This is a genomic window from Sphingomicrobium nitratireducens (assembly GCF_026157035.1).
Lineage (GTDB): Bacteria > Pseudomonadota > Alphaproteobacteria > Sphingomonadales > Sphingomonadaceae > Sphingomicrobium > Sphingomicrobium nitratireducens.
Genome location: NZ_JANJZA010000001.1, coordinates 1,271,213 through 1,326,094, shown reverse-complemented (window position 1 = coordinate 1,326,094; position 54,882 = coordinate 1,271,213). Strand labels below are relative to the sequence as shown.

Genomic DNA, 54,882 nt, shown 5'->3' with positions numbered 1-54,882 from the left:
TGGTCGCCGACTTCTTCCGCCAGCGCGCGCCCCAGACCGCGATGGGCTGGACCCGGCTGGCCGTCTCCTATGCAGCCCTGGGGCGCAACGCCGAGGCGCTCGCCGCCGCGCGCGCCGCCTGGCGCCATCCCGATCTCTCGAGCGAGGATTACGAGCTCGTCCGCACCCGCTTCGCGAACCAGTTGACCATCGCCGACCATGACGCGCGCATCGATGCCTTGCTGTTCGACAAGCAGGTCTCGCGCGCCGAGGCGATGCTCGCCAGCGCCAGCCCCGCGCGCCGTGCCGTGTTCGACGCGCGCATCGCCTTGCAGCGCGGGTCGGCCGACGCCGCCGACAAGTTCGCGCGCGTCTCCGGGTTCGCCGCGTCCGATGCGGGTCTCCTGATGGACCGCGCGCGCTATTTCCGCCTGCGCGGCGACGAAGCGGGCGCGCAGTCCATCCTCGCCCAGCCCCACCAGTTCACCCAGCGCCCGACCGACGTCGACAAGTGGTACGAGATGGTGCTGCTCGCCGCCGAGGGCGCGGCGAACCGCGGTGCCTGGGCGACCGCCTACAATATCGCGCGCCAGGTCGACGACGCGTTCGCGCCGGGAGAGGATTTGCGCCTCCAGTCCTACGGCGTGCGCGACAAGTACACGTCGCTCACCTGGCTCGGCGGGCGCATCGCGCTCGATCGCCTTGCCCGGCCACGCGATGCGGCCAGCCTGTTCGCCATGTATGCGGGCGGCGGCCGTTCGCTGCAGGTGGCCTCGAAGGGCCGCTACTGGGCGGGCCGCGCGCTGGCGCAGGCGGGAGATGTCGCGGGAGCGAACGCGCAGTTCGAACAGGCCGCGCAGTGGCCCGACCTCTTCTACGGCCAGCTCGCGCTCGAGCGTCTGGGCCGCGAGATCCCGGTGCCGCCGTCGATGCCGATGGTCTCGGTGTCGACCGAGGCGCGCCAGGCTTTCGCCGCCAACAGCCTCGTCATCGCCATGTCCGCGCTCGGCCGCGACCGCGATGCGCAGGCCCTGTTCGTGCGCGCGCTGTCGGAATCGATCGACGGGGACGAGGAACGCTTCCTCGCCGCAGACTATGCGACGCGCATCGGCCGCCCCGACCTTGCCGTGTGGACCGCGCGTTCGGCGCGCAACGCGGGCGTTCCCTTCTACTACCGCGAAGCCTTTCCGCTCCACGCCTCGGGCGCCCCCGGCGGGCAGGAATGGAGCTTCGCCCACGGCATCACCCGCCAGGAAAGCTCGTTCGACCGCAGCGCGGTGAGCCACGCCAACGCCTATGGGATGATGCAGCTCTTGCCCTCGACCGCGCGCGACCAGGCAAGGAAGCTCGGCGTGCCCTACGATTTCGGGCGGCTGACCAGCGACCCCGATTACAACGTCCGGCTCGGCAGCGCGTACCTCAAATGGCTGGTCGACTATTGGAACGGTAATCTGCCGCTCGCCATCGCCAGCTACAATGGCGGCATGGGCAATGCGGCCAAGTGGGTGAAGCGCTACGGCGACCCGCGCTCGCCCGGCGTCGACACGGTCGAATGGATCGAACAGATCCCGTTCGGCGAGACGCGCAGCTACGTCCAGCGCGTGATAGAGAACGCGGCTGTCTACGACCGGCTGAACCCGCACGTCCCGCGGTACGGCGCGGTCCACGTCTCGCGCCACCTCGGCAAGTTCAACCGGCCCGGCTGATGGGCGAGGCCAGGCGGCCGCGCTACATCACTCCGGACGGTTTCGCCCGGATCCGCGCGGAATATGACAAGCTGTTCGGCGAGGAACGCCCCAAGCTGGTCGAGACGATCAGCTGGGCGGCGGGCAATGGCGACCGTTCGGAGAATGGCGACTATATCTACGGTCGCAAGAAGCTGCGCGAAATCGATCGCCGCCTCGGCTACCTCTCGAAGGTCATGAAGGACGCCAAGGTCGTCGATCCGGCCAGGGCCGAGCGCCGCGACGAAATCCGCTTCGGCGCCACGATCACCCTGGTCGACGAGGACGATCACGAACGCGTCGTCACCATTGTCGGCGACGACGAGGCCGAAGCGGGCGACGGCCGCATCGGCTGGTCCGCCCCCCTCGCCCGCGCCTTCATCGGTGCCAGGGTCGGCGACGAACGCAGCGTCCGGCTGCCTGCCGGCGAGCGCTTCTACGAAGTCATCGAGATCCGCTACCCGACCGCGCGCTAGGCGTCGGCGACCAGCTTCACGACATTGTCGACCTGCCCCGGCGGCGCGCCCGGCAGGCGTTTTTCGAACTCGTCCGCGATCAGCGACAGCGCCGCGATGCGCGCCCCGCGCTTGTCGTCGCCGTTGACGAGGTGCCAAGGTGCCCAGCGCGAATCGGTCTGCGCGAACAGTTCGTTCCAGGCCGCACGATAGTCGGTGCGCTTCTGGCTCGAGAGCAGGTCGTGCGTGGTGACGAGATGCTTGAGCCAAGGGTCGCGCTGGCGCTCCTCGATCCGCTCGCGCTGCACCGCCGAGGAGACGTGGAAGAACAGCTTGACGACGATCGTGTCGTGATCGCCCTGCTGCGCTTCGAACTCGTTGATCTCGTCGCAGTAACGCGCGAGCCGAGCTTCATCGATCCGCCCTGCGACGCGGTTGTCGGCGAGCTTGCGATACCAGCTGTGGAAATAGAGGCTCGTGTCGCCGCCGCTCGGCAGGTTGGCCCAGAAGGGAGCGAGCCAGTGGCGGTCCTCGTCGAACGATTCGTCATGGCTGACGCACAAGGTGCGCACGTGGCACGGGTCCCAGCTCGCGACGAGCCGCTTCAATGCGGCCTTGAGCCCCGAGCCTTCCCAGCCCTCGAACAGGACGATGGCGCGGCGCTTGTGAACCTTCTGCGCGATCTGCAGGCGCGCGAGACGCTCCTGCAGAGCGGTCAGCTCTGCCTGGTAGTCGCCCGTGAACGGAGCCCCCCGTCCGGCCTCGGTTAACTCGATCGGCACATCGTGGAGTTAACCGCAGCCACGCAAAACGCCTAGTCCGTTGTGACGAGGGGACATTCTTTCTCGACCAGCTGTGGCGCGCGTGCCGCAGCTTGTTGATGCAAGGCAAGTCCCGTTAACCGCAGCGCGGCTTAGGCGTCCTCGACGACCTCTGCCGGATTGACCTTCGCCTTGGGCGCCTCGACGATCCTGATGCCCAATTCCTTGAGCTGGAGCGGCGTCACGTTGGACGGTGCGTTCATCATCAGGTCTTCCGCCTTCTGGTTCATCGGGAAGAGGATGACTTCGCGGATGTTGGGTTCGTCGGCGAGCAGCATGACGATGCGGTCGACGCCCGGCGCCGATCCGCCGTGCGGCGGCGCGCCGAACTGGAACGCACCGATCATGCCCGGGAAGTTCGTGTCGACATCCTGCTTGGAATAGCCGGCGATCTCGAACGCCTTGTACATGATGTCCGGGCGGTGGTTCCGGATTGCGCCCGAGGAGAGTTCGACGCCGTTGCAGACGATGTCGTACTGCCAGGCAAGGATGTCGAGCGGATCCATCGTCTCGAGCGCTTCCATCTCGCCCTGCGGCATCGAGAAGGGGTTGTGCGAGAAGTCGATCTTGCCGGTCTCCTCGTCCTTCTCGAACATCGGGAAGTCGACGATCCAGCAAAAGCGGAATTCGCCCTCGGCGATCAGCCCCAGCGATTCCGCGACGCGGGTGCGCGCGAGGCCGGCGAGCTTTGCGGCCTGCGCTTCGGGTCCGGCGGCGAAGAAGATGCCGTCGTCGGGGCCAAGGCCCATCGCGTCGGCGATCTTGTCCATGCCTTCGGTGCCGTGGTTCTTGGCGATCGGGCCGCCCCACTCGCCGCCCTTGCGGGTGGCGTAGCCCAGGCCCGCGAAGCCCTCGCCGCGCGCCCAGTCGTTCATCTCGTCGAAGAACTTGCGGCTCTTCTCTGCGGTCGCGGGCGCGGGCACCGCGCGCACCTTCATGCCCTTCTCGACCAGCCCCGCGAACAGTCCGAAGCCCGATCCGACGAAGTGGTCGCCCACGTCCGAGATGACCAGCGGGTTGCGAAGGTCCGGCTTGTCATTGCCGTACTTGAGCATCGATTCCTTGTAGGGAATCCGCGGGAACGCGCCCTCGGTGACGCTGCGCCCGTTCGCGAACTCGCGGAACAGGCCGGCGAGCACCGGCTCGATCGCGTTGAAGACGTCGTCCTGGGTAACGAAGCTCATCTCGAAATCGAGCTGGTAGAATTCGCCGGGGCTGCGGTCGGCGCGCGCATCCTCGTCGCGGAAGCAGGGCGCGATTTGAAAATAGCGGTCGAAGCCCGCGACCATCAGCAGCTGCTTGAACATCTGCGGCGCCTGCGGAAGCGCGTAGAACTTGCCCGGGTGGACGCGGCTCGGGACGAGATAGTCGCGCGCGCCCTCGGGGCTCGACGCGGTCAGGATCGGCGTCTGGAACTCGGTGAAGCCCTGCTCGATCATGCGGCGGCGGATCGATGCGATCACCGCGCTGCGCAGCATGATGTTCCTGTGCATCGTCTCGCGGCGCAGGTCGAGATAGCGATACTTGAGGCGGATTTCCTCGGGATAGTCCTGCTCGCCGGCCACCGGCATCGGCAGTTCGGCCGCTTCCGACTGGATCGTCACGGAGCGCGCGAACACCTCGATCGCGCCGGTCGGCAGGTTCTTGTTGACCGTGCCCTCGGCGCGCGCCTTCACCTCGCCGTCGATCGTGACGACGCTCTCGACCCTGAGCTTGTCGAGGATCGCCAGCGCGGGGCTGTCCTCGTCGGCCACGATCTGGGTGATGCCGTAATGGTCGCGCAGGTCGACGAACAACACGCCCCCATGGTCGCGCTTCCTGTGGATCCAGCCCGACAGGCGGACGGTTTCGCCGACGCTCGAAGCGTCGAGCTGGGCGCAGTGATGGGTGCGGTAGGCGTGCATGGAAAAACTCTTATCCGGATGTGATGTGACGAAAATTTCGCGCGGGCGCCGCTTCACCGTGGCGGAACCTCTTTGTCAAGGCACCGAAACGCGCTAGGGCGCGCGAACGTATGAAAATTCACCCCCTGATTACCGACACCAAGACGCTCGACGCGCTGGTCGACCGCCTCGCGCAGAAGGATTTCGTCGTCGTGGACACCGAGTTCATGCGCGAAAATACCTACTGGCCCGAACTCTGCCTGATCCAGATCGCGAGCGACGAGGAAGCTGCCGCGATCGACCCGCTCGCCGAGAGCATCGATCTCGAGCCCCTGCTCGACCTTCTCATCGAGGAAGAGGAAGTCCTCAAGGTCTTCCACGCGGGCGGCCAGGACCTTGAGATTTTCCACAATCTGGCGGGCGAAGTCCCCCATCCCCTGTTCGACACGCAGATCGCCGCGATGGCGCTGGGCTATGGCGAGCAGGTCGGTTACGCCAACCTCGTCCAGGCCGTGCTCGGCATCACCATCGACAAGGGCGCGCGCTTCACCGACTGGTCGCGCCGCCCGCTCGACAAGCGCCAGCTCGATTATGCGATCGCCGACGTCACCCACCTCGCCGAGATTTTCCCCAAGCTGCTCACCCAGCTCAAGAAGACCGGCCGCGGCGACTGGCTCGACGAGGAAATGGCGCGGCTCGCCGACCCGTCCTCCTTCGCCTTCGAACCCGAGGACGCGTGGAAGCGCATGAAGCTGCCGAGTCGCAAGCCGTCGGTGCTCGGCCGCCTTCGGGCGCTCGCCGCCTGGCGCGAGCGCGAGGCGCGCCACAAGAATTTGCCGCGCGGACGCATCGTCAAGGACGACACGCTCGGCGAACTCGCCAACCATCCGCCCAAGTCCCAGGCCGACCTCGTCAAGGTGCGCGGCCTCTCGGCGGGCTGGAAGAACAACGATATCGGCGCGCGGCTCATGAAGGCCATCGCCGAGGCCGAACCGCTCGAGGATGGCGACCTGCCCGCCAAGCAGCCGCGCCGCCCCGGCCTCACCAAGGATGCCGCCCTCGTCAGCGACCTCCTGAAGCTGCTCCTCAAGATCCGCGCTAAGGAAGCCGGGGTCGCACCGCGCCTTATCGCCCGCGCGCAGGAACTCGAATATCTCGCCGCGGGCGTGCGCGAGGATCTCGACATCCTCTCGGGCTGGCGGTTCGAGGAGTTCGGCCGCGACGCGCTCGACCTGGTCGAGGGCCGCCTTGCTTTCGCCACCGAGAACGGCAAGCTCAAGATGAGCCGTATCGACGGCTGACCGACGGGAGACCCTCCATGCGTATCGCGATTCTCACCTTGCCCCTCGCCCTCGCCGCCTGCGCGACCGACGGCGACGCCATCCCCCAGCGTGGCACCGGTGCCGTATGCGATCCGGCGGGTCTCGATCGCTTTGCCGGCCAGCCCGCGACCAGCGCCCTCGGCGCCGAGATGATCGCGACGACCGGCGCGGGGGCGTTTCGCTGGGTCCCTCACGACAGCGCCATCACGATGGAATTCCGCCCCGACCGGCTGACCGTATTCCTCGATGCCGCCAACAGGGTCGAACGCGCCAACTGCGGCTGATCAGGTCAGCACCAGCCTCGCTTCGGCGCCCATTGCGAGCGCCAGCTGCTGGTGCCGCTTCTCGACCGCGGGCGAATAGAGCGCGGCCAGCGTCTCGGGGAGCGACAGGTCGAGCTTGCCGCCTTTGAGCGCGATGTCGCCCTTTGAAAGCGGTCGCAGCGTCCCCGCCGAAAAACGTTGGGCAAGCCGGATCGCGAGGCCCCATTGCTCCGCGCGTGCGGCATCGCCGTCCTTGAGCAGCGCATCGAGCTCCAGAGGGAACGTCTCGCCATTTCCGAACGCGGCATGGAGCGCCCGCCCCAGCAGCACCCGTCCTCGCCCGTTGATCCCGACCCAGTTGCCATGGACGGCAAGGTCGACCGCGCGTTCTGCGCGATAGTCCGGATGCGCGTTCCACGCGATGTCGCCGAGCAGGCACGCGGCCAGCCTCAGCCGGGCCAATTTCTCGGGCTCCTTGGGAAACAGCGGCGCGATCCACTGGTCGAGCTGCGCGCCATGGTCGCCGAACCGCCCGAGCTTGTGGCCGACCTCGAACGCGGCGGCGAGCAGCGGGTCCTCCTTGCGCCGACGCCAGTCGAGATCGCGGTAGAGCACGCCCTCGCGAAGGCCGAACGCGCTGACCTTGATCTTCCTGGGCGCCAGCACCTCGATCAATGTCTCGAGGATCGCGATCGCGGCCGGCAGGTGCGGCACGCGCTGGCCCGACACGTTGCCGATGTCCTTGATCTCGTCCTTGGTCGCTTCCGCCACATAGTCCGCAATCGGCCCGAGCTGGTCGCGCCGCAGCCGATGCTGGTGGACGATCGGGAGCGGGTGTTCGACCAATTGCATCTCGAGCTGCGCGATGGCGCGGAACGAGCCGCCCACGAGGTAGAGGTTGCTGCCCCTGGCCGCCGCGGGGATTTGGGTCGACGCGAGTGCCTCCTCCAGCATCGTGCGGATCGCGTCCCGGTCCGGATCGGACCCGACGCGTAGGACGCCGAGCGGAAGGCTCACCCCGCTGCCGACCTGTCCCCGCGCCACCCCGACCAGCTCGAGACTGCCGCCCCCGAGGTCGGCGACCACGCCCTTGGCCCACGGAATGCCCGACAGCACCCCTGCCGCCGATGTGACCGCCTCCTCTTCACCCGAAAGCACTTCCGGTTTGAGGCCGAGTTTCGCGACCTTCGCCAGGAAGGCCTTGCCGTTGGTCGCCTCTCGCACGGCGGCGGTCGCGACCGTACGGAAGCGTTTGACGCCCATCTGGCGCATCACCATCCGGAACCGCTCGAGCGTCCGCAGCGCAAGTTCGATCGCCTCCTCGTCCATCGCGCCGTCGCTGCCGATGGTGCGTCCGAGGCCTGCCATCACCTTCTCGTTGTAGAGCGTCGAGGGCACGCGCTCGGCCCCCGCATAGACGACGAGGCGGACCGAGTTGGACCCGATGTCGATGATGCCCACCGGGCCGAAATAGAGCGATTTCCTGGTCATCCGCGCTGGCTCAGGTCGAGCTTGGGCACCTTCTTGCCCTCCAGCGCATGTCCGCGCCCGGACAGCGACGGGTTGTTCATGAAATACTGGTGGAGGTTGAAACGCTTCTTGCCCGCCTCGACGCGCGCGTAGCTCCCGTCCGCCTGGAGCGTCCAGCTCTGCTCGTTGTCGATCAGGTTCGCGGTCATCACCTGGTCGAGAACTTGCGCATGCACCGTCGGGTTCTCGAGCGGGATCATATATTCGACCCGCCGGTCGAGATTGCGCGGCATCCAGTCGGCCGACGAGATGAACACCTTCGCCCCGCGATGCGGAAGCCGGTCCCCATTGGCGAAGACGAAGATACGGCTGTGCTCGAGGAAACGCCCGATCACCGACTTGACGCGGATGTTCTCCGACAGGCCTTCCACGCCGGGGCGCAGGCAGCAGATGCCGCGGATGACGAGGTCGATCGACACGCCGTGTTGGCTGGCAAGATAGAGACGGTCGATCACGTCGGGATCGACCAGCGAATTCATCTTCGCCCAGATCGCGGCGGGTTTTCCGGCCTTGGCATTCTCGATCTCGGCATCGATCAGGCGGTAGATGCGCGCGCGCAGGTTGACCGGCGAGATGGCGAGCAACTCCATCCGCCGCGGCGGGACGTAGCCCGTGACGAAATTGAACAGCTTGTTGGCATCGCGCGCCGCCCGGCGCGAGGCGGTGAAGAAGCTGAGGTCGGTATAGATGCGCGCGGTCGTCGGATGATAGTTTCCCGTTCCGAAATGGCAGTAGGTGCGCATCACCTCGCCTTCGCGCCTGACCACCATCGAGACCTTGGCGTGCGTCTTCCAGTCGATGAAGCCGTAGACGACCTGCACGCCCGCGCGTTCGAGGCGGCTCGCCCACAGCAGGTTCTGCTCCTCGTCGAAGCGCGCCTTGAGTTCGACGACCGCGGTCACCGACTTGCCGTTCTCGGCCGCCGCGACCATCGCGTCGACGATCTCCGACTGCTTGCCCGCGCGGTAGAGCGTCTGCTTGATCGCGATGACGTCCGGATCGTCGGCCGCCTGTCGCAGGAAGGCGACCACGACCTCGAAGCTTTCGTAGGGATGATGGACGACGAAATCCTTGGCGCGGATCGCTGCGAACGCGTCGCCGCCATATTCGACGATCCGCTCGGGAAAGCGCGGGCTGTAGGGCTCGAACTTGAGTTCGGGACTGTCGACGTCGACGATGTGGTGCAGGTCGGCAATGCCGATCAGCCCACCGGCCTCCACCGTCAGCGCGTCCTCGGCCTCCAGCCCCTCGACGATATTCTCGACCAGTTCCTCGGGCATGTCGGCGGACAGTTCTAGCCTGACCACGCGCCCGCGCCGCCGCCTGAGGATTGCCGAACGGAAGTAGCGCACGAGGTCCTCGGCCTCCTCCTCGACCTCGATGTCGCTGTCGCGCAGGACGCGGAACGCGCCCGCCGCACGCTTCTCGAAGCCCGGGAACAGCCGATCGAAAAAGGCGCGGATGACCGATTCGATGCGGATAAAGCGGTGCGACTTGCCGCGCTTGGGCAGCTGGATGTAGCGCGGCAGGCCCGCGGGCACGAGCAGCAGCTCGACGACGTCCTCGCCCCCGCGCAGCGGCGCCAGCTCGAAGATCAGGCCCATCACGCCGTTGGGGACGAACGGGAAGGGATGCGCCGGGTCGATCGCCTGCGGGGTCAGCACCGGCATGATCTCGGCGTCGAACTTCTCGGTAAGCCAGTGACGTTCCGACGGTGTCAGCTGGCCGCCCTCGATCACCTCGACCCCGGCCTCGGCCAGTGCCTCGCGCAATTCGAGCCACATCGCCTGCTGGTCGGCGACCAGTGCGTCGGCCTCCAGCGCCAGCTCCTCGAGCTGCCGGGTCGGGGTGCGCCCGTCGATCGAGAAATCCTCGAGCTTGCGCAGCTGTTGCCCCTTGAGCCCGGCCACGCGCACCATGAAGAATTCGTCGAGGTTGGATCCCGAGATCGACAGGAAGTTCAGTCGTTCGAGCAGCGGATAGGCGCCGTTCGCCGCTTCCTCGAGCACGCGGCGATTGAAGGCGAGCCACGAGAGTTCGCGGTTGAAGAAGCGCGTCGGACCGCTCTTGGCGATGGCCTTGAGGCTAGGCTTCCCCATCCGCCTCCCCGCCTGTCATCCCCAGCGCCTTGCGGATCGTCGGGATGGTCAGCCGTGCCCGGTCCGCCATCGCGTGCCTGTCGATCTGGTCCACCACCTGCTCCGCATTCCAGTAAGTCCGCTCGACGCGCGCGGCGATGTACCGGCGCGCCTCGTCGGGAAGGTGCAGTCCGCGGTCGGCAAAGTGAAGACCCAGCAGGGATTCGAACAGCTGGTCGTCGGGCTGCTCGATCGTGGTCACCGGCGTCACGGCGAGCCGCGTGCGCAAGTCTGGCAGTGCCGGTTCCCAAGCCGGCGGCGGGCTGTCTGCGACCATTACAAGCGGAAGGCCCGTCTCCTGCGCATGGTTCCACGCGTGGAACAATTCCTCCTCGTCGTGCCGCTCGGCATCGTCGAACAGTCGCCCGCCGATCTTGCGCGTGAACAGGCGGGCGAGAAGGCTGCGCCCCGAACGGCGCGGCCCCGTAATGATGGTCGCCTTGACCGGCCACAGGCTCCAGCGTTCGAGATGGTCGAGCGCTTGCGCATTGGCGGGCGAGGGAATGAAGCGCGCGGCGTCGCGCCCTTGCGGCCAGTCGAGCGGCAGCGCGATCTGGTCGACGCGTGCCATGGCCCTAGAGGGCGCCGCCCGCACCCGGCCGCGACATGGTGAGCACCCCGCCCTCGTATCCGACCTGCCATCCACGCGCGGTCAGGGCGCTGCGCAGGTCGCTCGCACTGCCGCGATAGCCCACGACGATGCTGCTCGACCCGCCGATGGCGAGGCTGTTCTCGATCACCGATTCGACCCCGGCGACCGAACGCAGCTGGTCGAGCCCGTCGTTGAGCGCGGCGGCATCGCCCGCGACGAGCCTGACTTGGTAGGCGGTCACTGGCACCTCGTCGGGCTCTTCGGCCTCCTTCTGTGGCGGCGGGCGGCGGACGGTGAAGCTGCTGTCGCGCTTGAGATCGCCCCGATTGTAAGCGCGCGTGTAGATGCGATCCATGCGCCGGACGCCCTCGGCCATCATCGCCGGGATGCCCTCGCTGTCCTCGGCGGTTAGCACGAACCCGCCCAGCGCCTCGCGCGACAGGCCTGCTCGCGCCACGAAGCGCGCCTGCGCCGGGCCTCCGGGGAAGGCGCGGTGCAGAGTGACTTCGGCGATCAGCACGTTGGCGGCTTGGTAATAGTCGGCGATCCCGCGCCACCAGCGCCGGTCGGGACGCCGCAGCGAGCCCGCATTGACGAGCAGCGGATCGACTCCCAGCCCCGACAGGCGGACATAGTCGATGGGACTTTCCGACGTGCGAAACTGCGCCCAGGCCCGCTGCCAGGGATTGCGCGTCTCGGTGGTGGTCGCGGTCCCGCCCGAAATGGTCAGCGGCACCAGCAGCATCGGCGGCGAGCGGCGCTGGCCACCGGATTCTCCCACCATCGCGCCCGCGCGCGTCCGGTCGAACAGCACGCCCAGCGTCGCGATATAGCGGTTGGGCCCGATCTGCTCGTTTTCCACGACGATCGCGCTGACCATCGAGTTCAAGGTCGCATCGTTGAGCTTTGGCGCTTCGGAGGCGGGGCGGCCCTTGTTCTTGGCCCACAGCATCGCAAACCCCTCGCGCTGGGCGATCTTCCACCCGTTGAAGCGCGCGTCCTCGGCATCCTTGCCCGCCACGTCGACCTCGATCCCGCCCACCTCGAGCAGCCCCTCGCTGTCGATCGGCAGGATCCCGCGGTCGCCGTCTTCCATCTGCGCCACCGCCCCGACACCGAGGAGGAGCGCGACGAGCGCGGCGAAAAGATATGGAAACGTCTTGGGCATGAGCTTCGCTAGGGCTTTTGGCGACAATCTCGTGGAAATCCAAGCGCGATGTGGCTAGCGAGGCGTTCATGAGCGACAAGTCACAGGGCGAAACCGGCCTATCCTATGCCGATGCGGGCGTCGACATCGACGCCGGAAATGCGCTGGTGAAGGCGATCGGCCCCTTGGCGAAGGCGACCTCGCGCCCCGGCGCGGACGTGGCGCTGGGCGGATTCGGCGGCTTTTTCGACCTCAAGGCCGCAGGCTATGACGACCCGCTGCTGGTCGCGGCCAATGACGGCGTCGGCACCAAGCTGAAACTCGCCATTGATACAGGCAGGCACGACACGGTCGGGATCGATCTCGTCGCGATGTGTGCCAACGACCTCGTCGTCCAAGGCGCAGAGCCGCTCTTCTTCCTCGACTATTACGCCACCGGAAAACTGGACAACCATGTCGCCACCGCAGTCGTCGCGGGGATCGCGGAAGGCTGCAGGCAGGCCGGCTGCGCGCTGATCGGGGGCGAAACGGCCGAGATGCCCGGCATGTACGCCGCCGACGATTACGACCTGGCGGGATTCTGCGTCGGCGCGGTCGACCGCGACAAGGTGCTGACCGGCGACAAGGTCGCGCCCGGCGACGTGCTCGTCGGCCTGGCCAGCTCGGGCGTCCATTCGAACGGTTTCTCGCTGGTCCGGAAGATTATCGAGCGTCAGGGCTGGACGCTCGACATGCCCCTGCCCTTCGATGCGGGCCGCACGCTCGGCGCGGCCCTGCTCGAACCCACGCGGATCTACGTCAGGCCGCTCCTTCCGCTGGTTAAGGCGGGCCGGATCAAGGCGCTCAGCCACATTACCGGCGGCGGGCTGCTCGAAAACCTGCCGCGCGTGCTCCCCGAGGGCGCGCGCGCGATGGTCGACGTCTCGGACCTCGACCTGCCCCCGTTGTTCGCGATGCTGCGCGAGGGCGGCAACGTCGCCAACGCGGAAATGGTGCGCACCTTCAACTGCGGCATCGGCATGGTCGCGGTGGTGGCCGAACCCGACGCCGACGCGGTCATCGCCGCGCTCTCCGAGGCAGGCGAGAACGCCATGATCATCGGTCGCATCGAAGCGGGCACCAAGGGCTGCACCGTCACCGGGGAAGGCTGGCAGGCATCGCATGACGCCTGACCCCGCCAAGGTCGCCATCCTCATTTCCGGTCGCGGCTCGAACATGCGCCGCCTGATCGACGCCGCCGACAATTACGAAGTCGTGCTGGTCGCCTCCAACCGTCCCGACGCGCCCGGCCTCGATTGGGCTGCAGAACGGGGGATCGCGACATGGAGCGAGGACTCGCGAGGCCAGGACCGCGCCGCCTTCGACGACAAGCTCGCCGTCGCCATCGAGACCTCGGGCGCGGGTACGATCGCGCTGGCGGGCTTCATGCGCATCTTGGGGCCCGATTTCATTCGCCGCTTTGAAGGCCGGATGCTTAACATCCACCCCTCGCTGCTGCCCAAGTACAAAGGCCTCGACACGCATGCCCGCGCGCTCGAGGCGGGCGATGCGGTCCACGGCTGCTCGGTCCACGTCGTCACCGAGGAACTCGATGCCGGCGAAGTCGTCGCGCAGGCCGAGGTGCCGGTGAAGGAGGGCGACACGGTCTCGACCCTCGAAGCCCGCGTCCTCGCCGAGGAGCACCGCCTCTACCCGGCAGCCCTCGCCCGTTTCGTCGCGCGCTAGCCGACCGGCGACATCCCCTCGGGATACCAGGTAAACTCGGCGCGCAGCCCGTCGGGGTCGGGGAGAAACAGCGCCTTCGCACCGTGAAGGTCCTGGATCGGCTGGGCGTCGATCCCTGCCGCAATCAGTTTCTCGCGCAGCTGTTCAACCGCCTCCGCGCTTTCCATCGCCAATCCCCAGTGGTTGAGCCCTGCGCCATAGCGTTGATAGGCGTTGGTGCCATCCTTCGCGGTCATCATCTGGAGGAAAAAGCCCTCGCCATCGGTCCAGATCCCGCGCTTCTCCTCTCGGAAACCCACGAGCGGCAGCAGGATGCCGTAGTGACGATCCGCCGCTTCGCGATCGGAATTGAGGATGGTCAGGTGGTCGATCTTGGCTTTCATTGTCGCTCCTTGTCGGCGCAAGATGGGAAGGCCGGCGCAAAAGAAAAGGGCGCCCGCATGCGGACGCCCTCCTGTCGATCGATGCGCGAGGCGCTTAGCCGACGATTTCTTCGGGCTTGAAGAAATAGTCGATCTCGATCTTGGCGTTTTCGTCGCTGTCCGAACCGTGGACCGAATTTTCGCCGATCGACAGCGCGTATTCCTTGCGGATCGTACCCTCGTCGGCTTCGGCCGGGTTGGTCGCGCCCATGATGTCGCGGTTGCGCTTCACGGCGTCCTCGCCTTCGAGCACCTGCACGACGACCGGCTCCGACATCATGAACTCAACGAGTTCACCGAAGAAGGGGCGTTCCTTGTGGACCGCGTAGAAGCCTTCGGCCTGTTCGCGGGTCATGTGGATGCGCTTGGAGGCGACGACGCGCAGGCCGGCTTCCTCGAGCTTCTTGGTGACCGCGCCGGTCAGATTGCGGCGGGTGGCGTCGGGCTTGATGATCGAAAAGGTGCGGGTGACCGCCATGGTGTGAACTCCGTCAGGAAAAGGGGGCATTGGAATTGCCGCGCCCCCTAGCCGCGCAGGCGCAATCCTTCAAGCCCGCACAGGAGAAACACCGTCAAGCGTCGGGCTTTTTGAACATGAATTGCGTCATACTTCCCTCACCCTTGGGAGAGAAAGAAACGTAGAAAGCGCCCTCGCCATCGGCTCGATCGGCAATCAGGACCACATCGCCGTTCGACCTGTCATCGCGGGAGGTGACGGTCAGCCCGTTTTCCCTGGCCGCCGCTTCATAATAGTCGCCCAGCTCTTTGGGCGACGCCGTGCTTTTGAAGCTGACCGTGGCGCCCTCTATGCCATTATTACTGGTGTCCCAGCGAAAATAATCGGTCGCGCCCGGATAGGATTTGAGGCCGTAAAGCATCTCTTCCTGTCCCGCGGAGGTTTCTTGCGGCGTGCTTGAGTTTTCTGCCTTGGCAGGCGCAGGATCTGCCGGCTTCTCGGCAACGTCCGCTGCATCGTCTGATGGACTTCCGCACGAGGCGAGCAGGGAAAGGGCGGCAAGGGTCAAAAGGTTACGCATTGAGCACTCCACGCTGGTTGCCGATAGACGCGAGCCATACCAGAACATCGCCCGCGGCTCACGTCGACGATCATTCGCCAAGATCAGTCACGATGATTTCCGTCTCGTTGCCTTCACGATTGATTGCCAACGCGAACCCACGATTGTGGTCCTTTCCGGCAGTGATACTCCCCATTTCCGGGCTTATCCGCGTCACCCGCGCCTCGACGCCGGCATCGGCCAATTGTTTTTCGTAGAAGCTCAAGACCTCTTCGACCGATTCCCCCGTGCGCTGGGTCACGACCCTTCCCGCCCCGGTCATCGAAAAATCGAGCTGGTCCTCGATCTTGGCGCCTGGGTAGAGTGTCAGGGGTTCGGGCAGCATTACGCTTGTCGCTTGGCCATCCGTGCCCTGAGGCTCCACGGTTTCTCGAGCGAGATCGTCACGGTCGTCGTTCTCGCTCCCGCAAGAGGCGAGCATGGCAAGGGCGGCAAGGGTGAGTAAGTTACGCATCGAACACTTCACGCTGATTACTGCTGCGTGCAAGTCGTAGCAGATCTCGGCCCGCGCCTCACCCCTTCTCGGTCCAGCGGCCTTCCTCGCGCGCCCAGTAATGCCGCTCGACACCCTCCTCGCGTCCGAGCGAGCGCCACGCCTCTCGCGCAGCATCGAGGCTGGAGCCGTCGAAGATGTAGAAGACGCGGTCGAACTGAAGCGCAGGCGCACGCCACTCGCCATCGACAATGGCGATGTTACGCGCGCGGTTGGCCGCCACGGTACGGGTCGACAGCAGGATCGGCTGGTGCTGGTCGTGCGGGCCGCCCTCGCTGCCATGGGCAAGGAAGCTGGCCTCGCCTTCCTCCCACAGCTGCCGCCCGAGCGCGCCGATTTGCGCTTCGTCGTTCGAGACGACCAGCAGGCGCTGCTGCTGGTCCATCAGCCGCGCGGCGATGGCGGCGAGGATCGACGCGGCAGGCTCGCCCGCCAGCTGGTAGAAGTCGACCCGCACCGCCTGAAGCGCCCTAGCCTTCGACTTCCTCGGCGATGAACGCGTCGAGCAGGCGCACGCCATAGCCCGTCGCACCCTTGCCGTAGGTGGTCTTGTCCTTGTCGGACCAGGCCATGCCGGCAATGTCGAGATGCGCCCACGGCGTGTCGTTCTCGACGAAGCGCTGGAGATATTGCGCTGCGGTGATCGACCCGGCCTCGCGCGGGCCGATATTCTTCATGTCGGCGATCGGCGTGTCGAGCAGGCGGTCATAGGCCTCCGCCAGCGGCTGGCGCCACAGCAGGTCGCCCGACGTCTTGCCCGCATCGAGGAGATCGTCCGCCAGGTCGTCATTGTTCGAGAACATGCCGGCATATTCGTGGCCGAAGGTGATCACCATCGCACCGGTCAGCGTCGCGAGGTCGATCATGCGCGCTGGGTTCAAATTCTTCTGCGACCAGGTGATGCAGTCGCACAGCACCAGGCGGCCCTCGGCGTCGGTATTGAGCACCTCGACCGTCTGCCCGCTCATCGTGGTGAGCACGTCGCCCGGGCGGATCGCATTGCCGTCGGGCATGTTCTCGACGAGGCCGCACACGCCCACGACGTTCGCCTTGGCCTTGCGCTGCGCCATGGTGTGCATCGCGCCCGCGACCGCGCCGGCGCCGCCCATGTCCCACTTCATCATGTCCATGCCGGGCCCGGGCTTCAAAGAGATGCCGCCCGTGTCGAAGGTCACGCCCTTGCCGATAAAGACGGTCGGCTTGTCGCCCTTCTTGCCGCCGTTCCACTTCATCACCAGCAGCTTGGGCTCCTTGACCGAGCCCTGCGCGACGCCGAGCAATGCGCCCATGCCGAGCTTTTCCATCTCGGCCTGGCCCAGCACCTCGATCTCGAGGCCGTTACCCTTGTTCCATTCCTTGACCCGCTCGACGAAGGTCGCGGGGTAGATGATGTTGGGCGGCTCGGCGACCAGCTCGCGGGTCAGCGACGTGCCCTCATAAACCGCCTTGTAGCGATCTTCCCACAGGTCCTGCGCCCCGTCGGCGGCCCCGACGATGGTGACCGTCTGGAGGCTGACCTTCTGCTTGTCCTTTATCTTGGTGCGATGCTTGTCGTAGCGCCAGCTGCGCATCGCCGCACCCAGCGCGAGGCGCGCGGCGCCTTCGGCATCGAAGCCTGCATCCGACAGGTCGATCACCGCCTGGGTCTCTCCCGAGGTCATCAGCCGCGCCGACACGCGCGCACCGGCGGCCTCGGCATCCTCGGCCTTGCCCTTGCCGATGCCGACGACGAGCAGGCGGCGCCCGTCCTCGCCCGCGAGATAGGTTTCCGCCGCAGTCCCCTTCTTGCCCTCGAAACGCTGGCGCTCGAGCGCCTTGCGCGCGGCAGCGGCGTCCCCGGTCAGGCTGTCGAGGCGCTTGTCGTCGCAGCCCTTGGCGGGGAGGACGAGCGCGTAATCGCCCGAGGGGCGGGACGAGGCGAACTGGATCTGCATGAAAGCCACCTTTGGTCTTCTTGGATACTGGGTCGGTGCGCCTCTTAGGATGGCTTGCCCCAAAAAGGCAAAGGCGGATTGCCCGCGCCCCCCTTAGCTGCAATAGGCTCGGGAGCATGGGCAGGACGGGCAAACCATTGCGCTGGATGGCGGGAGTGGCCTTGGCCTCGTTGTGCGCCGTGCCCGCGCACGCCCTGGCGCAGGAGGCGCCGCCACCGCTTGCCGCCGACGATATCGAGTTCAGCGCCGACACGGTCGCCTACGATGCCGAACAAGACATCGTCACCGCGACCGGGCGGGTGCGCATGAACCGCGACGGCTATTACCTCGCTGCCGACGAGGTCGTCTGGAACCGCATCACCGGCGAGGTCTCGGCGAAGGGCAACGTCGTCGCGGTGGGCCCGTCGGGCGACCGCGTGATCGGCGACACGGTTCTCCTCACCGAGGATCTTCGCACCGGCAGCGTCGACAATCTCCTGCTCGCGCTCGAGAGCGGCGGCCGCCTGGCCGCGCGCACGGCCTCGCGCGTCGCCGGCCAGCTCGTTCTCGAGAACACGGTCTATTCGCCGTGCCCGCTGACCGACGCGGGGGGCTGCCCCAAGAATCCGAGCTGGAAGATCACCGCCGCGCGCGTGTCGCGCAACGAGGAGGACGGCTCGCTCCGTTTCGAGGGCGGACGCCTCCATTTGTTCGGCATCTCGCTGCCGCTGCTTCCCGTGTTCAACGTGGGGGATCCCACCCGCCTCGGCGGCGCGACCGGCGCGCTAGTGCCCGACATCTCGATCAGCGGCATCAACGGGGTCGAGCTCGCCTTCCCCTATTACTGGCGCATTGCCCCCAATCGCGACTTCACGCTGACCCCCCACGTCTTCACCGAATCGCTGCCGGCGCTCGAGGGCCGCTTCCGCCATCTCGGCGAGGTCGGCGCGTTCCAGGCCGGCGCATTCGTGACCTATGGCGACATCGACAATCCCGACCCCGACGCCCCCAACAAGACCCTAAAGGAAAGCATCCGCGGCTATTTCGAGGCCAATGGGCGCTACCAGTTCGACCCGTGGTGGCGCGCGACCGGATCGATGCGGCTGGCCACCGACAAGACCGTCACCCGCCGCTACGACATCACCCGCGACGACCGCCTGCGCAATTTCGTGATGGCCGAACGGATCGGCGTGAACAGCTACGTCTCGATCGCCGGCTGGGCCTTCCAGGGGCTGCGCGTCAACGACGAACAGGACGAGATCCCGGTCGCTCTCCCCGCGATCGACGCGCGCCTGCGCCTCGCCGATCCCGTTCTTGGCGGCAGGATCGAGCTCCAGGCCAACAGCCTCGCCATCCTGCGCGCCGACGGCCAGGACACGCAGCGCGCCTTCGCGGGCGCGCGCTGGGACAATCGCTACCTGACCTCGATGGGCCAGGAACTGACGCTCACCGCCTATGGCCGCGCCGATGCCTACCATACCGACGAAAGCGCCAAGACCGCGACGGCCATCTATCGCGGAGAGGATGGCTGGCACTTCCGCGGACTGGGCGCGCTTGCCGCCGACCTGCGATGGCCGCTGATCGGGGAGGCGTTCGGAGGAACCCAGCGCTTCATCCCGCGCGTCCAGCTGGTCGTCAGCCCGCCCACCCCCAACCTCGTCATTCCCAACGAGGACGCGCGCGCGATCGATCTCGAGGATTCCAACCTGTTCGCGCTCAACCGCTTCCCCGGCTACGACCGCTGGGAAGACGGCAGCCGCATCACCTACGGCATGGAATGGATGCTCGACCGGCCCAACATGTCGATCCGTTCGGTGATCGGGCAGAGTTTTCGACTGAGCCGCGCGCCCGACATCCTTCCCGACGGGACCGGTCTCACGGACAAGTTCTCGGACATCGTCGGGCGAACCCGCTTCCGCTTCGGTCGCATGATCGACTTCACGCACCGTTTCCGCGTCGACAAGGACAATCTCGCCATCCGCCGCAACGAAGTCGACCTGACCGTCGGCACGACCGAGACCTATGCCCAGATCGGCTACCTGCGCCTCAATCGCAACATCGACCCCGCCGTCGAGGATCTGCGCGACAAGGAGGAGCTGCGCCTTGCCGGCCGGGTAAAGTTCGCGCGCTATTACTCCGTGTTCGGCGCGACCGTGCTGGACCTTACCGGCAAGGACGAGGACCCGCTCTCGCTCGCCGACGGCTTCGAGCCCGCACGGCACCGGATCGGGGTTTCCTACGAAGACGACTGCCTGGAGCTTGGCCTGAGCTGGAAGCGGGACTATGAACGCATCGGCGATTTCCGTAAGGGTTCGACATTCGCGATCCAGTTCCGCCTGAAGGGATTGGGCCGCTAAGCCGGTGTTCAGGGTTCTTCCCTCAAAAAACCGAACGAATTGAACGACAAGGATATGTGTTGGCGATGATCAAGAGCTGGAAAAACGCGTTTCTGACCGCGGCCGGAATGGGCCTTGCCGCTTCCGCTGCCACGGCCGCGATGCAGGATGCCCCCGAGCAGGAGCGCACCTACAGCGCCGCCGATGCGCTCGCGCTGCCCGACAATCCGCAATTGTTCGGCAAGGCCCTGCCCTCGGTCGTCAAGGCGACCGCGATCGTCAACGGCGAGGTCATTACCCAGACCGATATCGACGAGCGCGTGGCCTTCATGCTGCTCGCGTCGGGCGCCGAGCCGTCCGCGGAGGAAATCGCCGACCTGCGCCAGCAGGTGCTGCGCAACCTGATCGACGAGATGCTCCAGATCCAGGCGGCCAAGGCCGAGGAAATCGAGATCCGCGAAGCCGAGGTCGAGCAGACCCTGGGTCGCATCGCGGCCGATTCCAACCGTACGGTCGAACAGCTCGGCCAGCTTCTCGTCGAAAATGGCAGCTCGCTCCAGTCGATGCGCCAGCAGATTCGCGGCGAGATCGCCTGGGGCCGCCTCCAGCAGGCCAAGATCGAAAGCTTCGTTTCGGTCGGCGACGAGGAAGTGCAGGCGGTAATCGACCGGCTGAACGCCTCGAAGGGCACCACCGAATATCGCGTCGGCGAGATCTTCCTGTCCGCCACGCCCGCCAATTCGGCGCAGGTCCGCGAGAACGCGCTTCGCATCCTCGACGCGCTGCGCGATGGCGGCAGCTTCGTCGCCTATGCGCGTCAATATTCGGAAGCCTCGACCGCTGCGGTAGGCGGCGACCTCGGCTGGGTCCGTCCCGAACAGCTCCCGGCCGAACTGGCCCGCGCGCTCGGCGAGATGCAGGCCGGGTCGGTCAGCATCCCGATCCAGATTCCGGGTGGCTTCTCGATCCTTGCCGTGCAGGACACGCGCACCATCCTGACCGCCGACCCGCGCAACGCCGTCCTCAGCCTCAAGCAGGTGACCGTGCCGATCGCGCCGGGAACCAGCGAAACGGCGGCCAACCAGCTTGTCGATCGGTTCGCCGATGCCGCCGCTTCGGTCGGCGGATGCGGCGGTGCCGAGAAGCTGGCGGCCGACTTCGGCGGCCAGGTAGTCAGCTCCGATGCGGTGCCGATGAAGGACCTGCCCCCCGCGCTGCAGCAGATGATGCTGGAAATGCAGGTCGGCCAGGCCACCCGCCCGTTCGGGTCGCTCCAGGACGGCGTTCGCGCGCTGGTCCTGTGCGGCCGCGAGGAGGAGAAAGCCGGCATGCCCAGCTTCGACCAGGTCCAGGCCCAGCTCAACGACGAGCGCGTGAACCTGCGTGCCCGACGTTACCTGCGCGACCTGCGTCGCGACGCGGTCATTGACTATCGCTGATGCCGCATCGCCCCATCGCGGTGTCTCTGGGCGATCCCGCCGGGATCGGGCCCGAGGTTACCGCGAAATGCTGGCAGGACGCGCGTAGGCTCGACCTTCCTCCGTTCGTCGCGATTGGCGACCCGCGTTCGGTCGAAGCCGTCTGGGACGGCCCGATCGCGCTGGTCGACGATCCCGCCGATGCACCGCAGGCCTTCCCCGAAGCGCTGCCGTTGCTTCCGGTCCGCGCGACCGAGCCGGTCGTCCCCGGTCAGCCCAGTGCCGCGGGCGCGCATTGCGCGCTCGACGCGCTCGAACTGGCGGTAGGCCTCGCGCGCACCGGTTCGGTCGGCGCGGTCGTCACCGGCCCGGTCAGCAAGTCGCAGCTCTACGCGATCGGTTTCACGCATCCCGGACAGACCGAGTTCGTCGCCGAGCGCTGCGGAATCGCGAAGTCGAATGTCGCGATGATGCTTGCAGGCCCGACCCTGCGCGCCGTGCCGGTCACCACCCACATCCCGCTTGCAGACGCGTCGGAAGCGCTCAACATCGATCTCATCGTCGCGCGCGGGCGCTGTGCGCTGCGCGGTCTCATCCGCAATTTCGGGATCGAGAACCCGCGCCTTGCGGTGGCCGGCTTCAATCCCCACGCTGGCGAAGGCGGCGCACTCGGGCGCGAGGAGATCGACATCATCGTTCCCGCGATCGAGCGGCTGCGAGAGGAAGGCTGGGACGTCGTCGGCCCGCTCCCCGCCGACACCATGTTCCACGAACGCGCCCGGTCTCGCTACGACGCCGCGCTCGCCATGTATCACGACCAGGGCCTCATCCCCTTGAAGGCGTTGCATTTCGACGAGGGCGTCAACATCACGCTCGGCCTCCCGATCATCCGCACCAGCCCCGATCACGGGACAGCGTTCGATATCGCGGGCCAGGACCGCGCCGAACCGACCGCGATGGCGGCCGCCATCCGCGTCGCGCGCGATGCCTTCGAAAACCGCAATATCCTCGCCGATTCGGGGCTGACCGGGATGGCCGTCGGCAAGTGAGCGCGCTCGAACCGCTGCGCGAGGTGATCGCCCGCCACGGGCTGTCCGCCTCCAAGGCGCTCGGACAGAACTTCATCCTCGACCGGCAACTGCTCGCGCGCATCGCCGCCATCCCGGGCGATCTTGCGGGCAAGACCGTGTACGAAGTCGGTCCGGGCCCGGGCGGCCTCACCCGCGCGCTGCTGGACACCGGCGCCCACGTCACGGCGGTCGAACGCGATCCGCGCTGCGTGCCCGTCCTTGAAGAGCTGTCCGCCGATTTCTCGGGCACCTTCCGCTACATCGCCGGCGACGCGCTCGAGATCGACGAGGCCGGCGAACTCGGGACCGGCGTCCACATCGTCGCCAACCTGCCCTACAATGTCGGAACCCTGCTCCTCACGCGATGGCTCGACAGCGAGACCTGGCCGCCATTCTGGTCGTCGCTCACGCTGATGTTCCAACGCGAGGTCGCCGAGCGCATCGTCGCGTCGCCCGGTGACAAGGCCTATGGCCGCCTCGCCGTCCTCGCCCAGTGGCGCTCGGTCCCGAAGATCGCGATGCACCTAAAGCGCTCGGCCTTCGTCCCGCCGCCCAAGGTCGCCTCCGCTGTCGTCCATATCGTCCCCGGCGACGCGCCTGAAGGTGTCACCCCGCAGGCCATCGCCAAAGTCACCGCCGCCGCCTTCGGGCAGCGCCGCAAGATGTTGAGACAGTCTCTCAAATCCCTGCCGGAAGCGCTTGAAGCGCTGGTAGGGTTGGGTATCGACGAAACCCGCCGCGCGGAAACGCTCAGCGTTGCCGATTACGTCGAGCTGGCGCGCACGATCGCCTAGTTCGCCTTGGGCTTTTCGCCGGTCTGCGCGGCCGCCATCGACGGCCCGCTGCGCAGCTTGCCATCGAGCCGTCCGAGCGGATCGCAACCCGTGGGACACAGCTTGGCCAGCTTGTCGCGATTGGCCTTGGCGCGATCCATCGCGCCCAATTCGATCATCGCTTCGCCCTGAACGCCGAGCGCATCGCGGTCGGTCGGTTCAAGGACCAACGCCTTGCGAGTCATCGCGATCGCCTGCCCGTATAGCTTCTGGTCGATCGCAACACGCGCCATCTCGACGAAGGCCGCGCGATTGGCGGGATCGGCGACCAGCGCCGCCTCGAGAGCATCGTCGGCCTCGACCAGCTTGCCCGCCGCGCGCAACGCCTTGCCCTTTTCGAGCAGTGCCGCCGAACGCGGATCGGACTTCATCGCCTGCTCGCTCGCCAGTGTCGGAACCGACACGGTCGAGGCAGCGAGGCCGAGGGCCAGAGCGAGCGGGGTGATGCGCATGACAATCTCCTTGAACGTCCACATGGCTAGCATGCGCGTCGCAACGTGGCGACGAAAAATCCGTCGGTTCCGTCATGGCCTGGCGTCAGCAAGCGTCCGCCTCCTTCGGTTCGTCCGACGAAATCGAGCACATCCTCGCAAGTCCAGCCTGAATGGCGGCTGAGGAATGCTTCGACTTGGCCCGCCCCCTCGCGCGTCAGAAGCGAACAGACCGCGTAGGTGATCCGCCCGCCCGGCTTCACGCACGGCGCGGCGAGGTCGAGCACGCGTGCCTGCGTTTCGGCCAATCGGTTGAGCCGCTCCGGCGTCAGCCGCCAGCGCCCCTCGGGATTGCGCCGCCACGTTCCCGACCCGCTGCACGGCGCATCGACAAGGACGAGGTCGCACTGTCCGTCGAGCGGCGCCAGCGCCTCGGCCTCGCGCGGCGGATCGAGCAGCAATGTCTCGATCGGCGCCCCCGCCCGCTCGGCGCGCGGCGCGAGCGCGGACAGGCGCTGCAGGCTGACATCGCTTGCAACAATCCTTGCGCCCGGTGCCGCGGCGGCCAAAGCCAGCGCCTTGCCCCCTGCCCCGGCGCACAGGTCGAGCACGACCTCGCCATCCTCGGGCGCAGCGGCGAGCGCGACCAGCTGGCTGCCCTCGTCCTGCACTTCGACCTCGCCGACGCGGTAGGGCTGGCTGTCGTCGATCCGCGTATCGGCCGAAAGGCGCAGGCCCCACGGGCTGTGCGGAGTCGCCTCGGCTCCCTCGAATGCAGCCAGCATCGCTTCGCGATCGGTCTTTGCGACATGGACGCGAAGATCGAGCGGCGCACGTTCGACCAGCGCGGCCCATTCCTCCTCGCCCACGTGCGGCGACAATTCTGACTGCAACCACTCGGGCACGACCGAGCTGTCGGCAACGCCCTCCCCCTCGGCGATCGGCGCGGGCCCGTGCGTACTGCCGTCGAACAATGCCGCCAGATCCGTGTCGTCCGAGGCCAGCGCGACCATCGCCGCGCGCCCGTTCCCGGGACGCTCGCCGCTGTGCCGGATCGCGCGGAACACAAGTTCGCGCACCGCGCGCCGGTCCTTCGAGCCGGCATAGCGCCGCGTCTTGAAATAGCCGCGAACGATCGCGTCCGCCGGCGGCCCGTTGGCCACTGCCGACGCGATCACCTCGTCGAGGATGTCGATGGCGGCCTGGACGCGGGCGGAGGGCGTCATGTCCTGCGCCTAGCGGGTCGGGTAGTTGGGCGCCTCGCGCGTGATCGCGACGTCGTGCACGTGGCTTTCCGAGAGGCCCGCATTGGTGATCCGCACGAATTGCGCGCGCTCTTGCAGATCGGCGATCGTCTTCGAGCCGGTATAACCCATCGCCGCCTTCACGCCGCCGACCAGCTGGTGGACGATGTCGCGCACGTGCCCCTTGTAGGGCACCTGGCCCTCGATCCCCTCGGGAACGAGTTTCATGTGATCCTTGATGTCCTGCTGGAAATAGCGGTCGGCCGAGCCGCGACTCATCGCCCCGACGCTGCCCATGCCGCGATAGGCCTTGTAGGCGCGTCCCTGGTAGAGGAACGTCTCGCCCGGCGCTTCCTCGGTCCCGGCGAGGAGCGAGCCGACCATCACGGTCGACGCACCTGCCGCGAGCGCCTTGGCGATGTCGCCCGAAGTGCGGATGCCGCCGTCGGCGATCACCGGCACGCCCGCCTTGGCTGCGCCTTCGGCCGCGTTCATTACCGCCGAAAGCTGCGGCACGCCGACACCTGCAATCACGCGTGTCGTGCAGATCGAGCCCGGCCCGATACCGACCTTGATCGCGTCCGCGCCTGCGTCGGCGAGCGCCTTGGCCGCTTCGCCGGTGGCGACGTTGCCCGCGATGACCTGGACATTGCCCGAGGCCTTCTTGACGCGCTCGACCGCCTTCGAGACGTCGACATTGTGCCCGTGCGCGGTGTCGATGACGATGCAGTCGACCCCGGCGTCGATCAGCGCCTCGGCGCGCTCGAACCCCTTGTCGCCCACGGTCGAGGCCGCCGCGACGCGCAGCCGCCCGACCTCGTCCTTGGTCGCATCGGGGCTGGCGACCGCCTTTTCGATGTCCTTCACCGTGATGAGGCCGGCGAGCATCCCGTCCTTGTCGACCACGAGCAATTTCTCGATCCGGCGCTGATGGAGGATGCGGCGCGCCTCTTCCTCGTCGGTACCGATCGGCACGGTCGCGAGGTCCTCGGCGGTCATCAGTTCGCTGATCGGCTGCTGGGGATTTTCGGCAAAGCGCACGTCGCGGTTGGTGAGGATGCCCGCCAGCTTGCCGTTGCCCTCGACGATCGGGATGCCCGAAATGCGGTTCGACTTCATCGTCTCGAGCGCTTCGGCGAGCGTCTGGTCGGGACGCATGGTGATAGGCTCGACCACCATCCCGCTCTCGAACCGCTTGACCGCGCGCACCGCGGCCGCCTGTTCCTTGACCTTCATGTTGCGGTGAAGGACCCCGATCCCGCCCATCTGCGCGAGCGCGATCGCCATGTCGGCCTCGGTCACGGTGTCCATCGCCGCCGACAGAAGCGGGATGTTGAGCGTGATCGCGCGGGTCAGCTGCGAGGAGGTGTTCGCCTCGCTCGGCAGCACGGAGGATTCGAGCGGTTGGAGGAGGACGTCGTCGAACGTCAATCCCAAGGGAATGTCTTTGTGTCGGGCCATCCCGCCCTCTTGCAGAAAGGGCGCGATTCGCCAAGGGGGCAGGTCAGAATTCCGGGTGTCGGTGATGATGCCCGTCGGCCGCCGGAAGTCGCGCCACCATCTGCGCACGCTGGGCACTGTCCGCCGAGGCGAACAAGGCGGGCGTCGCCCAGCGCCGCACCAACGCGACGTAGAAGGGAATATCGGTCGCTGCCCCGCCCAGTTCGAACCCGGCGTGCACTTCGTCATTGGGGCGATGGTAGCGGTTGGCGAAATAGGCGTTGTAGGCGCTTGTCACGGTAAATCCGCTCGAGGGAAGCACGGTGGGAATTCCTGCCTCGAGGAAGGCCCAGCCATCCTGGCGCTGGAGATAGAGGCTCGTCTCCTGTCCCGGGGCGAGCGTAACGCCCGCGGCAGAGGCCGCGGCCTGCAAGCTCTGGTCAAGCCCTGCCACGCCCCAGCCCACGACCGCGACCGGCGTTCCTGCCGGGTTTAGCGCGAGTGTGTCGACATTGAGCGCGGCGTGGATGGTCGAGGCCGGAACGGGCGGGTTGGCGGCGAAATAGCGCGCGCCGATAAGCCCCATCTCCTCGGCCGTCGTGGTGAAAGCGTAGACAGAACGCTCGAGGGGGTCGCTCTCGGCAATGCGCTTTGCCGTCTCGAGCAAGGCTGCCACACCCGATGCGTTGTCGACCGCGCCGTTGCAGATGCGGTCGGCGCTGCCGGGGCGCCCGCACGTGCCGAGATGATCGTGATGCGCAAGGATGACGACCGCGCCTGCGGATGCGTTGGTGCCGGGCAAAACGCCCGCCACGTTGCTTCCACTGATCGCTACCTCGTCAGCGACCGCTTCCAGCGTTCCGTTGCCGATCACGCCATTGGCAGAGCGGAACGCGGCTAGCGTGGTTCCGAGCGCGGACAGGATCGCATTAGTCGTGTCCGGCCCCACGATCGCGACCGTCTCGAATGCGGGAGGTGTCCCGTCATCGAGTTCGAAGCGGCCGCGGCCGAGCACATATTCGATCTGCGCGAATGCACTCGCGCTTGTGAACATCACGACGACGGCATCCGCACCGCGATCCTGCGCGGTCTGGTAGAGCGCGCTGAAGTTCTCCACGCCTTCGATCAGCGCGACCTGCCCGCTCATGTTGGCCGGGATGTCCGCAGCGGTATCGATCGCGACGAGCGGACGGTTGTTCCACTGCAGTGAGCCGGCGCTGGTGCGGTAGAGATAGGCATCGTTGCGCGCCGTGTCCGAGCCGCCGATCGTCAATTCGAACGAAACCGGCTGCCAGCCCCGCAATGGCACCGGCTGGACCCACTGCGCCCCGAACGCCGGCTCGAACCCGTAGGACTGGAGCTGCGAGACGACATATTGGCGCGTCTTGGTTTCGCCCGCGCTCCCCGGGAAGCGGCCGCCATAATCGTCGCCCGACAGGATCGTAATGTGACCCTTGAGCGCCGCCTCGGTGGCCGCGACGGCCGGCGACGGGGTCGGAGCGGGCGCAGGAGACGGGGCCGGCGCGGACGTTCCCCCGCCCGAGCTGCCGCCCGACCCGCCACCACCGCCGCACGACGCCAGCGAGAGGTATAGTGCCAACGCGACAGTGGACCGGATGCTCGAATTGCGACCCTCGACCATCGTCTCGCCTCCAACGCTACAAGTCGACACCGATGCGGCCATGCGCCCCGCTAAACGTCGCCGATCCGCGCCAGCAGCCGCCGTGCGGAAGCGACGTGCATCGCCTCGACCATTTCGCCTTCGAAGCTGATAGCACCGATCTGCGCCCCTTCCCCGGCGGCTTCGACGAGACGGCGCGCCCGTTCGATATCGGCGGCGGACGGCATGAACGCTTCCTGGCACGGCGCAATCTGGCTGGGGTGGATGAGCGTCTTGCCGTCGAAGCCCATCGCCCGGCTCTCGGCGGCCTCGATGGCGAACCCGTCCGGATCGTCGAGCCGGTTATAGACGCCGTCATAGGCGGCGATCCCTTTCGCGCGCGCCGCCAGCAGCACCTGGCTGATCGCATGCCGCATCGGCGCGCGCCCCGCGCCCGACGGAAGCCGCAAGTCCGCGGCAAGGTCGTTCGTTCCCACGATGAGCGCCGCCGCGATCGAGGCGATCTCCTCTGCCGCGAGCACCCCGCGCGCTGTCTCGATCATGGCAGCGACCGGCTGGCTCGCCTGCACTGCGACCGCTTCGACCTCGTCTGGCGAAGACACCAGCGGCACCACGATCATGTCCGCGTTCGACGCGCAGGCCGCGGCAAGATCGGCCGCGTGCCAGCGCGTGCCCGGCGCGTTGATGCGAATGGCGACCGGCATCGGCCAGTCCTCCGCGACCGCGTTGACCGCGGCCTCTCGCGCCAGCTCCTTGTCGTCCACCGGCACCGCATCCTCGAGGTCGAGGATTGCCATGTCGGCCGCGCTGCCACGCGCCTTGGCGATCGCCCGCTCGCGCGAGGCGGGCAGGAAAAGCACCGCTGGTCGGTCGAAAAGCACCGCGCGTTGTCCGATTTTGCTTCCTGTCACGGCGCTCCTTTTGCATCATGTTCCCCGACAGATGGAATTTATTCGGGGGAAGCCTGATGGAATATGTGTTGGCGGCAATCGTTTTTTTCGTGGTGCTCTATGTGATCTCCGCGATCAAGATCGTGCGCCAAGGGTATCGCTATACGATCGAGCATTTCGGGCGGTTCACCCGCACCGCGACCCCCGGCTTCAACTTCGTCCCGCCGATCTTCTATCGCGTCGGCCACAAGATCAACATGATGGAACAGGTGGTCGACATTCCCGGCCAGGAGATCATTACCCGCGACAACGCGATGGTGTCGGTCGACGGCGTAGTGTTCTTCCAGGTGCTCGACGCCGCCAAGGCCGCCTACGAAGTCTCCGACCTCTATTCGGCGATCATGGCGCTTTCGACCACCAACCTCAGGACCGTGATGGGTTCGATGGATCTCGACGAGACCTTGTCCAAGCGCGACGAGATCAACGCGCGCCTCCTGTCGGTGGTCGACAACGCGACCGAGAGCTGGGGCGTCAAGATCACCCGCGTCGAACTCGCCGACATCCGCCCGCCCGCCGATATCGTCAACGCGATGACCCGTCAGATGAAGGCCGAGCGCGAGAAACGCGCCGCTATTCTCGAGGCCGAAGGCCAGCGCGCGTCGGAAATCCTGCGCTCGGAAGGCCACAAGCAGTCGGCGATCCTCGAGGCCGAAGGCGAGCGCGAAAGCGCCTTCCGCCAGGCCGAGGCACGCGAACGCATGGCCGAAGCCGAAGCCAAGGCAACCGAGCTGGTCAGCCAGGCGATCGCAAGCGGCGATGCACAGGCGATCAACTATTTCGTCGCGCAGAAATATGTCGAGGCGATCGGCAAGTTCGCGACTTCGCCCAACGCCAAGACGATCCTGTTCCCCGTCGAGGCGACCCAGCTGATCGGCTCGCTCGGCGGAATCGGCGAGATCGCCAAGGAGGCGCTCGGCGACCATGTCGTCAAGGCCAGCGCGGTCGGCTCGGTCCCGGTCGCTAAGAAGGACTGAGCCGGTGGGGTTCGCCGATCTCGACGCCGGGACGTGGTGGCTGATCGCAGGCGTACTGCTGCTCGCACTCGAGTTGCTCGCGCCCGGCGTGTTCCTGGTCTTCATCGGCGCCGCGGCGCTCGCGACCGGCGCCTTCACGCTGTTGTTCGGCCTAGACCTCGCGCCCCAGCTTGGCCTGTTCGCGGTCTACACCGCGCTGTCGGTCTATATCGGTAAGAAGATCTACGCCCGCCCCGTCCATGACGAGAGCGACGGGATGCTCAACGAGCGCGCCGCCCAGCTGGTCGGGCGCAAGGTGACCGTCACCCGCGCGATCGACCACGACATGGGCCGCGTGAAGATCGGCGACAGCGAGTGGAACGCCCGCGGCAGCCTCTCCGCGCTCGAAGGCGACAAGGTGGTCGTCTCGGGCGTCGAGGGCAATTGCGTAATCGTCGAAGCCCTGCCCGCCCTACCTGGCACCGACTGAGTCCGGAATCGACTGAGCCGGAACCGACTGAAACGGAACATCGCCCCTCCTTGTTCGCTGGTCAGGCAGACAGTGAAGGGAGAGTATCGATGGGCATTTTCAGCAAGATCAAGGACGCGATTTTCGGCAAGAAGGCGCGCGCCAATCCCAATGACGGCGTCATTCTCGGCAATGCGCCGACGGGCGGCCTGGGCGCCGGCGATGCGACCGCGCAGACCGTCGACGTCGAAGCCGTTCTCGAGGACAAGTATGAACGCGCCGGGCAGGACCTCAACTGGCGCACTTCGATCGTCGACCTGATGAAGCTACTCGACCTCGATTCCAGCTATGACAATCGCAAGGAACTTGCGCAGGAAATGGGTCGCACCGACTATTCGGGCAGCGCCGAGGACAATATCTGGCTGCACAAGCGCGTCATGCAGGAACTCGAGCAGCATGGCGGGCGCGTACCCGCCTCGCTGAGGGACTAGGGCAGCGGATTGAGGTCGGGCGCGACGAACCCTCGTCGCGCCTCGACGCTCATCAGCCGCTGCGGGCTGTAGAAGCGCAGCGGCCAGTCGCGCTTGCCCATCGGGGATAGCAGCAACTCGTTGACCAGTTCGTGCACCGGTCGGTCGCGGTCCGCTTCCGACAGGAACAATCGCACGCCAGCCAGGAACGCCTTGGTGATCGTATCGTGATAGCCCTGAGTATCATCGTTCACCCCGCCCACGCTTTCGTTGAAACGGCGGATGAGGCCGGGCAACTCGGCGTCTAGGTCGAGTTCGGGATGCTTGAGCAGCAGCCAAGTCGTCGCGGCGAGATGCGCCTCGTGCGTCCATTCGGGGCGCTCGAGCGTGCACGCCAGCAGCCCCTCGCCGAGATGCTCGATCTCGGACTCGGATTCGAACAGGCGCGGTGAAAATTCAGTCTTGGGGTCGGTCATCGGCCGGGTCCTCTTTTCAAGACCCGGCCATGTCCCGGGTCGGTCAGGCGGCGGCGGTCTGCTTGGGGCCCGCCTCGCGTACGCCTTGGTCGACATGCTCCGCGAATTCCGCGAAATTGGCGTTGAACAGGTCGACCAGCTTGGCCGCGGTGCGGTCGTAGTCGTCCTTGTCGTTCCACGTCGTGCGCGGATCGAGAATGCCCGTATCGACGCCCGGCACTGCGACCGGCACTTCGAAGCCGAAGTTCGGGTCCTTGCGGAACGTCGCGTCGTTGAGCGAGCCGTCGAGCGCGGCATTGAGGAGCGCGCGCGTCGCCTTGATCGGCATGCGGTGGCCCACGCCGTACTTGCCGCCCGTCCAACCGGTGTTGACCAGCCAGCAGGTGACGTTGCCCTCGGCAATGCGCTTCTTTAGCAGGTTGCCGTAGACCGACGGATGACGCGGCATGAACGGCGCGCCGAAGCAGGTCGAGAAGGTCGCTTCGGGTTCGGTCACGCCGATCTCGGTGCCCGCCACCTTGGCGGTATAGCCCGAGAGGAAGTGGTACATCGCCTGATCGGGCGTCAGCCGCGCGATCGGGGGCAGCACGCCGAACGCGTCGGCGGTCAGCATGATGATGTTCTTCGGCACCGGCCCCATATTCTCGTCCGACGAATTGGGGATATAGTCGATCGGATAGGCGCCGCGGCTGTTTTCCGCGAGGCTCGGATCGTCGAGGTCGAGCAGGCGCGTGTCGGGATCCATCACGACATTTTCGAGCACCGTGCCGAACTTCTTCGTGGTCGCGTAAATTTCGGGTTCGGCCTCTTCCGACAGGCGGATCATCTTGGCGTAGCAACCGCCCTCGAAGTTGAAGACAGCCGTGTCCGACCAGCCATGCTCGTCGTCACCGATGAGCGTGCGGTTGGGATCGGCAGACAGGGTCGTCTTGCCGGTGCCCGACAGTCCGAAGAAGATCGCGGTGTCGCCGTCGGGGCCGATATTGGCCGAGCAGTGCATCGGCATGATGCCCTTGGGCGGCAACAGGAAGTTCAGGAGGCCGAAGACGCTCTTCTTCATCTCACCGGCATACTTGGTGCCGCCGATGAGGATCAGCTTCTTCTCGAGGTTGACTGCGATCACCGTCTCGGTGCGGCAACCGTGGCGCGCGGGGTCGGCCTTGAAGCTCGGCAGGTCGATGACCGTATATTCGGGTTCGAAGCCGGGCAGCGCGTCGGCTTCGGGGCGCACCAGCATCGTGCGGATGAACAGGTTGTGCCACGCCAGCTCGTTGATCACGCGCACCTTGACGCGGTGCTCGGGCTGCGAGCCGCCATAGAGGTCTGCGACGTAAAGCTTGTCCTTCTTGGCAAGCTCGGCCTGGAAATCCTCCCACAGGCGGTCGAAGGCGTCCGCGTCCATCGGGACGTTGGACTTGCTCCACCACACGTCGCCCTCGGACGTGGCGTTGCGCACGACGAAGCGGTCCTTGGCGGAGCGGCCGGTGTGCTGCCCGGTTTCCACGACGAGCGGGCCGTGGCGGGCGAGAAGACCTTCCTTGTTGGCCAGCGATTCTTCGACCAAGGGCGCGGTGGTGAGGTTCCAGTGCAGCGTGGCCTGGGTCGAAATTCCCTGCTTGTCCAACGTGTAAGCAGGCGTACGATCGTTCACGTCCGGTCCTCCCGAGGAGTTGAAAAGGAGCAAGCTGCCCCCGTTGCTGGCCGCGCTATAACTGCCTTGTCCTATCGGGTCAAAGCCGGTCGGGCCGCTTGTGTAACGCTTTTCGCGCGGTTAAGTCCCATGGCGATGAGGGCCTCGGCATGACTTCTTCCACGAACCATGTGATCGCGCTCGTCGACGACGACCGCAATATCCTCACCTCGGTCTCGATCGCGCTCCAAGCCGAAGGCTTCATCACCCGCGTCTACACCGACGGGGCGAGCGCGCTGAAGGCGATCCTCGACGATCCGCCCGACCTCGGCGTGTTCGATATCAAGATGCCGCAGATGGACGGGATGGAGCTGCTGCGCCGCGTACGCGAGCAGAGCGCGATGCCGGTCATCTTCCTCACCTCCAAGGACGACGAACTCGACGAGGCGTTAGGCCTCGCGATGGGCGCCGACGACTATATCGCCAAGCCCTTCTCCCAGCGCCTGCTGATCGCGCGCATCCGCGCCATCCTGCGCCGCCAGGACCTCGCGGCGGGCAACGGCAAGACCGAGACTGTTGGCGACAAGGACGAGGACGTCCAGCCCATCGAGCGCGGCCGCCTCGTCATGGATCCGGCCCGCCACAAGGTACGCTGGGACGGCAAGGACGTGACGCTGACGGTCACCGAATTCATGATCCTCGAGGCGCTCGCCCACCGCCCGGGCGTGGTCAAGTCGCGCAACCAGCTGCTCGACGTCGCCTACCAGGACGACGTCTACGTCGACGACCGCACGATCGACAGTCACATCAAGCGCATCCGGCGCAAGTTCCGCGGCGTCGACGGTGAGTTCGACGCGATCGAGACCCTTTATGGTGTCGGATATCGTTTCGGAGAGGAGTGAGGGACTGCGGCTGGCCTGGTCGGGCCGCTGGTCTCTCAAGCGCCGCATCCTCGCGGTCAACGTCATCACGCTCGTCACCTTCGCGCTCGCGATCCTGTTCCTCGACAGTTACCGTAACCGCCTGCGCGAGGAACGCGTCGCGCAGCTCGCCGCGCAGGCCAATGCCGCCGCCGCCGCGGTCACCATGTCGCCCGACGGCGCCTGGCCCGCCTTGCTCTCGGCGATGGCGGGGCCCGGCGGGCCAAGATTCCGGCTCTACGACGCGGACGGCACGCGCCTTGCCGACAGCTGGTCGATCGCGGGGCCGACCTATCGGCTGCGCGATCCCACCGCGCAGGCCTTTACCAAGGACATCGCGCGCGCACTCGACCGCGGCTTCAACTGGTTGACCGGGGACCCCGTCGCGGAAGAATTCGTCGAACCCTTGCCGGACCGCCTGTCGGCCTGGCCCGAGGGATTGGAGGCGCGCACCACCAGCGCGCCCGTGACCCGCGTGCGCGATGCGCCCGAGCGCACGCCGGTCTTTTCCGCCGCCGCACCGGTCGCCGGCGAGGAGATGGTGCTGCTTGCTACCTTCAACGACCGCGCCTTCACCCGCACACTGCGCTCCCAGCGCGCCTCAATCGCCGCCGCCATGGCCATCGCCACCCTGCTCTCGGTGCTGCTCTCGCTGTTCCTCGCGCGCACCATCGCGCGTCCGCTTCGCCACATCGCGCTCGCCGCCCAGCGGGTACGCCTCGGGCGCTCGCGCGAGGTCAACGTCCCGCGCCTGCCCTCGCGCCGCGACGAGATCGGCACGCTGGCGCGCGCGGTCAGCGACATGAGCCAATCGCTGCGCAACCGCATCGACCAGATCGAGGCGTTCGCCGCCGACGTCACCCACGAACTGAAGAACCCCCTCGCCTCGCTCAGGAGCGCGGTCGACGGGCTGGAGCGGATCGAGGACCCCGCCTTGCGTCGCCAGCTGCTCGACGTGGTCCAGCAGGACGTTCTCAGGCTCGATCGCCTGATCGGCGACATCTCCGAGGCCGCGCGCACCGATGCCGAGCTTGCCCGCGCCCAGTTCGAGCCGGTCGACATGGGCGACCTCGTCGGCCAGTTGGTCGGCGCCTGGGCGACCCGGCGCGAAACCGGTAATGCCCGCTTGGTCTATGCGCGCCCGCAGAAGGCCAGCGTGATGGTCGAGGGCGACCCTTCCCGCCTCGCCCGCGCGGTCGACAATCTGATCGACAACGCGATCAGCTTCTCGCCGCCCAGGGGCCTCGTCGAGGTGAGCGCGATGCGCGTGGGCGACAAGGTCCGCGTGCAGGTGCGCGACGAAGGCCCCGGCGTCCCGGCGGAGCGCCGCGCCACCATCTTCAACCGCTTTCACTCGATCCGTCACGGGCAGGAGGATTTCGGCCAGCATTCGGGGCTGGGCCTTGCCATTGCCAAGGCCATCGTCGACGGCCATGACGGCTCCATCGACGTCGGCGATCGTCCCGACGGCGGGACGGGCGCCTGCTTCACCATCACCCTGCCCGCGCTGGAGAAGGCATGAGCAAGCTCAGCACCGAGAATATTCACGCCACCACCGTCGCGCGCGGCGACCGCGCGGTGGTCATCGGCGGCCCGTCGGGCGCGGGCAAGTCCGACCTCGCGCTCCAGTTGATCGACCGCGGTTACAAGCTGGTCGCCGACGACCAGACCCTGCTTCGCCGCGACAAGGACCGGCTGTTCGCGTCCGCGCCGCCCTCGATCAGCGGAAAGATGGAAGTGCGCGGGCTCGGGATCATCGAGCTAGCAAGCCGCGAGGACGTGATGGTCGCGCTCTACGTCGACCTGTCCGCTCCGCCCGATCGGCTCCCGGAGGAGGGCGAGAGGGAAATGCTGTTCGGCTGCGCCCTGCCGCGCCTTCGGGTCGATCCCAAGGGCACGTCCGCCGCGATCAAGATCGATATGGCGCTCGACCGCATCGGGCTGGAACCGTGAGCGAAAGCCGCCGCCTTCTTGTCGTCACCGGCCTTTCGGGAGCGGGCAAGTCGACCGTGCTCGACACGCTCGAGGATTGGGGCTGGGACGTGGTCGACAATCTTCCCCTCGCCCTGCTTGCGGCCTTCGTCGCGGGAAGCGAGAGCGACACGCCGCTCGCGGTCGGGATGGACATGCGCAGCCGCGGCTTCGATCCAGCCTGCGTGATCCACGACCTGCGCGAGGTGGCGGGCGCGGACGTCGAGATCCTCTATCTCGACTGCGCCGAAAGCGAGCTGGCCCGCCGCTACGATTCCACGCGCCGCCGTCATCCGCTCGCCTCGGAAGGCGGCGCCGAGGAGGGGATCGCGCGCGAACGCACGCTCACCGCGCCGCTGCGCGAAGCCGCCGACTCGCTGATCGACACGACCGATTACTCGCCCGTCGCGCTCCGTAACGAGCTCAAACGTCGCTACAGCGAGGCCGACGGCGACCCGACGGTGACCTTCAAGTCGTTTGGATTTTCGCGCGGGCTGCCGCGTGCCGCCGACCTCATGTTCGACATGCGTTTCGTCAAAAATCCTTATTGGGAGCCGGAATTGCGACTGTTGACCGGCCGCGATGCGGACGTGCGCGCCTTCGTCGAAGCCGATCCCGGCTGGGCCGAGACCGTCGAACGGATCGAAACATTGCTGGATGACCTCATTCCGCGCTATTGGGCCGCCGGCAAAAATTATCTAACGGTCGCGTTCGGATGCACGGGGGGACGTCACCGGTCGGTCGCTGCTGCCGAGGCCATGGCCTCGCGGCTGGAGGCGAAGGGCCACAAGGTGACGGTCAGGCATCGCGACCTTGCCGAAAGCGCGCCGTCGGAATCGACCGGGTCGGCGCCATGACGAATGAGCGGATAGGATTGATGATCGGATTGGTACTGGTAACCCACGGCCAGCTGGCGAGTGAATTCATTACGGCGATGGAGCATGTCGTCGGCCCCCAGGAAGCGATCGAAGGTGTCTGCATCGGTGCCGACGACGACATGGAACTGCGCCGTGCGGACATCGCCGCCGCGATCGGCCGCGTCGACCAGGGTAAGGGCGTCATCATCCTCACCGACCTGTTCGGCGGCACCCCGTCGAACCTCGCCATCAGCCTGATGAAGGGCGGCGACATCGAGGTCATCGCCGGGGTCAACCTGCCGATGCTGATCCGCCTCGACGGCGCGCGCAAGGCGATGAACGTGTCCGACGCCGTCGCCGCCGCGCGCGAGGCCGGACAGAAATATATCTCCGTCGCCTCCGAGATCCTGGGAGAAGCCGCCGCGTGACCGAAATTTCGCGTAAATTGCAGATCCGCAACCGTCGCGGGCTCCACGCCCGTGCCAGCGCCAAGTTCGTCAACCTCGTCACCGAGCTGGGCGAAGAGGTCGAGGTCGAGGTCGAAAAGGACGGCAACCGCGTCACCGGTCGTTCGATCATGGGACTGATGATGCTCGGCGCCGCGATGGGCGACTGCGTGACCCTTCACGTCAACGGTAACGACGACGAGCGCGCCGCCGACGCGCTCGAGAAGCTCACCCACCTCATCAAGGACCGCTTCGGGGAAGATTGAGCTAGGCAATGCCGCGCGAAATCACCTCTTTTTCCAACAGCACGGTCAAGCTGATCCGCTCGCTGCGCGACAAGAAGGCGCGGCGCTCGAGCGGCCTGTTCCTCGCCGAAGGCCTTCGTATCCTGACAGAGGCGCGCGAGGAAGGCTGTCTCCCCGAACTGGTCGCCTTTGCGCCTGCCGGCGCGCAGCACCCGCTCGCCAAGGCGCTGATCGACGAGGTCGAAGCCGCGGGCGGCGATGCCATCGAGACCACGCCCGACATCCTCTCCAAGATGAGCGGCAAGGACAATCCGCAGGCCCTGCTCGGCGCTTTCCGCCAGCCCGACACGTCCCTCGCCGCGCTCGACCGTGCCGCCTCCGACCTCTGGTTCGTCGGCGAGAAACTGCGCGACCCCGGCAATATCGGCACCATCCTGCGCACCGGCGACGCGGTCGGCGCGGGCGGACTCATCCTCATCGACGACTGCGCCGACCCTTTCGCAGTCGAGACGGTGCGCGCCTCGATGGGCGCGCTGTTCACCCAGAAGCTGGCGCAGGCGAGCTGGGACGAATTCCTCCCGTGGCTGCGTGGCGGAATCGGCCAGTTGGTCGGCACCAGCCTCCAGACCGATCACGACTATCGCGACGCGCCCTACGAGGCGCCGGTCTTCCTCCTCGTCGGCAACGAGAGCCAGGGCCTCCCCGAGGCATACGAGGCCGAATGCGACCTGCTCGTCAAAATCCCGATGGCGGGCAAGGCCGACAGCCTCAACGCCGCCATCGCCGCCGCGGTCACCGCGTTCGAAATCCGCAGGCACTGGCGGAACCGCTAGGCGTATCGGTCGGTTTGTTCCGACATGAAAACGATCGTCGCGTTACCGCTCCTCGCCCTGGCGCTCGGCGCCTGTACCACCGGCCCCTACGGGAACGACCCCTATGGCGGCGGTCCTTACGGAACTCCGTATCCGCAGCAGCCGCAGGGCTACCCCTACCCTGCGCCCTACCCGACGCCCTACCCGGGCACGGCGCAGCCGGGGCTTCAGGAACCCTATCGCGCGATCGGGACCGAGCCAGGCTGGATCCTCAACATCGACAATCGCGACATGCGCTTCGAGGGCGATTACGGCCAGTTCGTGATCACCGAGGCGACCCCGCCGGTGCAGCCCGGCTACGCCGGCGACATCTTCCGCGGCCGCCGTCTCGAGGTGAACATCGTCCACGCACCCTGCAACGACGGGATGAGCGATCGCTCCTACCCCGACCGCGTTCAAGTCTATGCCGACGGACGCCGCTACGAAGGCTGCGGCGGTCCGTTGAGCCTGTTCGGCCAGGGCTGGAGCAGCGGCCAATCGCCCTACGGCGACCAGGGATACGGGTATGGCAGCGCCGCGATGCTCGCGCGCTCGAACTGGCAGGTGGTCGCGCTCAACGGTCGCCAGACGCCGACGCGCGACTTCTACATCAACTTCTTCCCGGACAATCGCATGCAGGCCAAGTTCGGCTGCAACACGATCAGCGCGGGCTACCAGCAGACGGGCTCGACCCTCAATGTCGGCGCGCAGATGACGACGCGCATGGGCTGCCCCGACATGGGACCCGAGACGACGGGGTCGAATATCCTCTCGCAGCCGATGCAGGTCAGCCTGACCGGCGAGACCCTGCGCCTCTCGAACAGCCGCGGTTCGATCGAAGCGCGCCGCGTCGACTGACCTTCTCTCCCCGCCCAACAGGAGTGACCATGAATAGCAAGATCGTCCTGCTCGCCTTGACCACCGCCACGCTGGCCGCCTGCTCGAACGGGCCGGGGCCGCGCCCCAACCCGACCGGCATGCCGACCACCGCGCCGCCGACCGCGACGAGCTACAATGCGACGGGCGCCGGCTGGAACCTCACCATCGACCAGGCGGGCATGTATTTCGTGACCAACCAGGGTCTCGCCACGCGCGATCCGGTCGCGACCTTCAAGCCGCATCCCGACGGCGACATCTACCAGGGCAGCAAGATGACGGTGACTGTCCATCGCCAGGGCTGCGCGCTCGAGGGGATGGACACGATGGTCTACCCGCACACCGTGACGGTCGCCTTTAACGGCCAGACCTATCAGGGTTGCGGCGGCCCGCCGGGCGGCAACGACCGCTCGCCTTACTAACGCCTAGCCCGCCAGCGCCGACCCGTCGTCGTCGTCATTCTCGTCGTCCGCGGGCGACGGGAAGGCGGCCTGGAGCTTGGTCAGCTGGCGCGGCACGCTTTCGACCCGGTTGGGATCGGGCAATTCCTTGGCGCTCGAGGCGCCGTAATCCTCGAAGCGGCGCGCCTGCGTCAGCACCTGCGCCTCGAAGCTGCCGACCATCTTGTTGAATGCGTTGTTGGTGCGCGACAGGTTGGTCTGCATCGACACGATATGCTCGGCCATCGTCGCCAGCCGCGAATGGAGTTCGCGCCCGAGATCGGCGATCTTGCCCGCCTCTGCCGCCAGCTTCTCCTGCTTCCACACGCTCGCCACGGTGCGCGCGATCGCGACCAGGTTGGTGGGGGTCGCCAGCAGCACCTTCTTCTCGAACGCCCAATCCCATAGCCCCGCATCCTGTTCGAGCGCGGCGGTGAGGAAATGTTCGCCCGGAATGTACATCACGACATAGTCGGCCGCGTCCTCGAACTGCGCCCAATAACTTTTCGAGCCCAGGTCCTGCGCGTGCTTCTTCATACTCGCGACGTGGGCGTTGAGATGCGCCTTGCGCCGGTCGTCGTCGACCTCGTCGGTCGCATCGAGAAAGGCGTTGAGCGAGCATTTGGCATCGATGACGAGCTTGCGCCCGCCCGGCAGGTTGACGATCACGTCGGGGCGCAGTCGCCCCTCTTCGGTGTCGACCGACACTTCGGTCGCAAAATCGGCATGCTGGGACAGCCCCGCCTGCTCGAGCACGTTCCTGAGGCTCTGCTCCCCCCAGCGCCCGCGCGCTTTGGGGCTCGAGCGCAGCGCATTGACGAGGTTGCGCGCTTCGTCGCGCACCTGCCCCTGCCCCTGCTTGACCTCGTCGATGACCGCCTTGAGCCCGGCATAATGGTCGACGCGCTGCTGCTCGACCGCGGAAATCTTCTCTTCCTGCTTGGTCAGCAGTTCGCGGATCGGGTTGACCAGCGCCTGCATCTTGAGCTGCGTCTGCTCGTCGACCTGGTTGAACTGCGCGCCAGCCTTCTCGAGAAAGTCCTTCTGCGCCTTTTCGAGCATCTGGTCGCCAATCTCGCGGAACTGCGCGACCAGCTTGTCCTTCGACGCCTCGAGGTCGCGCATGCGGTGTTCGAAGTTGCGCGCATCGGCCTCGAGCGCCGCCTTGGCCCGCAGCGCCTCGTCGCGTTCGCCAGTGACCGCCTGCAGCATCGTCTTCATCTCGTCGACCCGCGACGCGCGCTCGTTGGCGGTGGCCGCGTCCTGAAGCGACGCGTCGCGCGCCTGCCTCAAGAAAGCATTCTCGTCCTTGATCGGCTGCACGCCCTTCTGGGCCGCGAACCAGCCGACGGCCAGTCCGATGACCAGCGTCACGATGACGACCAGCACGATGATCAGCGCGTCCATAAACCTGTCCCCGTTCGATGTCCCCGGCCCCAAGGCTAGGAACGCATCCTTACCGATTCCCTACCCCGCCAGTGCCGATGGGAACGAATAGGGAACTACCATGCCGCCCCCGGGCCCGACAAGGCCGCTTCGCGCGCCGAGGGAACTTCGCGGGTCCCGTTGCGCTCATCTAGTGACCAACAGGGAGGAACCATGTCCATTCGAAAGATGATCGCGCTGCACCCCGACGTGAAGCGCTCCGGGCACGTCAACGATCCGCTCGGCGATGCCGTCCACCACGCCATGTACTGCGCCAAGATGTGCCTGTCCTGCGCCGACGCCTGCGTCGCGGAAGAGATGGACATGAGCCAATGCGTGCGCACCTGCTCGGACTGCGCCGACGTGTGCGAGGCGACCGCTCGCCTGGGCCTGCGCCGCACCGGCTCGAACGAACAGATCCTGATCGAGATGCTCGAATTCTGCGCCCGCGTATGCGATGCCTGCGCGGCCGAGTGCGAGCATCACGACAACGACCATTGCCGCCTGTGCGCCCAGATGTGCCGCGAGTGCGCGGAGGACTGCCGCAAGGCTGCCCAGTCGATCACGCCGTAACGAAAAAGGCCCGGTGCGAACCGGGCCTTTTCTGTCTCTGCCGAAAGGCCCTAGGCGGCCTTGCGCTGGAGCTTGCGCATCTTGGCAAGCTTCTTGAGCACCATGTCGCGCTTCAATTTCGACAGGTGATCGATGAATAGCACGCCTTCGAGGTGATCCATCTCGTGCTGCAGGCAGACCGCGAGAAGACCCTCGATTTCCTTCTCGTGCTTGGTGCCGTTCTCGTCGAGCCAGCGCGCCTTGATGCGGTCGGGTCGCATCACCTCGGCATATTGCTCGGGCACCGACAGGCAGCCTTCCGTGTAGGGCACGTCATTGTCCGACGTCTCGAGAATCTCCGGATTGATGAATACGCGCGGGTCCTTGACCACCTCGCCGCCTTCTTCCTCGGACTCCTGCAGGTCGATGACCAGCATGCGAATGGGATGACCGACCTGCACGGCGGCCAGGCCGATGCCCGGCGCGTCGTACATCGTCTCGAACATGTCGGCGATGAGCTCGCGGTGCCAGTCCGTCACTTCCTCGACGGGCTTGGACACCTGCCGCAACATCTCGTCCGGCGTCTCGTAGATCGGTAGAATGGCCATGCCTGAAATTTAGTCTTTCACGCCAAGGGTTTCAAGGAAGGCGCCCCTTAGTCGACCGGGCGGCGTGCGCGCAAGGCCTGCGCCAGCGTGCCCTCGTCGAGATAGTCGAGTTCGCCCCCCACTGGCAGACCCGTGGCGAGCTGGGTGATGCGGACCGGAAATTTCTCCATCCGCTCGGCGAGATAGTGCGCGGTGGTCTGTCCTTCGAGCGTCGCATTCATCGCCAGCACGACCTCGTCGATCCCGCCTTTCTCGAGCCGCGCGAGCAGCGTGTCGATGCCCAGATCCTCGGGCCGCACGCCCTCCAGCGCGCTCAAGCGCCCGCCCAGCACGTGATAGCGCCCGGGAAACAGCCGTCCCTTGTCGAGCGCCCACAGGTCGGCGACTTCCTCGACCACGCACAGCATCGTGTCGTCGCGGCGCGGGTCTCGGCACACCGCGCACGGATCGCTCGTGTCGACATTGCCGCAGGTCGAGCAGGTGACGAGTTTCTCGGCGACATCCGCCAGCGCGGACAGGAGCGGCTCGAGCGAGGATTCGCGCTTCTTGACGAGGTGCAGCACGACGCGGCGCGCCGACCGCGGCCCGAGGCCCGGAAGGCGCGACAATGCCTGCACAAGGCCTTCGATCTCACGGCTCGCCATGGGGGAATGTCATAGGGTGGTTGGCGGGCCATGCAAGTCGGCGCTAAGGGGGCGCCATGCGCGTGATCATGATGGGAAGCCCGGACTTCGCGGTCCCGACCTTGGATGCCCTCGTCGAGGCGGGGCACGAGGTCATCGCGGCCTATTGCCAGCCGCCCCGCCCTGCGGGTCGCGGCAAGAAGCTGATGCCGACCGCGATCGAGACGCGTGCGAGCGAACTCGGCATCGAGGTGCGCAGCCCCAAGTCGCTCCGCTCGGAAGAGGAACAGGCTGCCTTCGCTGCCCTCGACGCCGACGTCGCCGTGGTCGCCGCCTACGGTCTCATCCTCCCCAAACCAATCCTCGATGCACCCAGGCTCGGCTGCGTCAATGTCCATGCCTCGCTGCTCCCGCGCTGGCGCGGCGCGGCGCCCGTCCAGCGCGCCATCATGGCGGGCGACGAGGCGACCGGCGTCACGCTGATGCAGATGGAGGAAGGGCTCGACACCGGTCCGATGCTGATGAAACGCGAAACGCCGATCGTGGACAAGGACGCCGCCGCGCTGACCGCGGAACTCGCGCTGATGGGCGCGGCGATGGTCGTCGAATGGGCGATGGACCCTGCCGATTACCGCCCCGAGGCGCAGCCGGCCGACGGCGCGACCTACGCGAAGAAGATTTCCAAGGACGAAGCCCGCATCGACTGGACCCGCGACGCCGAGATGGTCCAGCGCCACGTCCAGGGCCTCTCCCCCTTCCCCGGTGCCTGGTGCGAGGTCGAAGGCGAGCGATTGAAGATCCTCGCCGCCGAGACCGCGATCGGGCGCGGCGACCCGGGCACCGTGCTTGACGACGAGCTCACCATCGCCTGCGGTTCGGGCGCGCTACGCCCCGTCCGCCTCCAGCGGGCCGGCAAGGGCGCGATGGACGTCGAGACACTGCTGCGCGGCTTTGCCATCCCCCAGGGCACGGTGATCGCATGACCCGCTGGCGGATGACGGTCGAGTTCGACGGCGCGCCCTTCATGGGCTGGCAGCGCCAGGACCATGGCCCCTCGGTCCAGCAGACGCTCGAGGACGCGATCGCGAAGATGACCGGCGAGGACATCCGCGTCCACGCCGCCGGGCGCACCGACACGGGCGTCCACGGGCTCGCCATGACCGCGCATGTCGACGTCGAAAAGGAGCTCACCCCGCACCGCCTGCGCGAAGGCGCGAACGCGCTGATGCGCCCTGCCCCCGTCTCGGTCACCGCGGTCGAGCCGGTCGCCGACGACTGGCACGCGCGCTTCTCGTGCATCGGGCGGCGCTACCTCTATCGCATTCTCAACCGTCGCGCCCCGCCTGCACTTGATCGAGGCCGTGTGTGGCATATCGCGCAGGAGCTCGATGTCGAAGCGATGGCCAAGGGCGCCGCGCACCTCGTCGGCCGCCACGACTTCACCACTTTCCGCTCGGTGCACTGCCAGGCGCAAAGCCCGTTGAAGTCGCTCGACCGGTTGGAACTCGCGGTCGACGGCGAGGAAATCCACATCCGCGCCGCCGCGCGCAGCTTCCTCCACCATCAGGTCCGCTCGATGGTCGGCTGCCTGGCGCTGGTCGGGCGCGGCCAGTGGGCCCCGGACGACATCAGGGACGCGCTCGAAGCGCGCGACCGAAACGCGCTCGGCCTCAACGCGCCCCCCGACGGGCTCTATTTCGTCAAAGCCATCTACCCCGACGACTAGGGAACGAGCAGTTCCTTCGCCTCGGGTTGCGACAGGAAGCCAGCCGGGCTCGCGCTCAAGCCGTATGCGCCGGCACAGAACAAGGCGATGACGTCCCCCACTTCGGTGTGCGGAAGTTCTACTTCGTCCCCGAGCAGGTCGAGCGGAGTGCACAGCCGGCCGACAACGCTCGCCTCCATCGCCGCAGCCGCCGCGAAGCGGGTCGCGTTGGCGATGGGATAGTTTCGGCGTAGCAGCTGCCCAAAATTGCCGCTCGCGGCGAGCATGTGCTGCAAGCCCCCGTCAGTGACGAGGAAAGTGCGCCCGTGGCTGACCTTCCGGTCGATCACGCGGGTGAGGTAGACCCCCGCCTCGCCCACCAGCCAGCGGCCCAGTTCGAGGATGAAGCGCGTGTCGGTATACACCTTGGGCAACGCGTCCAGCCGCTCGCCCAGCGCCTTGCCGACGCTCGCGCTGTCGAGCGGCACATCGCCCGGGAAATAGGGAATGCCGAACCCGCCCCCGAGATTGACTTCCATCGGCACTTCGCCGGTCGCCGCGCCCAGTTCCTCGATCAGGTCGAGCGTCGCGCGCTGGCTCTCGATCAGTGCGTCGGCGGAGAGCGACTGCGAGCCCGCATAGACGTGGTAGCCGCGCCAGTCCGCTCCTTGCGCGACGAGATGCTTCACCAGCGCCGGCACACGGTCTGAATCGAGCCCGAACTGGCTCGACAGACCGCCCATCTTCATCCCCGCGCCCTTGAGCGCGAAGGGCGGATTGACCCGCACCGCGACGATCGGTGTGATGTCGAGCGCCTTGCCCAGCGCCAGTGCGCGCGCCGCCTCGCCCTCGCTCTCGAGATGGATCGTGACCCCGTCCCTGAGCGCGGCCTCGAGGTCGGCATCGCTCTTGCCGGGCCCCGCCATCGACAGCGGCAGCGCAACCGACAGCGCGGCGACCCGCGCCAGTTCTCCGCGCGAGGCAAGGTCGAACCCGTCGACCATCCCCGCCATCGCTTCGAGCAGCGCGCCATGCGGATTGGCCTTTACCGCATAGTGCAGCTTGACACGCGCGGGCATTTCTTCGCGGAATATCGCCACTTTCGCAGCGATCCGCTCGCGGTCGTAGAGGAAGAGCGGCGTGCGCCCGGCCTCCTCGATCCAGCGCGCGACGGGCCTGCCGCCAACTGCGAGGCTGCCGTCCTCGCTCGCCTCGTACCCCGCAGGGATGGGTCCCATCGCCTTCATGCCTGCGCCTCCGCCAGCCTGACCCGGTCGACCTTGCCCGTCGCCCCCGTCGGTAGCGCCTCGTGCCAGACGATCTCGGCGGGCATCATGTAGCTTGGCGCCTCGCGCCGGAAATGGGCGCGCAGTGCGTCCTCGTCTCCGGTACCCACCACATGGAGCACGATCGCGTGCCCGAGAGTCTCGTCGGCCCGTCCCAGTGCGACCGCTTCGGACACGACGCCGCTGGCCAGCGCCATCTCCTCGACCTCGCCCGGCGACAGGCGATTGCCCGAAACCTTGAGCATCGCATCACCGCGCGCGCGGAAGTAGAGCAGCCCGTCCTCGCCGCGCACCATCCGGTCGCCCGACCAGACCGCAGTTCCGCCCAGCCTGCTTTGCGCTGGCGCAGGGCGGAAACGTTTCGCGGTCTCCTCGGGCCGCTGCCAATAGCCTTGCGTGACCAGCGGCCCCGCCTGCACCAGCTCGCCTTCTTCGCCCGCTTCGCATTCGCTGCCATCCTCGCGCACCACCATCAGTTCGGCGTGCGGGATCGCGGTGCCGACACTGTCGGGATGCGTATCGGCGAGGCGCGGGTCGAGGCTTGCGGCGCGAAACGCCTCGGTCAGCCCGTACATCAGGTGGATACGCGCCTTGGGGAAAGTCTCGCGCAGCGTGCGGTAGAGCGGTTCGGCGACGTGCCCGCCCGAATTGGCGATCGTATCGAGCGTCACGCCCGACCCGCACGACCAGTCGAGCTTGGCGATCTGGTGCCACAAGGGCGGCACCGCGCCGAGGAAGGTCGCGCGGTTCATGCGCACCAGCTTCTTGACGTCGTTGGGGAGCAGATAGTCCGCCGCGATCGCCACCCCGCCCGCGCGCCACGCGGCGAGCATGTTGTTCTGGCCGAAGTCGAACGCGAGGGGCAGCAGGCACAGGCTGCGCGTCTCGTTGCCCAGTTCGAGGAAACGCTGCACGCTGTCCGCCCCGAGCCACAGGTTGGCATGGCTCAGCATCACCCCCTTTGGCCGCCCGGTCGATCCCGACGTGTACATCAGCGCCGCGAGCGTCTCCGGCGCGTGCTCGGACGGCTCCATCGCCGGCGCGCTTTCCTCCCACGCCTCGAAAGCGGCCGTGCGCGGCCCCTCGCCCAACGTGTCGAACCGCGCCTTGTTGGCAAGCAGCAGTGCCGCCCCGCTGTCTTTGAGGATATGCGCCGCCTGCCCCGCCTTGAGCACCGGGTTGATCGGCACGTGCACCAGCCCCGCGCGCGCTGCTGCCAGCGGCATCAGGCAGGTGATGCGATGCTTGGGGCCCCAGGTCGCGACGCGGTCACCCGCCTTCAGCCCCATGGCGAGCAATTGCCCCGCCATCCGCCCGACGCCCTCATCGAGTTCGCCATAGGTCAGCGTCTCGCCGCCCACGACGAGCGCATGCGCTTCGGGCCCGGCGCCGCGCGCGAGATGGTCGAGGGGTTTCGACGCCGTCATGCCCCGCCCCTAGCGCGCCCCGCGCGGCGGCGCAAAGCTTGCGCTTCTCCCCGCCATTCCCTAGGGGCGCGGTCGGTATGCGACAGGAAGGATTTCCAGTGATCGACGGCGATGCGGGTGAAGTGGACGACGTGCTTCGCGCTCTGCTCGCCGACGTGCTCGGCATCGCGCCCGCCAGGGTCGCCGATTTCGACGAGGGCACCGAATTGTTCGGCGCGCTTCCCGAATTCGATTCGATGGCGGTGGCGAACCTTCTGACCGCGATGGAAGAGCGGCTCGGCATCCTCATCGAGGACGACGACGTCGAGGCCGAGGATTTGATGACCTACGGCCGCCTCACCGCCTTCGCGCACCGCAAGGCCCTGGGCGCGGCCTAGGAGCGCCTACTCCGCCGCGACGGTTTCCTTTTCGGCGAATTCCAGTTCCGCGAGATAACGCTCCGCATCGAGCGCAGCCATGCAGCCCGTGCCGGCCGCCGTCACCGCCTGGCGGTAATGCTTGTCCATCACGTCGCCGCACGCGAACACGCCCGGGATCGAGGTGCGCGGGGTGCCCGGCTCGACCTCGAGATAGCCGTCCTTGTCGATCGCCAGCTGACCCTTGAACAATTCGGTCGCGGGCGCGTGGCCGATCGCCACGAACGCGCCTTCGCACTCGACGCGGCTGACTTCGCCGGTCTTCACGTTCCTCACGTTGAGCCCGACCAGTGCCTCGGGCTGCCCGCCGAGCACGAACTCGTCGACCGCGTGGTCCCACAGGACCTTGATCTTGGGATTGGCGAAAAGGCGGTCCTGCAGGATCTTCTCCGCGCGCAATTCGTCGCGGCGGTGGATCAGCGTGACGTCGTCCGAATGGTTGGTGAGGTAGAGCGCTTCCTCGACCGCGGTATTGCCGCCGCCGATCACCGCGACCTTCTTGCCGCGATAGAAGAAGCCGTCGCAGGTCGCGCACGCGCTCGCGCCGCGGCCCTTGGCATGTTCCTCGCTCGGCAGGTTCAGCCACTTGGCCTGCGCGCCGGTCGCGATCACCAGCGTTTCGGTCTCGTAGGTCGTGCCGCTGTCGCCGGTCAGGCGGAACGGGCGCTTCGACAGGTCGACTTCGGTGATGTGATCCCAGATCGTCTCGGTCCCGACATGCTCGGCCTGCGCCTTCATTTCCTCCATCAGCCAGGGACCCTGGATGACGTCGCGGAAACCTGGATAATTCTCGACATCGGTAGTGGTGGTCAGCTGACCGCCGGGCTGGATGCCCTGCACCACGATCGGCTTGAGGCCCGCGCGCGCGGCATAGATGGCGGCGGTATAGCCCGCCGGGCCGGAGCCAAGGACGAGCAGCTTGGTCTTCTTGATCTCGGACATGGGTTCCTACCTAGGAAGCGGTGGGCCGGCTCACAAGCCTACATCAGGCGGCTATGCTCGAGCGCGGCGCCGATGAAGCCGGTGAACAGCGGATGCGGGTCGAACGGGCGGCTCTTGAGTTCCGGATGGAACTGGACGCCGATGAACCAGGGGTGGTCGGGCCGCTCGACGATCTCGGGCAATTCGCCGTCGGGGCTCATGCCCGAGAAGATCAGGCCGCCCTTCTCGAGCTCGGGAATGTAATGCGAATTGACCTCGTAGCGGTGGCGGTGGCGCTCGGAAATCTCGTTCGTGCCGTAGACGCTGGCGACCTTCGAATTGTCCGACAGCCTGGCGGGATAGGCGCCGAGGCGCATCGTCCCGCCAAGGTCGGTGTCGGCCGAGCGCTTCTGGAGACCTTCCTCGCTCATCCACTCGGTGATGAGGCCGACGATCGGTTCGCCCTTCTCGCCGAATTCGCTGGTGGTCGCGTCCTTGATCCCCGCTTCGTGGCGCGCCGCCTCGATGCAGGCCATCTGCATGCCGAGGCAGATGCCGAGGAAGGGCACGCCGCGCTCGCGCGCGAAGCGGACCGCGGCGATCTTGCCTTCGCTGCCGCGCTCGCCGAACCCGCCGGGAACGAGGATGCCGTGCAGCGGCTCGAGTTCGGAGGCGAGATTTTCGTTCTCGCCCTCGAACATCTCGGCATCCAGCCACTTGATGTTGACCTTGACGCGGTTGGCGAACCCGCCATGGACCAGCGCCTCGCGCAGGCTCTTGTAGGCGTCGGGCAGCGCGACATACTTGCCGACCACGCCGATCGTGACCTCGCCTTCGGGGTGGTCGACGCGGTCCATGATGTCGAGCCAGCGTGTAAGGTCGGGCTTGCCTTCGGGCTCGATTCCGAACGCCTTGAGGACTTCCTCGTCGAGGCCTTCGCGGTGATATTGGAGCGGCACGTCGTAGATCGAGCGCGCGTCGAGCGCCTGGATGACCGCGCCCTTGGGCACGTTGCAGAACAAGGCGATCTTCTCGCGCTCATTGTCGGGGATCGGGTGCTCGGAGCGGCAAAGCAGCACCTGGGGCTGGATGCCGTAGCTTGTCAGTTCGCGCACCGAGTGCTGGGTCGGCTTGGTCTTCAGTTCGCCCGCGGCCGCGATATAGGGCACCAGCGTGGTGTGGACGAACACGGTGCGGCCCGGGCCGAGGTCGTTCTTGAGCTGGCGCAATGCTTCGACGAACGGCAGGCTCTCGATATCGCCGATCGTCCCGCCGATTTCGCAGATCACGAAATCGAGCCCGTCGATATCGTTCTGGGCGAATTCCTTGATCTGGTTGGTGACGTGCGGGACGACCTGCACCGTCGCGCCGAGATAGTCGCCGCGCCGCTCCTTGGCGATGATGTCCGAATAGATACGGCCCGAAGTGATGTTGTCGCTCTGGCGTGCCGAGACGCCCGTGTAGCGCTCGTAATGCCCCAGATCGAGGTCGGTTTCCGCACCGTCGTCGGTGACGTAGACCTCGCCGTGCTGATAGGGGGACATCGTCCCCGGATCGACGTTCAGATAGGGGTCGAACTTGCGAATGCGGACCTTGTAGCCACGCGCCTGGAGGAGCGCCCCGAGGGACGCTGCGAGAAGACCTTTGCCAAGCGAGGAGACCACGCCGCCGGTGATGAAAATGAACCGCGCCATGGGAGTCGGGCCTTAGGGGCGGATACGCGTCCAAGGCAAGCGCGCGAATCGCGCGACCACAAAAAAAACGCCCCGCCGGAGCGGGGCGCCTTGATTACTGGGCCAGCGGAACCCCGCCTTCGCCCTCGGGCGCGGCGTCGGGCGCCGCGGGAGCCTGTCCCTCGGCGGGCGCAGGGGCGGCCGGCGCGGTCAGCGCGGTGTCCTCGACCAGCGAGGTGTCGACCCCGCTCGCAGTGTCGCGCGACCCGGCGACCGCGGCGAGCACGATCGAGAGGATCACGAAAACGGTCGCGAGGATCGCGGTCGAACGCGTCAGGAAATCCGCGGCGCCGCGCGCGGTCATGAAGCCCGACGAGGAGCCGCCGACCCCCAGCCCGCCGCCTTCGGACCGCTGCATCAGGATCACCGCAACGAGGGCGGCGGCGACCAGGGTCTGGACGATGAGGAGGAAGGTGAACATGTCGGCTGGCTTTCTCGTGTCACTGTGTTGCGGGCCATCTAGAGGCCGATCGCCTCATTTTCAACGCCCGTGACCATAAAAGGGAAAGGGCCGGCGCCCCAACGGACCCGGCCCTTCCTGATGGATCGCGGCGCGACGCTTAGAGCGTGCCCGCTTCCGTGGCGACGTCGGCCTCGACTTCGGCCTCGGCCGTCATGTCGGCGTCAGCGTCCGCGGCCGCTTCGGCTTCAGCCTGCGCGGCAACCTGCTCGCGGGTCATCTCGACGCCGAGCGCCTCGAGATCGGCCGCCTTGTAAAGCACGATCGCGCCCTGCGCATTGCGCTGGATGGCGTCGGCCGGGATGCGCACGACCTTGTCGGAAACGAGGCGGATCGTGATGGTCTCGTCGTCCATCACCTCGATCGTGCCGACGGCATTGCCCTCGACGCCCTTCACTTCCTTGCCGACCGAGACCGAGGCCTCGGCAGCGGCCATGTCGGCCTCGACAGCGGCGTTCAGCGCGGCCTGCGTCATGCCGAACAGGAGCTTACCCTCGTAGGGAGTGAAGCTGTTGGCGGGCAGCGGCACTTCGTACTTGTCGGTCTTGATCGTCGCGATGCCGTTCTCGACGCTGATCACGGTCCCGACGGGCGCGCCCGCGGTGTCATAGACGAAATCGCCGGCAGCCTGCGCGTGCGCCGGCGTGGCCGAAACGACAGCAAGCAAAGCGCCAGCAGCGATGGTGTTGAAAATCGACTTCATTGGTCCCTTTCCCTTTGAATCTGCGGTCTTTTATAACATGCGAGCCTTGCGCCAAGCTGAATGTCAGGCTTGGCCGGCCTTCATAATCGGAACGAACTGGTCTGCCGTTAGGCTGGCACCACCGACGAGCGCGCCGTCGACGTCCGACAGATGGAGGATGGTGTCGGCATTCTCGCCCTTCACCGATCCGCCGTAAAGGATACGCAGGGCCCCGGCGATCTCCTCGCCGCGCGCGGCCGCCACCTGGCGTCGCAAATGACCGTGCATCTCCTCGATTTCCTCGGGCCCGGCCACCTTGCCCGTGCCGATCGCCCAGATCGGTTCGTAGGCGACCGACAGGCAGTCCGTGTCGAACGTCTCCGGCAGCGAGGCGATCAGCTGGGCGCTAACCGTCTCGAGGGCGTTGCCCGCCTCGCGCACGTCGAGGCTCTCGCCCACGCACACGATGACGTCGAGATCGCCCGCAAGCGCCGCGGCGGCCTTGGCCGCCACCGTCTCGCTGGTTTCCGCAAATGCTTCGCGTCGCTCCGAATGGCCGACGATGACGAGCGAGGCGCCAGCGTCCTTGAGCATCGCCGCCGAGATCGAGCCCGTGAACGCACCCTTTTCCTCGTGATGGACATCCTGCCCGCCGACCGCGAACCCGGGCGCGGCCTCGACCGCACGTTCGATCAGCGTGAAGGGGACACACAGGGCCACGTCGACCCCGTCGAGCGTTTCCGCTGACATCGAGATGCGCGTGGCTTCGCCCAGATCGGCGCCGAGCCCGTGCATCTTCCAATTTCCCGCGACCAGTTTCCGGCGCGCCATCCCCTCGCTCCCCGTCGATCGGACTGTTCTGTGAAAACTTGGCGGGCGGCCTAGCAGGCAATGCACTGAAATCCAAGGGCGCGTTCCGGTTGAACTTGGCCCTGCCCCCTTCTAAAGCGTCACTTCCTTTAAGTCAGCTATCGAGCCTCACGCACATGCTCTCGTCCTTTCGCAACCTGTCCAAGTCGACGGTCGGCACGATCATCCTCGGCATCTTCCTGCTCCTGATCGTCGCGTCCTTTGCGCTCGCCGATCTCTCGAACTTCACCAGCGGCGGCGGCAGCGCAGACTCGCTGGCCAGCGCGGGCGACGAAAAGATCACCGACAAGGACCTGTCCGACGCGCTCCAGCAGCGCCTGTCGCAGGTGCGCCAGGTCAATCCGGAGGCGGACTATTCCGACCTCGCGGGCGAGTTCGACGCGATTCTGCAACTCCTCCTCGAAGACCGCGCGCTCAACGCGTTCGCGGACGACAACGGTTTCGTGCTGTCCAAGCGACTGGTCGATGCGGAGATCGCGCGAATCCCGGCCGCGCGCGGGCTCGACGGCAAGTTCAGCGAAGAGGCCTATCAGGCATTCCTCGCCCAGCAGCGCATGACCGACGGACAGGTACGCAAGCTGCTCGCGGGCGATCTCCTGCGCCGCTTCCTGATCACCCCGGCCACCGCCGAAGTGCGCGTCCCGACAGGCTTTGCGACGCCCTATGCCTCGATGCTTCTCGAGGAACGCGAAGGCCAGATCGCGCTGGTCCCGACTGATATGTTCCAGGCGAGCCTCAAGCCGACTGCCGAACAGGTCGCAGCCTATTACCGCAACAATGGTGCGCGCTACACCGTGCCCGAACAGCGTGTCCTGCGCATCGCCCCGATCGGCGCGCCGCAGGTTGCCGCGATCGTCCCGACCGACGCCGAAATCGAGAAGGCGCTCAAGGATCGCGCCGCCGAATTCTCCTCGCGCGAGATCCGCGTGATCAGCCAGGTCGTGCTCGGCGACAAGGCGGCTGCCGACAAGGTCGCCGCCGCTGCCAGGACGGGCAGCTTCGTCGACGCCGTGAGCCCCGAGGGCTATTCGGCCGCCGACGTCTCGGTCGGCCCGCAGGACAAAGACCAGTTCGCCGACCTCGCCAGCGACAAGGTCGCCGACGCGGTGTTCGCGTCCGGCGTTGCCGGTGGCAGCGTGGTCGGCCCGATCCGCTCGGATCTCGGCTGGCACGTGGTCAAGGTCGATTCGGTGCGTACCGAGGGCGGTGTCTCGCCTGGCGAAGCACGTGCAAAGGTCGCCGCCGAACTGACCGAAGAGAAGCGCAAGGAGGCGCTAATCGACCTCGTCACCCGGATCGAGGACATGGTCCTCGATGGGGCCAGCTTCGCCGAAGCGGTCAAGCAGTTCGACCTCGAGGTCGTCCAGACGCCGCTGATCACCGCCAGCGGTCGCGCGCGTTCGAACCCCGACTACAGCTTCCCCGCCAGACTGCGCACCGCGCTCGAGGCCGGCTTCGCGATGGAAGCCGACGACGAGCCGGTGATCGAGACGCTTGCCGACAAGGAGAGCTTCGCGATGGTCGTGCCCGAGGATGTGGTCGAGGCCGCGCCAGCGCCGCTTGCCGAAATCCGCGACCAGGTCGCCAAGGACTGGACCATCGACGAGGCGATGAAGCGGGCACGCACCATTGCGCTCAAGATCCAGAAGCGCGTCGCGGGCGGCGCCAGCCCCGCCGACGCGGTCGCTGCGGTCGAGAAGGAGGAAGGCATCTCTCTTCCCCCGACCGACACGATCACACTGCGGCGCATCCAGCTGACCCAGATGGGCGAGCAGGTGCCCCCGCCGGTGCAGATGCTGTTCAACCTCGCCGAGGGCAAGAGCCAGCTGGCCGCCGACCCCGAAGGTCGCGGTATCTTCATCGTCAAGGCCGCCAAGGTGACCCCCGGCAACGCGCTGACCAGCCCTGGTCTCGTCACGCAGACCGCGGAAAGTTTCCGCCAGCCCCTCGCCTCCGAGATCGGCCAGCAATTGCTTGCGGCGATGAAGAAGGATGTCGGCACCACCCGCAACGAGAAGGCGATCGCCGCCACGCGCTCGCGCATCATCGGGGACGACAACTAAGGCCCGATGCGCGCGCCGGCGATCCTCGTCGTCGACAATTTCGACAGCTTCACCTTCACGCTCGTCGACTATCTGAAAAGCCTCGGCGCGCCGGTCACTACCGTGCGCGCCGACGGCCTTTCGGTCGCGGACGCATTGGCGAGCAATGCAGACGGCATCCTCGTCTCGCCCGGGCCGGGGACGCCCGGGGACGCCGGAATCAGCGTCCCGCTCGCCGCGGCCTGCGTCGCGGCCAGACGCCCCTATCTCGGCGTCTGCCTCGGCCACCAGGCGCTGGCGCTCGCCTGCGGGGGCACGGTTGCACGCGTCGCGCCCGTCCACGGCAAGATCGCCAGTGTCCGGCACGACGCGAGCGGGCTGTTGGCCGGCCTGCCCAGCCCCTTCGACGCCACCCGCTATCACTCGCTCGCCGTCACCTGCGTCGCGCCCCCGCTTCTCGCCAACGCGTGGAACGAGGAGGGGTTGGTCATGGCGATGCGCCACCAGGGCGCACCGGCCCACGGGGTCCAATTCCACCCGGAAAGCGTGGCCAGCGAGCACGGACACGCGCTTTTGCGCGCCTTTCTCGAAGAGTGCGTGCGCGAAACGACTTGACTTAGCCTCGCATTGTTACCTAAATGTTCCCCGTTCGTTCCATTGCCTAGGGGGACCCGATGCTCACCGCCAAACAGAAGGAACTTC

Annotated in this window: 58 protein-coding genes (2 of these 58 only partly in view); 29 read left to right on the top strand and 29 right to left on the bottom strand. The window is 66.8% G+C overall.

Annotated features, from left to right (window positions below):
- Together NNY25_RS06885 and greB are read left to right on the top strand one after the other, a co-directional pair.
- Positions 1-1,685, top strand: partial view of a lytic transglycosylase domain-containing protein gene (locus NNY25_RS06885; RefSeq protein WP_265570609.1) — the 3' portion only. It extends 334 nt beyond the left edge of the window; only the last 1,685 of its 2,019 coding nucleotides appear in the window; the start codon falls outside the window, past its left edge; its stop codon occupies positions 1,683-1,685.
- Positions 1,685-2,179 (top strand): transcription elongation factor GreB, encoded by a 495-nt coding sequence (greB, locus tag NNY25_RS06880; RefSeq protein ID WP_265570608.1) that lies wholly within the window; start codon positions 1,685-1,687, stop codon positions 2,177-2,179. The genes NNY25_RS06885 and greB overlap by 1 nt, the downstream gene beginning before the upstream one ends.
- Here greB and NNY25_RS06875 read toward each other — a convergent pair.
- Both NNY25_RS06875 and aspS read right to left on the bottom strand, forming a co-directional pair.
- On the bottom strand, positions 2,176-2,940 hold the full coding sequence (locus NNY25_RS06875) for a polyphosphate kinase 2 family protein (RefSeq protein ID WP_265570607.1): 765 nt from the start codon (positions 2,938-2,940) through the stop codon (positions 2,176-2,178). The genes greB and NNY25_RS06875 overlap by 4 nt on opposite strands.
- Before the next feature lie 131 nt (positions 2,941-3,071).
- Positions 3,072-4,883, bottom strand: a complete 1,812-nt coding sequence (aspS, locus tag NNY25_RS06870) for an aspartate--tRNA ligase (RefSeq protein ID WP_265570606.1) — start codon at positions 4,881-4,883, stop codon at positions 3,072-3,074.
- Between the two features lie 110 nt (positions 4,884-4,993).
- Between aspS and rnd the strand changes: the two genes are divergently transcribed.
- Positions 4,994-6,163 (top strand): ribonuclease D, encoded by a 1,170-nt coding sequence (rnd, locus tag NNY25_RS06865; RefSeq protein ID WP_265570605.1) that lies wholly within the window; start codon positions 4,994-4,996, stop codon positions 6,161-6,163.
- A gap of 17 nt (positions 6,164-6,180) precedes the next feature.
- Positions 6,181-6,468, top strand: coding sequence for an I78 family peptidase inhibitor (locus NNY25_RS06860; protein ID WP_265570604.1), 288 nt, complete (start codon positions 6,181-6,183; stop codon positions 6,466-6,468).
- Here NNY25_RS06860 and NNY25_RS06855 read toward each other — a convergent pair whose 3' ends face one another.
- The 4 genes from NNY25_RS06855 to NNY25_RS06840 are packed head-to-tail and all read right to left on the bottom strand — an operon-like array spanning position 6,469 to position 11,875.
- A complete protein-coding gene (locus NNY25_RS06855; protein ID WP_265570603.1) occupies positions 6,469-7,938 on the bottom strand; it encodes a Ppx/GppA family phosphatase in 1,470 nt (489 codons plus the stop codon).
- Positions 7,935-10,076, bottom strand: a complete 2,142-nt coding sequence (locus NNY25_RS06850; RefSeq protein ID WP_265570602.1) for an RNA degradosome polyphosphate kinase — start codon at positions 10,074-10,076, stop codon at positions 7,935-7,937. Before NNY25_RS06850 ends, NNY25_RS06855 begins: the two co-directional genes overlap by 4 nt.
- A complete protein-coding gene (locus NNY25_RS06845; RefSeq protein WP_265570601.1) occupies positions 10,063-10,686 on the bottom strand; it encodes an HdaA/DnaA family protein in 624 nt (207 codons plus the stop codon). Before NNY25_RS06845 ends, NNY25_RS06850 begins: the two co-directional genes overlap by 14 nt.
- A 4-nt stretch (positions 10,687-10,690) precedes the next feature.
- Positions 10,691-11,875: a heavy-metal-associated domain-containing protein gene (locus tag NNY25_RS06840; RefSeq protein WP_265570600.1), complete on the bottom strand. Its 1,185-nt coding sequence runs from the start codon at positions 11,873-11,875 to the stop codon at positions 10,691-10,693.
- 68 nt (positions 11,876-11,943) lie between these two features.
- On the opposite strand from NNY25_RS06840, the gene purM reads away from it, so the two are divergent.
- Together purM and purN are read left to right on the top strand one after the other, a co-directional pair.
- Complete coding sequence (purM, locus tag NNY25_RS06835) at positions 11,944-13,026, top strand: phosphoribosylformylglycinamidine cyclo-ligase (RefSeq protein WP_265570599.1); 1,083 nt, start codon at positions 11,944-11,946, stop codon at positions 13,024-13,026.
- On the top strand, positions 13,016-13,579 hold the full coding sequence (gene purN / locus NNY25_RS06830) for a phosphoribosylglycinamide formyltransferase (RefSeq protein WP_265570598.1): 564 nt from the start codon (positions 13,016-13,018) through the stop codon (positions 13,577-13,579). The genes purM and purN overlap by 11 nt, the downstream gene beginning before the upstream one ends.
- On the opposite strand, the gene NNY25_RS06825 is transcribed toward purN, so the two are convergent.
- The 6 genes from NNY25_RS06825 to NNY25_RS06800 all read right to left on the bottom strand — a co-directional run bounded on the left by NNY25_RS06825 (position 13,576) and on the right by NNY25_RS06800 (position 17,504).
- On the bottom strand, positions 13,576-13,962 hold the full coding sequence (locus NNY25_RS06825; RefSeq protein WP_265570597.1) for a VOC family protein: 387 nt from the start codon (positions 13,960-13,962) through the stop codon (positions 13,576-13,578). The two genes, purN and NNY25_RS06825, sit on opposite strands and share 4 nt — an antisense overlap.
- A 94-nt stretch (positions 13,963-14,056) precedes the next feature.
- Positions 14,057-14,479, bottom strand: coding sequence for a nucleoside-diphosphate kinase (gene ndk, locus NNY25_RS06820; protein ID WP_265570596.1), 423 nt, complete (start codon positions 14,477-14,479; stop codon positions 14,057-14,059).
- Between the two features lie 94 nt (positions 14,480-14,573).
- Positions 14,574-15,038 carry a hypothetical protein gene (locus NNY25_RS06815; RefSeq protein WP_265570595.1) on the bottom strand — a complete coding sequence of 155 codons (465 nt, stop codon included), beginning with the start codon at positions 15,036-15,038 and terminating at the stop codon, positions 14,574-14,576.
- Between the two features lie 70 nt (positions 15,039-15,108).
- Positions 15,109-15,531 (bottom strand): hypothetical protein, encoded by a 423-nt coding sequence (locus tag NNY25_RS06810; protein WP_265570594.1) that lies wholly within the window; start codon positions 15,529-15,531, stop codon positions 15,109-15,111.
- 58 nt (positions 15,532-15,589) lie between these two features.
- The gene (locus NNY25_RS06805; RefSeq protein WP_265570593.1) at positions 15,590-16,027 is read right to left on the bottom strand and encodes a DNA polymerase III subunit chi; all 438 of its coding nucleotides are present in this window, start codon (positions 16,025-16,027) and stop codon (positions 15,590-15,592) included.
- A 13-nt stretch (positions 16,028-16,040) separates the two neighbouring features.
- Positions 16,041-17,504 carry a leucyl aminopeptidase gene (locus NNY25_RS06800; RefSeq protein WP_265570592.1) on the bottom strand — a complete coding sequence of 488 codons (1,464 nt, stop codon included), beginning with the start codon at positions 17,502-17,504 and terminating at the stop codon, positions 16,041-16,043.
- A gap of 179 nt (positions 17,505-17,683) precedes the next feature.
- On the opposite strand from NNY25_RS06800, the gene NNY25_RS06795 reads away from it, so the two are divergent.
- The 4 genes from NNY25_RS06795 to rsmA all read left to right on the top strand — a co-directional run bounded on the left by NNY25_RS06795 (position 17,684) and on the right by rsmA (position 23,101).
- Complete coding sequence (locus NNY25_RS06795) at positions 17,684-19,840, top strand: LPS-assembly protein LptD (RefSeq protein WP_338112482.1); 2,157 nt, start codon at positions 17,684-17,686, stop codon at positions 19,838-19,840.
- Between the two features lie 65 nt (positions 19,841-19,905).
- Positions 19,906-21,258, top strand: a complete 1,353-nt coding sequence (locus NNY25_RS06790) for a peptidylprolyl isomerase (RefSeq protein WP_265571503.1) — start codon at positions 19,906-19,908, stop codon at positions 21,256-21,258.
- Positions 21,258-22,286 (top strand): 4-hydroxythreonine-4-phosphate dehydrogenase PdxA, encoded by a 1,029-nt coding sequence (gene pdxA, locus NNY25_RS06785; protein WP_265570590.1) that lies wholly within the window; start codon positions 21,258-21,260, stop codon positions 22,284-22,286. The genes NNY25_RS06790 and pdxA overlap by 1 nt, the downstream gene beginning before the upstream one ends.
- Positions 22,283-23,101: a 16S rRNA (adenine(1518)-N(6)/adenine(1519)-N(6))-dimethyltransferase RsmA gene (rsmA, locus tag NNY25_RS06780; protein ID WP_265570589.1), complete on the top strand. Its 819-nt coding sequence runs from the start codon at positions 22,283-22,285 to the stop codon at positions 23,099-23,101. Before pdxA ends, rsmA begins: the two co-directional genes overlap by 4 nt.
- On the opposite strand, the gene NNY25_RS06775 is transcribed toward rsmA, so the two are convergent.
- The 5 genes from NNY25_RS06775 to NNY25_RS06755 are packed head-to-tail and all read right to left on the bottom strand — an operon-like array spanning position 23,098 to position 28,787.
- On the bottom strand, positions 23,098-23,592 hold the full coding sequence (locus NNY25_RS06775; RefSeq protein WP_265570588.1) for a tetratricopeptide repeat protein: 495 nt from the start codon (positions 23,590-23,592) through the stop codon (positions 23,098-23,100). The genes rsmA and NNY25_RS06775 overlap by 4 nt on opposite strands.
- Before the next feature lie 26 nt (positions 23,593-23,618).
- Positions 23,619-24,797 (bottom strand): RsmB/NOP family class I SAM-dependent RNA methyltransferase, encoded by a 1,179-nt coding sequence (locus NNY25_RS06770; protein ID WP_265570587.1) that lies wholly within the window; start codon positions 24,795-24,797, stop codon positions 23,619-23,621.
- A gap of 9 nt (positions 24,798-24,806) precedes the next feature.
- Positions 24,807-26,276 (bottom strand): IMP dehydrogenase, encoded by a 1,470-nt coding sequence (gene guaB / locus NNY25_RS06765; protein WP_265570586.1) that lies wholly within the window; start codon positions 26,274-26,276, stop codon positions 24,807-24,809.
- Positions 26,277-26,319: 43 nt separating this feature from the next.
- On the bottom strand, positions 26,320-27,897 hold the full coding sequence (locus NNY25_RS06760; RefSeq protein WP_265570585.1) for a M28 family peptidase: 1,578 nt from the start codon (positions 27,895-27,897) through the stop codon (positions 26,320-26,322).
- 50 nt (positions 27,898-27,947) lie between these two features.
- Positions 27,948-28,787, bottom strand: a complete 840-nt coding sequence (locus tag NNY25_RS06755) for an HpcH/HpaI aldolase/citrate lyase family protein (protein WP_265570584.1) — start codon at positions 28,785-28,787, stop codon at positions 27,948-27,950.
- Between the two features lie 56 nt (positions 28,788-28,843).
- Between NNY25_RS06755 and NNY25_RS06750 the strand changes: the two genes are divergently transcribed.
- The 3 genes from NNY25_RS06750 (at position 28,844) to NNY25_RS06740 (ending at position 30,739) form a co-directional block, all read left to right on the top strand.
- Positions 28,844-29,800 carry an SPFH domain-containing protein gene (locus NNY25_RS06750; RefSeq protein WP_265570583.1) on the top strand — a complete coding sequence of 319 codons (957 nt, stop codon included), beginning with the start codon at positions 28,844-28,846 and terminating at the stop codon, positions 29,798-29,800.
- Between the two features lie 4 nt (positions 29,801-29,804).
- Entirely contained in the window at positions 29,805-30,269 is a 465-nt protein-coding gene (locus NNY25_RS06745) for an NfeD family protein (RefSeq protein WP_265570582.1), read from the top strand.
- A gap of 89 nt (positions 30,270-30,358) precedes the next feature.
- Positions 30,359-30,739 (top strand): DUF3597 domain-containing protein, encoded by a 381-nt coding sequence (locus tag NNY25_RS06740; protein ID WP_265570581.1) that lies wholly within the window; start codon positions 30,359-30,361, stop codon positions 30,737-30,739.
- On the opposite strand, the gene NNY25_RS06735 is transcribed toward NNY25_RS06740, so the two are convergent.
- Positions 30,736-31,194: a hypothetical protein gene (locus tag NNY25_RS06735; RefSeq protein WP_265570580.1), complete on the bottom strand. Its 459-nt coding sequence runs from the start codon at positions 31,192-31,194 to the stop codon at positions 30,736-30,738. The two genes, NNY25_RS06740 and NNY25_RS06735, sit on opposite strands and share 4 nt — an antisense overlap.
- 43 nt (positions 31,195-31,237) lie before the next feature.
- Positions 31,238-32,845, bottom strand: a complete 1,608-nt coding sequence (locus NNY25_RS06730) for a phosphoenolpyruvate carboxykinase (protein ID WP_265570579.1) — start codon at positions 32,843-32,845, stop codon at positions 31,238-31,240.
- A 149-nt stretch (positions 32,846-32,994) separates the two neighbouring features.
- Here NNY25_RS06730 and NNY25_RS06725 point away from each other — a divergent pair, with 149 nt between their 5' ends.
- The 9 genes from NNY25_RS06725 to NNY25_RS06685 are packed head-to-tail and all read left to right on the top strand — an operon-like array spanning position 32,995 to position 39,412.
- On the top strand, positions 32,995-33,726 hold the full coding sequence (locus NNY25_RS06725) for a response regulator transcription factor (RefSeq protein ID WP_265570578.1): 732 nt from the start codon (positions 32,995-32,997) through the stop codon (positions 33,724-33,726).
- Positions 33,695-35,266 (top strand): sensor histidine kinase, encoded by a 1,572-nt coding sequence (locus tag NNY25_RS06720; protein ID WP_265570577.1) that lies wholly within the window; start codon positions 33,695-33,697, stop codon positions 35,264-35,266. Before NNY25_RS06725 ends, NNY25_RS06720 begins: the two co-directional genes overlap by 32 nt.
- On the top strand, positions 35,263-35,697 hold the full coding sequence (locus NNY25_RS06715; RefSeq protein WP_265570576.1) for an HPr kinase/phosphorylase: 435 nt from the start codon (positions 35,263-35,265) through the stop codon (positions 35,695-35,697). The genes NNY25_RS06720 and NNY25_RS06715 overlap by 4 nt, the downstream gene beginning before the upstream one ends.
- Positions 35,694-36,572 (top strand): RNase adapter RapZ, encoded by an 879-nt coding sequence (rapZ, locus tag NNY25_RS06710; RefSeq protein ID WP_265570575.1) that lies wholly within the window; start codon positions 35,694-35,696, stop codon positions 36,570-36,572. Before NNY25_RS06715 ends, rapZ begins: the two co-directional genes overlap by 4 nt.
- A 20-nt stretch (positions 36,573-36,592) precedes the next feature.
- The gene (locus NNY25_RS06705; RefSeq protein ID WP_265570574.1) at positions 36,593-37,000 is read left to right on the top strand and encodes a PTS sugar transporter subunit IIA; all 408 of its coding nucleotides are present in this window, start codon (positions 36,593-36,595) and stop codon (positions 36,998-37,000) included.
- Positions 36,997-37,284, top strand: coding sequence for an HPr family phosphocarrier protein (locus tag NNY25_RS06700; protein ID WP_265570573.1), 288 nt, complete (start codon positions 36,997-36,999; stop codon positions 37,282-37,284). The genes NNY25_RS06705 and NNY25_RS06700 overlap by 4 nt, the downstream gene beginning before the upstream one ends.
- Positions 37,285-37,292: 8 nt before the next feature.
- Positions 37,293-38,096, top strand: a complete 804-nt coding sequence (locus tag NNY25_RS06695) for a TrmH family RNA methyltransferase (protein ID WP_265570572.1) — start codon at positions 37,293-37,295, stop codon at positions 38,094-38,096.
- Between the two features lie 24 nt (positions 38,097-38,120).
- A complete protein-coding gene (locus NNY25_RS06690; protein WP_265570571.1) occupies positions 38,121-38,972 on the top strand; it encodes an META domain-containing protein in 852 nt (283 codons plus the stop codon).
- Between the two features lie 29 nt (positions 38,973-39,001).
- Complete coding sequence (locus NNY25_RS06685; protein WP_265570570.1) at positions 39,002-39,412, top strand: hypothetical protein; 411 nt, start codon at positions 39,002-39,004, stop codon at positions 39,410-39,412.
- 3 nt (positions 39,413-39,415) lie between these two features.
- Here the strand turns inward: NNY25_RS06685 and NNY25_RS06680 are convergent, their stop codons facing one another.
- Positions 39,416-40,837 (bottom strand): DNA recombination protein RmuC, encoded by a 1,422-nt coding sequence (locus NNY25_RS06680; RefSeq protein ID WP_265570569.1) that lies wholly within the window; start codon positions 40,835-40,837, stop codon positions 39,416-39,418.
- A 192-nt stretch (positions 40,838-41,029) separates the two neighbouring features.
- Here NNY25_RS06680 and NNY25_RS06675 point away from each other — a divergent pair, with 192 nt between their 5' ends.
- Complete coding sequence (locus NNY25_RS06675; RefSeq protein WP_265570568.1) at positions 41,030-41,428, top strand: four-helix bundle copper-binding protein; 399 nt, start codon at positions 41,030-41,032, stop codon at positions 41,426-41,428.
- A gap of 50 nt (positions 41,429-41,478) precedes the next feature.
- Here the strand turns inward: NNY25_RS06675 and def are convergent, their stop codons facing one another.
- Complete coding sequence (gene def, locus NNY25_RS06670; RefSeq protein ID WP_265570567.1) at positions 41,479-42,015, bottom strand: peptide deformylase; 537 nt, start codon at positions 42,013-42,015, stop codon at positions 41,479-41,481.
- Positions 42,016-42,062: 47 nt separating this feature from the next.
- Positions 42,063-42,659, bottom strand: a complete 597-nt coding sequence (gene recR / locus NNY25_RS06665) for a recombination mediator RecR (RefSeq protein WP_265570566.1) — start codon at positions 42,657-42,659, stop codon at positions 42,063-42,065.
- A 56-nt stretch (positions 42,660-42,715) separates the two neighbouring features.
- On the opposite strand from recR, the gene fmt reads away from it, so the two are divergent.
- A complete protein-coding gene (gene fmt / locus NNY25_RS06660; protein WP_265570565.1) occupies positions 42,716-43,621 on the top strand; it encodes a methionyl-tRNA formyltransferase in 906 nt (301 codons plus the stop codon).
- Entirely contained in the window at positions 43,618-44,364 is a 747-nt protein-coding gene (gene truA, locus NNY25_RS06655; protein WP_265570564.1) for a tRNA pseudouridine(38-40) synthase TruA, read from the top strand. The genes fmt and truA overlap by 4 nt, the downstream gene beginning before the upstream one ends.
- On the opposite strand, the gene NNY25_RS06650 is transcribed toward truA, so the two are convergent.
- Entirely contained in the window at positions 44,361-45,590 is a 1,230-nt protein-coding gene (locus tag NNY25_RS06650; RefSeq protein ID WP_265570563.1) for a pyridoxal-dependent decarboxylase, exosortase A system-associated, read from the bottom strand. The genes truA and NNY25_RS06650 overlap by 4 nt on opposite strands.
- Positions 45,587-47,056 (bottom strand): AMP-binding protein, encoded by a 1,470-nt coding sequence (locus tag NNY25_RS06645; RefSeq protein ID WP_265570562.1) that lies wholly within the window; start codon positions 47,054-47,056, stop codon positions 45,587-45,589. The genes NNY25_RS06650 and NNY25_RS06645 overlap by 4 nt, the downstream gene beginning before the upstream one ends.
- Before the next feature lie 98 nt (positions 47,057-47,154).
- Here NNY25_RS06645 and NNY25_RS06640 point away from each other — a divergent pair, with 98 nt between their 5' ends.
- The gene (locus tag NNY25_RS06640) at positions 47,155-47,433 is read left to right on the top strand and encodes an acyl carrier protein (RefSeq protein WP_265570561.1); all 279 of its coding nucleotides are present in this window, start codon (positions 47,155-47,157) and stop codon (positions 47,431-47,433) included.
- A gap of 6 nt (positions 47,434-47,439) precedes the next feature.
- Here NNY25_RS06640 and trxB read toward each other — a convergent pair whose 3' ends face one another.
- From trxB to tpiA, 5 genes are all read right to left on the bottom strand, one after another.
- Positions 47,440-48,414, bottom strand: a complete 975-nt coding sequence (gene trxB / locus NNY25_RS06635; RefSeq protein WP_265570560.1) for a thioredoxin-disulfide reductase — start codon at positions 48,412-48,414, stop codon at positions 47,440-47,442.
- A gap of 38 nt (positions 48,415-48,452) precedes the next feature.
- Positions 48,453-50,087, bottom strand: a complete 1,635-nt coding sequence (locus NNY25_RS06630) for a CTP synthase (RefSeq protein WP_265570559.1) — start codon at positions 50,085-50,087, stop codon at positions 48,453-48,455.
- A 94-nt stretch (positions 50,088-50,181) separates the two neighbouring features.
- Complete coding sequence (gene secG, locus NNY25_RS06625) at positions 50,182-50,547, bottom strand: preprotein translocase subunit SecG (protein ID WP_265570558.1); 366 nt, start codon at positions 50,545-50,547, stop codon at positions 50,182-50,184.
- A 139-nt stretch (positions 50,548-50,686) separates the two neighbouring features.
- Positions 50,687-51,289, bottom strand: a complete 603-nt coding sequence (locus NNY25_RS06620) for a hypothetical protein (RefSeq protein WP_265570557.1) — start codon at positions 51,287-51,289, stop codon at positions 50,687-50,689.
- A gap of 63 nt (positions 51,290-51,352) precedes the next feature.
- Positions 51,353-52,099: a triose-phosphate isomerase gene (gene tpiA, locus NNY25_RS06615; protein WP_265570556.1), complete on the bottom strand. Its 747-nt coding sequence runs from the start codon at positions 52,097-52,099 to the stop codon at positions 51,353-51,355.
- 155 nt (positions 52,100-52,254) lie between these two features.
- Between tpiA and NNY25_RS06610 the strand changes: the two genes are divergently transcribed.
- The 3 genes in view from NNY25_RS06610 to lexA are tightly spaced (at most 59 nt apart) and all read left to right on the top strand, a layout consistent with a single transcriptional unit that may run on beyond the window.
- Positions 52,255-54,201: a peptidylprolyl isomerase gene (locus NNY25_RS06610; protein WP_265570555.1), complete on the top strand. Its 1,947-nt coding sequence runs from the start codon at positions 52,255-52,257 to the stop codon at positions 54,199-54,201.
- Positions 54,202-54,207: 6 nt separating this feature from the next.
- Positions 54,208-54,795 carry an anthranilate synthase component II gene (locus tag NNY25_RS06605; RefSeq protein ID WP_265570554.1) on the top strand — a complete coding sequence of 196 codons (588 nt, stop codon included), beginning with the start codon at positions 54,208-54,210 and terminating at the stop codon, positions 54,793-54,795.
- Between the two features lie 59 nt (positions 54,796-54,854).
- A protein-coding gene (gene lexA / locus NNY25_RS06600) for a transcriptional repressor LexA (RefSeq protein ID WP_265570553.1) crosses the window boundary here: on the top strand, positions 54,855-54,882 show its beginning. It continues 629 nt past the right edge of the window; 28 of the gene's 657 nt are visible here — the first part of the coding sequence; the start codon lies at positions 54,855-54,857; its stop codon lies beyond the right edge, outside the window.

Bases quoted from the DNA above. Each gene is read 5' to 3' on its own strand.
- greB (WP_265570608.1), top strand. From the start codon at position 1,685: ATGGGCGAGGCCAGGCGGCCGCGCTACATCACTCCGGACGGTTTCGCC.
- aspS (WP_265570606.1), bottom strand. From the start codon at position 4,883: ATGCACGCCTACCGCACCCATCACTGCGCCCAGCTCGACGCTTCGAGC.
- rnd (WP_265570605.1), top strand. From the start codon at position 4,994: ATGAAAATTCACCCCCTGATTACCGACACCAAGACGCTCGACGCGCTG.
- NNY25_RS06860 (WP_265570604.1), top strand. From the start codon at position 6,181: ATGCGTATCGCGATTCTCACCTTGCCCCTCGCCCTCGCCGCCTGCGCG.
- NNY25_RS06855 (WP_265570603.1), bottom strand. From the start codon at position 7,938: ATGACCAGGAAATCGCTCTATTTCGGCCCGGTGGGCATCATCGACATC.
- NNY25_RS06850 (WP_265570602.1), bottom strand. From the start codon at position 10,076: ATGGGGAAGCCTAGCCTCAAGGCCATCGCCAAGAGCGGTCCGACGCGC.
- NNY25_RS06845 (WP_265570601.1), bottom strand. From the start codon at position 10,686: ATGGCACGCGTCGACCAGATCGCGCTGCCGCTCGACTGGCCGCAAGGG.
- NNY25_RS06840 (WP_265570600.1), bottom strand. From the start codon at position 11,875: ATGCCCAAGACGTTTCCATATCTTTTCGCCGCGCTCGTCGCGCTCCTC.
- purM (WP_265570599.1), top strand. From the start codon at position 11,944: ATGAGCGACAAGTCACAGGGCGAAACCGGCCTATCCTATGCCGATGCG.
- purN (WP_265570598.1), top strand. From the start codon at position 13,016: ATGACGCCTGACCCCGCCAAGGTCGCCATCCTCATTTCCGGTCGCGGC.
- NNY25_RS06825 (WP_265570597.1), bottom strand. From the start codon at position 13,962: ATGAAAGCCAAGATCGACCACCTGACCATCCTCAATTCCGATCGCGAA.
- ndk (WP_265570596.1), bottom strand. From the start codon at position 14,479: ATGGCGGTCACCCGCACCTTTTCGATCATCAAGCCCGACGCCACCCGC.
- NNY25_RS06815 (WP_265570595.1), bottom strand. From the start codon at position 15,038: ATGCGTAACCTTTTGACCCTTGCCGCCCTTTCCCTGCTCGCCTCGTGC.
- NNY25_RS06810 (WP_265570594.1), bottom strand. From the start codon at position 15,531: ATGCGTAACTTACTCACCCTTGCCGCCCTTGCCATGCTCGCCTCTTGC.
- NNY25_RS06800 (WP_265570592.1), bottom strand. From the start codon at position 17,504: ATGCAGATCCAGTTCGCCTCGTCCCGCCCCTCGGGCGATTACGCGCTC.
- NNY25_RS06790 (WP_265571503.1), top strand. From the start codon at position 19,906: ATGATCAAGAGCTGGAAAAACGCGTTTCTGACCGCGGCCGGAATGGGC.
- pdxA (WP_265570590.1), top strand. From the start codon at position 21,258: ATGCCGCATCGCCCCATCGCGGTGTCTCTGGGCGATCCCGCCGGGATC.
- NNY25_RS06775 (WP_265570588.1), bottom strand. From the start codon at position 23,592: ATGCGCATCACCCCGCTCGCTCTGGCCCTCGGCCTCGCTGCCTCGACC.
- NNY25_RS06770 (WP_265570587.1), bottom strand. From the start codon at position 24,797: ATGACGCCCTCCGCCCGCGTCCAGGCCGCCATCGACATCCTCGACGAG.
- guaB (WP_265570586.1), bottom strand. From the start codon at position 26,276: ATGGCCCGACACAAAGACATTCCCTTGGGATTGACGTTCGACGACGTC.
- NNY25_RS06760 (WP_265570585.1), bottom strand. From the start codon at position 27,897: ATGGTCGAGGGTCGCAATTCGAGCATCCGGTCCACTGTCGCGTTGGCA.
- NNY25_RS06750 (WP_265570583.1), top strand. From the start codon at position 28,844: ATGGAATATGTGTTGGCGGCAATCGTTTTTTTCGTGGTGCTCTATGTG.
- NNY25_RS06740 (WP_265570581.1), top strand. From the start codon at position 30,359: ATGGGCATTTTCAGCAAGATCAAGGACGCGATTTTCGGCAAGAAGGCG.
- NNY25_RS06735 (WP_265570580.1), bottom strand. From the start codon at position 31,194: ATGACCGACCCCAAGACTGAATTTTCACCGCGCCTGTTCGAATCCGAG.
- NNY25_RS06725 (WP_265570578.1), top strand. From the start codon at position 32,995: ATGACTTCTTCCACGAACCATGTGATCGCGCTCGTCGACGACGACCGC.
- NNY25_RS06720 (WP_265570577.1), top strand. From the start codon at position 33,695: ATGGTGTCGGATATCGTTTCGGAGAGGAGTGAGGGACTGCGGCTGGCC.
- NNY25_RS06715 (WP_265570576.1), top strand. From the start codon at position 35,263: ATGAGCAAGCTCAGCACCGAGAATATTCACGCCACCACCGTCGCGCGC.
- NNY25_RS06705 (WP_265570574.1), top strand. From the start codon at position 36,593: ATGATCGGATTGGTACTGGTAACCCACGGCCAGCTGGCGAGTGAATTC.
- NNY25_RS06695 (WP_265570572.1), top strand. From the start codon at position 37,293: ATGCCGCGCGAAATCACCTCTTTTTCCAACAGCACGGTCAAGCTGATC.
- NNY25_RS06690 (WP_265570571.1), top strand. From the start codon at position 38,121: ATGAAAACGATCGTCGCGTTACCGCTCCTCGCCCTGGCGCTCGGCGCC.
- NNY25_RS06685 (WP_265570570.1), top strand. From the start codon at position 39,002: ATGAATAGCAAGATCGTCCTGCTCGCCTTGACCACCGCCACGCTGGCC.
- NNY25_RS06680 (WP_265570569.1), bottom strand. From the start codon at position 40,837: ATGGACGCGCTGATCATCGTGCTGGTCGTCATCGTGACGCTGGTCATC.
- NNY25_RS06675 (WP_265570568.1), top strand. From the start codon at position 41,030: ATGTCCATTCGAAAGATGATCGCGCTGCACCCCGACGTGAAGCGCTCC.
- def (WP_265570567.1), bottom strand. From the start codon at position 42,015: ATGGCCATTCTACCGATCTACGAGACGCCGGACGAGATGTTGCGGCAG.
- recR (WP_265570566.1), bottom strand. From the start codon at position 42,659: ATGGCGAGCCGTGAGATCGAAGGCCTTGTGCAGGCATTGTCGCGCCTT.
- fmt (WP_265570565.1), top strand. From the start codon at position 42,716: ATGCGCGTGATCATGATGGGAAGCCCGGACTTCGCGGTCCCGACCTTG.
- truA (WP_265570564.1), top strand. From the start codon at position 43,618: ATGACCCGCTGGCGGATGACGGTCGAGTTCGACGGCGCGCCCTTCATG.
- NNY25_RS06650 (WP_265570563.1), bottom strand. From the start codon at position 45,590: ATGAAGGCGATGGGACCCATCCCTGCGGGGTACGAGGCGAGCGAGGAC.
- NNY25_RS06645 (WP_265570562.1), bottom strand. From the start codon at position 47,056: ATGACGGCGTCGAAACCCCTCGACCATCTCGCGCGCGGCGCCGGGCCC.
- trxB (WP_265570560.1), bottom strand. From the start codon at position 48,414: ATGTCCGAGATCAAGAAGACCAAGCTGCTCGTCCTTGGCTCCGGCCCG.
- NNY25_RS06630 (WP_265570559.1), bottom strand. From the start codon at position 50,087: ATGGCGCGGTTCATTTTCATCACCGGCGGCGTGGTCTCCTCGCTTGGC.
- secG (WP_265570558.1), bottom strand. From the start codon at position 50,547: ATGTTCACCTTCCTCCTCATCGTCCAGACCCTGGTCGCCGCCGCCCTC.
- NNY25_RS06620 (WP_265570557.1), bottom strand. From the start codon at position 51,289: ATGAAGTCGATTTTCAACACCATCGCTGCTGGCGCTTTGCTTGCTGTC.
- tpiA (WP_265570556.1), bottom strand. From the start codon at position 52,099: ATGGCGCGCCGGAAACTGGTCGCGGGAAATTGGAAGATGCACGGGCTC.
- NNY25_RS06610 (WP_265570555.1), top strand. From the start codon at position 52,255: ATGCTCTCGTCCTTTCGCAACCTGTCCAAGTCGACGGTCGGCACGATC.
- NNY25_RS06605 (WP_265570554.1), top strand. From the start codon at position 54,208: ATGCGCGCGCCGGCGATCCTCGTCGTCGACAATTTCGACAGCTTCACC.